Genomic DNA, 57671 nt, shown 5'->3' on the forward strand with positions numbered 1-57671 from the left:
GCGGCGGCGGCTTCAGCACTACCACCCGGTAATTTTACTTCAAAGTCACGCATCGTTTTCAACTCGCCCTTACTTTCTATCTTTCCTTCTTTGATCAATTCTTTGATACGCCAGGAAAGGAACTGGTCCATTACCGGGTATTTGAACTTACCAGTCACCTGTACGATCACTTTGTTGGCTTTCTGGAACTCTTTAGAAGTAGCCTGCAGCAGGTCTTTATCAAAAAAGCTGGCAGGTTCCCCTCTCAGTTTCTTTCCTCCTTCCAATAAACGGATGCCGGCGTTCTCATTCATCAGGCGGTGCCATTCATCTCCATCCAGTTCAAATTCTGCCAGCGATACTTCGCGGGCCAGCTTTTTGGCTTTGATGAATTCCTTTGGTAAGATCTGGCTGAGATGGGTAGGATAAAACACGCCATTCTTCTCATTGAGGAAAGGAAGGTTGTTCAGGTACACCAGGTGGATACGTCCGGAGAAGCGGTCCAGTTGGCTGATCAGCCAGAAATAACCGGATACATCGCAGGCGTTCTGCCCTGCCCAGATCCAAACTTCCAGCTCCTCTTCTTCTCTGAGCCTGCCCTTCAGCGATCTCACGGGATCTTCCGGTGGTGCCACTTCTTCTCCTTCTGCCGGTACAACTGCCGGTATTTCCAGCATATTGTTCCACCACTCCCGGCGGGCGGTTCTGCCTTCCGGCGTGTCCAGGATAAATAAGGGGCCTACCGCAAGGTCGTCTTCAAAACACAGTATTTCACCCGCTAACTGCGGATCCAGATCAAAAGCGGCTTTGAGGTTAGCTTCAGATGATTGCCCAAATACAATATGTAGTATCATACTTTAAATTCTTAACTCACCGGCACTGCATCTGCCAGGTCTTTTTCACTTCTAAGGTTACCAATAATAAAATCCTGGCGGTGTTGTGTATTCTTACCCATGTAATATTCCAACATCTTGGCTACAGGCATGTCTTTCGCCGGAATGATCGGCTCTTTGCGCATGTCTTCACCAATGAACTGGCCAAATTCATCCGGAGATATTTCTCCCAATCCTTTGAACCGGGTGATCTCTGGTTTGCCACCGAGTTTTTTCACCGCCTTCAGCTTTTCGTCTTCACTATAACAATAGATCGTTTCCTGTTTATTACGCACCCTGAAAAGCGGTGTTTCCAGGATGTAGATATGCCCGTTCTTCACAAGATCGGGGAAAAACTGCAGGAAGAAGGTGAGCATCAGCAGGCGGATGTGCATACCATCCACGTCTGCATCCGTAGCGATCACAATATTATTATAACGTAATCCTTCCAGTCCTTCCTCTATGTTCAGTGCGTGTTGCAGGAGGTTAAATTCCTCATTCTCGTACACGATCTTTTTGGTAAGGCCGTAACAGTTGAGGGGTTTACCTCTTAAGCTGAACACCGCCTGTGTTTCCACATTGCGGGATTTGGTGATGGAGCCGCTCGCAGAATCGCCCTCTGTGATGAACAGGGTGGTTTCCTGCTGGCGGGTGAGCATGTCCTCCTTATTTTTTCCGGTGTACTCCTCATTCATGTGAACGCGGCAATCACGCAGTTTCTTATTGTGCAGGTTTGCTTTCTTCGCCCTGTCGTTTGCCAGCTTTTTGATACCGGCCAGTTCCTTCCTTTCCCTTTCACTTTGTTCTATCCGCTTTTTCATGGCATCTGCCACGGAAGGGTTCTTATGCAGGTAATCGTCCAGTTGTTTGGTCAGGAATTCCAGCACAAAGTTCTTCATGGACTGCCCGCCTTCTGCTACGGCAATTGATCCCAGTTTGGTCTTGGTCTGGCTTTCAAACACCGGTTCCTGCACCCTTACTGAAATAGCGGCGCAGATGGAGCCGCGGATATCGGTGGCATCGTAATCTTTCTTGAAGAAATCACGCACGGTTTTCACGAATGCTTCCCGGAAGGCGGCAAGGTGCGTACCACCCTGGGTGGTATGCTGCCCGTTCACGAAGGAATAATATTCTTCGCCGTAGGAGTTTTCGTGGGTAATGGCTACCTCTATATCTTCTCCTTTGAGGTGAATGATAGGGTAACGCAGGTCCTCTGCGGTGGTTTTCCTTTGCAGGAGGTCCAGCAAGCCGTTTTTGGAAATATATTTCTGACCATTGAAATTGATGGTGAGCCCCGCATTCAGGAAACAATAGTTCCAGATCTGGTTCTCCAGGAAGTCAGGTATATATTGATAGTTCTTAAATACGGTATCGTCAGGGGAAAAAGTAACCAGGGTACCATTGGTTTCAGAAGTACTGGCTTCTTTATGGTCTTTCAGCAATACACCTCTTTCAAATTCGGCTGCCTTGGCTTTCCCTTCCCTGAAGGAGGTAACTTTAAAATAACTGGAGAGGGCATTCACCGCTTTGGTACCCACCCCGTTCAAACCTACGGATTTCTGGAAGGCTTTACTGTCGTATTTAGCACCGGTATTGATCTTACTCACTACATCCACCACTTTGCCCAGGGGAATACCCCGGCCGTAGTCCCTGACTGTTACGCTGTGTTCAGACACCTTGATATCCACCTGTTTACCAAATCCCATCATATGCTCATCGATACAGTTATCCACCACCTCTTTGATCAGGATGTAGATCCCGTCGTCCATGCTGCTGCCGTCTCCCAGTTTACCGATGTACATACCCGGGCGGAGGCGGATATGTTCGCGCCAGTCCAGCGAGCGGATGGAGTCTTCCGTATAGGCATGTAACTTATTATCTTCTGCCATAGTCTTTCTATTAATCGCTTGATGTTGAAACCGTTGGGAGGGGATCGCCCCGGCCCATTACTAATTCTTTTAGCAAAACCCGGTCGTTGGCAAAAATAAAGGATTAGAACAATATCCCAAGTAGATTTTATACACTATACCTATATTATTGTAAATGAAACCCTTGAACATGCAGATTCACAATTCCCCGTGCCCGCAGGTAAATAAATAGCACTTTCGTGATATAACATGTTACGAATAATTGCATATTTTATTAATTACATACCCCAGGCACTAAATATCAGAAATTTCTATTCGTTTATTATTTTATATGATTAAATTATCTATATTTACATCCGGCCTATTTGAGAACAGAAAAACCTTATAACTATGAAAACATTTTTCTTTGCAGTAGTCTTATCTGTTTTGGTGATTGCACTAATCGTAACTGTATTGATAAAGCAAGAGCAGCAAAGCATGTATCGTTTAAAAGACGTGTGTATCAGGCTGATGCAAAAATTCGACTCCTGGCAAATGATGCGCTGAGGGCAATTTCCCACATTCATTAATTAGAATCTTTTACTTATTGGATCATTGATCTATAAATCCCTATACCTATGAAAACCGGCTTACTATTCAAACTGGCATGTCTGTGCATTGCTTCCATGGTGTTGATGGCACATTTTGCGCGCAAATATTTGCAAAGAGTACGTGTTGCGCGCGTGCGTTCTGCCCACTAGAATCCACGGGCGCCCCTGGCATTACCCTGTGACAGGAAAAGTTAAAAAGAAAGATCCGCTTCATGAGGGCGGATCTTTCTTTTTTTACTGCATTATCTTATTATTTTGATGGATTATCCCCGCATACTTTTGCATTCTCCAAAAGAAACCGTTATCTTGGAACAAGCAGTCTGGTATTGACTTCTACAGTGAAAAGCATTTGTAATTTATTCCCCGTTTTGTAATACTTTATTCTCTATGTATTAAAAACGGCCATACATATTCCACTTAAATGAGACAACGACAAAGTGTCGCCCTGGCGGCTATCTGTTTACTGGCTTACATTGCGTGCAACCAGCCTGGAGCAAACAAAGGTACCCAGACAAGTAAGCTACCTGACGAAGTAGACTACAACTTCCACATCAGGCCTATCCTTTCAGACAAATGTTTTACCTGTCACGGCCCGGATGCTAATAAACGGGAAGCTGGTTTAAGACTGGATATCGGGGACAGTGCATTTAAAGCCCTGAAGGAAACGCCGGGTGCTTTTGCATTTGTGCCGGGCAAACCACACCAGTCTGAAGTATACAAGCGCATCACTACTGCGGACACTTCTTTACGCATGCCGCCCGTGAATTCCAACCTGGCGCTTACGGAGCATGAAATAGACCTCATTGAAAAGTGGATCAAACAGGGGGCTAAATACAAACCGCACTGGGCCTTTGTGCCACCGCAACCGGTAAAACCGCCGGTAGTGGACAACGAAAAATGGCCGCGTAATGAAATAGATAAGTTCGTTTTACAGGGTATGGAAAATGCTGGGTTAAAACCCAACGAGGAAGCTGATAAGGAAAGGCTGTTAAAACGTGCCTGCCTGGACATTATTGGCCTGCCGCCTACTGTTGAAATGATGGACCGCTTCCTGGCGGATAACAGCGAAAATGCCTATGAAAAGATCATAGATACCCTGCTTGCCATGCCGCAGTATGGAGAGAAAATGGCCATTCACTGGATGGACGTGGCCCGCTTTGCAGATTCCCACGGCTACCAGGATGATAACTACCGTAGCCAGTGGCCCTGGCGCGACTGGGTGATCCATGCTTTCAACGAGAACCTCCCCTATAATAAGTTCGTGACCTGGCAGCTGGCCGGCGACCTGATACCCGGCGCTACCCGTGAACAATTACTGGCCACAGGTTATAACCGCAATCATAAGATCACGGAAGAAGGTGGTGTGATCGATGAAGAATACCGGGTGGAATATGTTACCGACCGTACCAATTCATTCGCCAAATCATTCCTGGGTGTTACCATGGAATGTGCACACTGCCATGATCATAAATACGATCCTTTCTCTCAGCAGGAATATTATCAGCTGTATGCCTTCTTCAACAATGTAAAGGAAGTAGGACTGGAATCTACTGTAGGCGGCCCGGAAACATTCGCCAAGAAACCTTATATGGAAATATCCAATGAGGAGGTGAAGGGTGTACTGTCCTTTATTAATAAACCGGACACCAACCGCCTGATCGTTTCTGTAATGGGCGACCAGGATACTACCGTACGCAAAACGTATATCCTCAACCGTGGTGTGTACGATGCACATGGAACAGAAGTAGTGCCGGGCACGCCAAAGTCTATCCTTGCCTTTAATAATGCAACGCCTAACCGGCTGGGACTGGCGGACTGGTTATTCAGTCCAAAGAACCCGCTTGCCGCAAGGGTATTCGTGAACCGTATGTGGCAGGAAGTATTCGGCAGAGGCATTGTTAAAACTTCCGGGGACTTTGGTATGCAGGGAGAACTTCCCTCCCATCCTGCCCTGCTGGATTGGCTGGCGGTGGATTTCCGCACACATGGATGGGATATTAAACGCCTGATGAAGCAAATGGTAACTTCTGCCACTTACCGTCAGTCCGCCGTTGTACCGAAAGAAAAACTACAAAAAGACCCTGATAACATATGGCTATCCCGCGCACCACGTTTCCGCTTACCTGCAGAACTGGTAAGAGACCTGGTGCTCAGCAGCAGCGGCCTGCTCACAAAAAAGATCGGCGGACCGAGCGTGAAACCTTATCAGCCTAAAGGTTTGTGGGAACTGGCAACATCGGGCCGGGGACTGCTGGCAAGGTATCAGCAGGATCATGGGGAAAGCCTCTACCGGAGAGGGTTGTATACGTTCATCAAACGTACGGTACCACCACCTTCGCTGATGATCTTTGATGGCAGCAACCGCGATCAGTGTGAAGTGAAACGTTCCAATACTAATACGCCACTGCAGGCGCTGGTGATGCTGAACGATCCCCAGGTACTGGAAGCAGCCAGGGTGCTGGCCGCTAAACTGATGCAGGAAAAAAGCGATCCGGTAGAAAAAGCATTCCGCCTCATCGTATGCCGCAAACCAAATGAAAAAGAACTCGCATTACTGCAGGAATATTACAAGGACCAGCAACAGCATTACCAGGGTAAACCCGGGGAAGCTACAAAGATCCTGAACGTGGGTGAATACCCCTTGCCGGAGAAAGCCAATAAACCGGCACTGGCTGCATTGATGCAGGTGGTTACCACTATTTATAACCTGGAAGAAACCCTCTCTAAATCCTGATATATGGACAAAGAATTTTTAGAACACGGGTTGAACATGAATCGCCGCAGATTCCTTTCCCGTTTAAGCCTGGGACTGGGAAGCGTAGCATTGGGCTCGCTGCTGATACCCGATCTGCTGAAAGGCGGTGGAGCAGAAGAAATGGGATTCCCTCCCGGTATTCCACACTTTGCGCCGAAAGCAAAAAGGGTGATCTACCTTTTTCAGAACGGCGCACCTTCTCAACTGGAGACCTTCGATTACAAACCTTTATTGCGCCAGATGATGGGGCAGGAATTACCTGCTTCTATCCGCAACGGGCAACGCCTTACGGGTATGACATCCGGCCAGGCCTCTTTTCCGCTGGTAGGTTCTTTCTATGACTTCAAACAATATGGTCAATCCAGGGCATGGATCAGCGACCTGTTCCCTTATACGGCAAAAGTGGTGGACGATATTTGTATCATCAAGTCCATGTACACAGAAGCCATTAATCACGATCCCGCACTTACCTTCTTCCAAACCGGTGCCCAGCAAGGAAACCGGCCAAGTATGGGGGCATGGCTCAGTTATGGTTTAGGTAGTGAGAATAAAAACCTCCCAGCATTCTGCGTACTCCTGTCAAGAGGAAAAGGGAACGGACAGGGCGTATATTCCAAACTCTGGACGAATGGCTTCCTGGATAGTATTCACCAGGGTGTTCAATTCAGCAGCGGCGAAAGCCCTGTATTATACCTGAACGATCCGGCAGGTATGGATTCCACCGCACGCCGCAAAATGCTGGATAAGCTCTCTGAGCTGAACCAGCTTTCTTATGATCAGTTCGGCGACCCTGAGATCAATACCAAGATCCAGCAATACGAAATGGCTTACCGCATGCAAACAGCGGTGCCGGATATCACCGATCTTTCCAAAGAGCCGGATGATATTATCAAACTCTATGGACCTAATTGCCTTGTTCCGGGCACTTTTGCTTCTAACTGCCTGCTGGCACGCAAACTCTCTGAGAATGGTGTGCGCTTTGTGCAACTGTACCACCAGGGATGGGACCAGCATGGCAATCTGCCGAATGAAATGGCAGGGCAGGCAAAAGACGTGGACCAGGCTTCTGCAGCACTGATCACCGATCTGAAACAACGTGGACTCTTAGATGAAACACTGGTGATCTGGGGCGGCGAATTCGGCAGGACCAATTACAGCCAGGGTAAGATGACGGTAGATAACTATGGCCGTGATCACCATCCCCGCTGCTTCTCTGTATGGATGGCAGGCGGTGGCGTGAAACCGGGTATCGTATATGGCGAAACGGATGAATTCGGCTATAACATCACGAAAGACCCAGTGCATGTACACGACTTCCAGGCTACTGTGATGAACCTCCTTGGCCTTGACCACGAAAAATTGATCTATAAACATCTTGGCCGCCGCTATCGCCTTACAGACGTGGCTGGCAATGTAATCACCAATCTTATTGCATAAAAATGGATAGAAGGAATTTCATACAGGCATCCGCGTTAATAGCCGGTAGTTTTTACATCAGCAAAGATCTGTTCGCGAAAGACAATGGCGCTGTTTATGGCCATAACAACATGCGCTACAGGATGGACAATAAATGGGGTAACCTGGACCCTTCCAGGTATCCCGTAAAAGATTGCCATGAAATGGTGCAGGATAAAAAAGGACGCATCATCCTGCTGACCAATGAAACAAAGAACAATATCCTGATCTATAACAAATCAGGTAAGCTGCTCAACAGCTGGGGCCATGAATTCCCCGGTGCGCACGGCTTAACGCTGGCGCATAATCACCTCTACATAACGGATACAGATAAACACCAGGTGTTTAAAACCACACTCGATGGTAAAATATTACTGACCATTAACTTCCCGGAAGAAAGCGGCGTATACAAAGAAGCAAAAGCTTTTGTACCCACCGAAACCACCGTTACAGATAATGGCGATTTCTATATTGCAGATGGTTACGGCTCCCAGTACATCCTGCACTATAATGCCGAAGGGAAACTGCAAAGTTTTTTCGGCGGAAGAGGAAAAGAAGACAAACACCTCGATAACGCACATGGCATTTGCATCGATAAACGTAACGGTACGCCTACCCTGCTGGTTACAGACCGTACGCGCAATTGCTTTAAACGCTTCAGCATGGCAGGTGAATTACTCGAAGTGATACCATTGCCAGGTGCATGCGTATGCCGCCCGGTGATCAAAGGTGATCATCTCTATGCCGCCGTACTGCGTTCTCCTGACCTTGGGAAAGAGAACAGCGGTTTTGTTACCATCCTGGATAAAAACAATAAAGTAGTTTCCAATATCGGGGGCACTGCTCCTGAGTATAAGGATGGCAAACTGCAACCCATGTTGCAGGCAGAAAAGATCTTTGCCAATCCGCATGATGTATGTGTGGATGATGAAGAAAATATTTATGTAGCGCAATGGGCTTCCGGGAAAGTATATCCCTATAAATTCAAACGGGTGTAGCATGTTGAAAAGATTGTCCGAAAATCTACTGATCGCTGCAAATATTTTTATCCTTTTCCTCCTGGTGTTCTATCAGCACCTGCATTTACCTGCATGGTTGCAGGTGATAGGCAGAATGCACCCCCTGCTGTTACACTTCCCTATTGTATTGCTCATCCTTGCGCTGGTACTGGACCTGCTTACCATACGCAGTGAACAGCTCGCGGCTACGTTAAGGCCGCTGATCAGCCATCTCTGGCTGGCTGGTGCCCTTACTGCCGCCATTACGGTGATCATGGGCCTGTTCCTCTCCCGTGAAGAAGGTTATACAGGAGATATGCTGGCCTGGCATAAATGGTCCGGTATTGCTATTGTATGGTTGGCTTCCCTGTTATACTGGTACCGTTATGTAAGAAAGTCTGTAATGATAACAGGCAGTGCACTGACATTAGTGAGCTTAGCAGTAGCAGGGCATTTTGGGGCAAACCTCACGCATGGAAGTGATTTCCTGCTGGCGCCTGTTACTCCGCAACATTCCAGGGTAACAGTACCTATAGAACAGGCGGTGATCTTTGAGCACCTGGTAAAACCCATCCTTGAGCAAAAATGCCTCAGCTGCCATAATTCCGATAAGGCAAAAGGAGAACTGCTGATGGAAACACCCGCCCAGATCATGAAAGGCGGAAAAAGCGGCCCCTTGTTCATTGCCGGTAATCCCATGGCCAGCCTGATGATAGAACGCATCCATCTGCCGATGGAAGAAAAGAAACACATGCCCCCTACAGGCAAAACACAACTCAGCCTGCAGGAGATAGAAGTGCTGCAACACTGGATCCGTTTAGGTGGTGATTTTAAAAAAACGGTGACCTCTCTGAAGAAAGAAGACAGCTTATACATCCTGGCTGCGCAGTTATTAAAACCTGAAGTTTCAGAAGACCAGTTCTCTTTTGCTGCAGCCAGCGAGGCCACCATTAAAAAGCTAAGCAATAACTACCGGGTGATCTTTCCTTTATCCCGGAACTCACCTGCACTGATCGTTAACTTCTACAACAAGGAACAATACAGCGCAAAAGCATTGGAAGAACTGCTTCCTTTGAAAACGCAGATCGTGGAATTACACCTGCAGAAAATGCCGGTGAAAGATGCAGAACTATCTGTTATCAAACAATTCAGCAATCTGCGGAAGATCAATCTTGACTTCTCTGCTATCACCGGAAGTACACTGCAGGACCTCACAGGCCTTAAACACCTGCGTTCACTGGCTATTTCCGGTACGGGCATCAACCTGCAAAACCTACAGAAGTTAAAGGCCAGTAAAAGCCTGGAAGAAGTGTATTGCTGGAATACGCCGCTTACGGAAAAAGACTGGCAACAATTAGCAGCGATCAAGAATATCCGTTTTGAGAAAGGATACGATAACCACGGGCAGGAGCCGTTAAAACTGAACTCCCCTATCATCAACAATGATCATACTATCTTCCAGCGTAAACAAACACTTGCGCTCACACATCCCATCAAAGGTGTTGAGATCAGGTACACATTGGATGGCTCGGAAGTGGACAGTGTTAACTCTGCTGTTTATAAAGATTCCATTACGGTAGATTCCAGTTTCACGGTAAAAGCGAAAGCGTATAAAACCGGCTGGTATGGCAGCGATGCCACGGTAGCACGTTTCCTGAAAACAACTTATAGGCCGGACAGCGCAGTGTTACTGAAACCAGCCAATGAAAAGTACCTGGGAGATGGCCCCAAAACGTTCTGGGACCTGCAGACAGGTAACTTTGATATCAGCAGCGGCAAATGGCTGGGCTTCAGGTATAATGATATGGAACTGCTGATGATGTTCAAACATCCGGTGAACGTACAGCAGATCACATTGAACACCATGCGTAACACACGCGCTTATATCTTCCCGCCAACAAAGGTGGAAATATGGGGTGGCTCAGACCCTTCCAAAATGCGTTTACTCAGAAAAGTGCAGCCGGCAATGCCGGGTAAGGATGATCCGAATACCATGTCTGGCATCACCTGCGAATTTCCGGCACAGGAAGTAAGTTGTATCAAGATAATAGCCGCGCCTTTGGCAAAACTGCCTCAATGGCATGATGGTAAAGGCAAGCAGGCCTGGATATTTATAGATGAGATATTAGTGAATTGATTCAAAAAAGGTGCAGTACGAACTGCACCTTTTTAATTTATCTGAAGTTCCAGCGAACACCTGCGTTCAGGAATACATTGGTAGAAAGCAGATGAGAAGGTTTATTTTTAAATATACCGGAGATACTTTTATCACTGTAGTCAAAAGACCTGAGCGGCATGATACCTCCGCCATAGAAGAGGTCCAGCTTTTTCAAATGCCAGGTGTGCTCAAGTCCAAGCGGCAACTGGATAAAGCTCATCAGCCGTTTCCCTTCAGGCATATTCTCCACATCGTAGACGCCAAATTTAGGACGGAAGTATAAGGTAAGATCTGTTTGCTGACTGAGCAGGTAAGTAGCACTGATATTTTCCGGCAGGGTAACGTTCACCTTCAGTTTATTGCCGGTTTGCCATTGGAAAAACAGGCCGGGTAATATAAGCGGGACGCCTGTCGCATTGGTTATACCTGCGCCGAAACCGTAAGCGTATTTAGGTTTGCGTTTGATGAACATGGCCACGCCATTTATAAACACATCATTACCGTTTATCTTTTCCATATCTGTGTAAAGACCTACAGATACGGCACTATATAAGCCCCAGTTATTCTTCAGGCTGCGGAAATGCTGAATACCGGCATCTACTTCCAGCAACTCGCCCGGTATTACTTTTTGTTCATACCCTTTGTTGTTCATTTTTGTGTAAGATCCGTTCACCATAATTCCCCAGGAGCGGATATTCCCCGAGGCCAGGTCTCCTTTATTCGCCAGCAGGAAATTGCCGTTAAAACGGATGCGCTGTTGCGAGGAAGAAGCTTCCGTTTTTTCATATTTCTCTTCGCCTATCGGTTTCCTGTATTTGGAAGCAGGCAGGTAATCAACATTTACAGTGATACCGGAAGGTGGTAACTGGGCAAATGTCCGCTGGCTAATGCATAGGAATAGCAGCAGAAAGCTTATGGCAAAACTTTTCAGCATAAAGGTTCAATGTTTTGAGTGTGTATATTATCTAGACCCGTAAAACATTGAACACCCCTATGCCTATCCCGGAAAACTCACTTTTCCCATGGATACGTTAGGGATGCCATTCCTTCCTTTCCCGAAATTAATAGCTCCCCCGCATACAGCTTCATTGGCCAGTACCGCAAACAGTACGGCTTCTTTCGCATCCGGGTTAATGTGTAATTCCCTGGTGCTTTTAAACGTGCAGCCGGGGAGTAATTCCGTGATGTTCTTCATCAGCAGCGGATTGTGCATACCGCCGCCACTTACATAGAAATGAAAACCGCTGCCATCCCTGGTAACTGCTTTGATGGCTTCCGTAATGGTTTCAGCAGAGAAACGGTTAAGCGTAGCCATGGTATCTTCAATACTAATGCCTGTTGCGCCTGATCTCTCAATGGCTTTATCCAGGTAAGCGATATTGAATAATTCCGGGCCTGTGGTTTTCGGGAACGGTTGTTGAAAGAAAGGATGATCTTTCAGTGCATGCAGTAATGCGGGATGTACTGTTCCTTTTGAAGCAATAGCGGAATTTTCATCAAAGTATTGACCGGGATAATGTTTTTGGGTGAAGGCATCCATCAATGTATTCCCGGAACCGGTATCGCTGCAGAACACTTCATCTGCATTGAGGTTACCGGGCAGGTAGGTGAAATTGGCAATACCTCCGATATTCAGCATAATGCGGTCCTCGTTTTTCTTTGAAAAGATGAGGAAGTCGCCATAAGCTGCAAGCGGCGCCCCCTCCCCTCCGGCGGCTACATGTTTCTGCCGGAAGTCGCTCAGGGTGATAATGCCGGTTTCTACGGCCATATGGTCGCCATCCCCGATCTGCAGGGTGGCATTGCTGAATTTTGCATGTTTATGCAGGGATTTGGGAGCATGGAAGATGGTTTGGCCATGGCTGGCAATAAGATCTATTTCTGCGGGTTTTTTGCCCCATTTCTGCAGGCATTGCAGGATCATTGCTGCATGTTTTTGCGCTACCCAGCCATTCAGGAGGCAAACTTTCTCCAGGTCTACATTCCTTTTGGAGAACACGCTGCTGATCTCCCCTTTATATTCCTCCCCGTAAGGCACTGTTTCAAAGGCCACCAGCTCTATCCGGGAATCCATGCCAGTACCGGAAAAGCGGCAAAGGGCTACATCCAGCCCGTCAACAGAAGTACCGGACATTAAGCCAATAACCAAACGCTCTGCTTTCCGGGAAATCTCATAAAGACGTGAAATGTTCGTATTCATAAGTGATTGTTTATACAGGCCATCCTGCTGGTTTTTACGGGTATTTCAGTAAATATATGCATCTTTTTGCGGTTTTATCAGAATTATTGCAGTAAATTGCTGGAGACCAAAATCATTCCAGCCATGCTAAAAAGGGAACGTCAGTCATTTATCCTTCGCCAGGTGAATCTCCACAATAAGGTATTGTCGGTAGATCTGTGCCAGGAAATGGACGTTTCGGAGGATACGATCCGCAGGGACCTGAATGAAATGGCCAAACAGGATAAACTGATCAAGGTACACGGTGGGGCGCTCTCCAAATCTTTCCACTTATCCATTGCTTCAGACCACGTATATGCATTAAACAGTAAAAAGCTTATCGCCATGAAAGCATGCCGCCTGATCAAGGACGGTATGTTTGTACTCACTACCGGCGGTACTACCATCATAGAACTGGCTAAGGCGCTGCCGCCTGAGCTATCTGCTACTTTCATCACCGTTAGTTTACCCGCAGCTTATGAATACATCCACCATCCGAACATAGAAGTGATCTTTATCGGAGACAGGATCTCCAAGAACTCACAGATCTCCATCGGTGGCGGCGTAGTTTCCAAATTAAACGGCATCAAAGCAGATCTCTGCTTCCTGGGTACCAATTCCATTGATCTCAAACATGGCATCACGGATAACGACTGGGAAGTAGTGGAAGTAAAAAAAGCCATGATCGAAGCTTCGGACAGGGTCATTTCTCTTTCTATCACAGAGAAACTTAACACAACGCAACGCATCAAAGTATGCGATCTTTCTAAGCTTACGACACTTATTACAGAAGTGGATCCGCAGGATCAAATTTTAAAACCATATCGGGAAGCCGGCATAGAGATTTTATAGTTCACTTAAATGTTCGGGATTTTTTCCAACCAATTACAATTAATACTTTAAAAGAAGGATTATGAAAAAAAGGCTATGGTTATGGCGGAGCAATTGGAAATTTGCTTCAATTGCCCTGTCGCTGCAACTTGTGTCCATTCTCGCCCTGGCACAGGTTCGCATCTCCGGAACAGTGACCGGAGCAGATGGAAAGGGGATTCCATCTATAGCAGTGCAGGTTCGAAGTACAACCTCGGGTGCATACACAGACGGGAATGGTGCTTACTCCATTAATGCAAATCTGAAAGATGGTAGTTATACGCTTGCTTTTACAGGTGTAGGTTTGAAGCCGCAGGAAAAAACATTCCAGGTAGGCGCAACCAAAACATTCTCTTTTGATGTACAATTGCAGGAGGATGTATTGGGGCTGAACGAAGTGATTGTTACCGGTACAAGCGTGGCTACTTCCAAGAAAAAGTTGGGCAATGCCGTATCCACTATTTCTGCAAAGGACATTCAATACAGTGCTGCCACTGGTATTGACGGAGCTTTGCAGGGAAAGGTAGCGGGCGCACAGATCACACAGAACTCCGGTAACCCTGCAGGAGGTATTAGTGTACGCTTAAGAGGCCCCAGTACCATTGTAGGTTCTTCTGATCCGCTTTACATTGTGGATGGCGTGATCGTAAACAACGACTCCAAACAACTGATAGACCTGGGCGGATATGCACAGAACCGCCTGGTGGACATCAACCCTGCGGACATCGAAAGAATAGAGGTGATCAAAGGTGCCGCTGCTGCTGCAATCTATGGCTCCCGCGCAAATAACGGTGTGGTACAGATCTTCACTAAAAGAGGGAAAAGCGGTAAACCACAGGTATCTTTCTCTACGCAATTCAAAACAAACAGCATCCGCAAGAAACTGGAATACAATGAGTATCCGTTCCGGTTCAACAATACGGATGTGAACGACAAAGGCCAGACTGCCGTGACCCGTTATGATTACCAGGATAAGATCTTCAGCACAGGCATCGGTACGGATAATACATTATCTGTTTCCGGTGGTACAGAAGATACCAAATACTATGTTGCAGCATCCAGCCTGTATAATGAAGGGATCATCAAAAACACCAATTTCAATAGAAATGGCCTGCGGGTAAATGTTTCACAAAAACTGAATAAAATACTCACGCTTTCTGCAGGTGCCAATTATACCCTGAGCAATAGCCGGGAAATACCCAATGGTGGTATTAATGAAGCATACGGTGCGCTTACAGGTTTTATATTCAGCAATAACTTTATCAATCCGGATAAAGACCCTATTACCGGTCTTTATCCTTCTACTGCTCCCGTGGCTATTCTCCGCCGTACCAACCCGCTTGAAGCGATCAATCGTTTTGATTTCCGTCAGAAGGTGAACCGTTTCATCGGGAACGTACAACTGAATGCCAAACCAGTTGAAGGCCTTAATGTTGATCTTATTTTTGGATTGGATAACTACACCCAAACAGCTACCGGTTATATTCCACCCAAAAATACAACCCCCAGTTATGACGGAGGTTTATCAAGAAGAGCGGACGCAACTGTATTACAAACCAATACAGACCTCAACGTCAGTTATCGCAAAAAGGTAAACCATTGGCTGGAATCCACTACCGGACTGGGCGGTACTATGCAGTACGACAGAACATACCTTTTTGGCGGTACAGCACAGTCGCTCGGAGCATTTGGACAGACATTGAACAACGGTACTATAGTGGCTACCGAGTCCCGTGCGGAAAGGACCATCCTTGGCGGCTTCCTACAACAAACGTTCGGGCTGTTTGACAAGATCTATATCACGGGTGCAGCAAGAACAGATGCATCCTCTGTATATGGCAAGGATAACCGCTGGCAGTTCTTCCCTAAATTAAGTGGCTCCTACCTGGTTTCTGAAGAGGATTTCTGGCAGGAATCCAAACTGGCAGATATCATCCCTTCTTTCAAATTACGCGCTGCATGGGGGCAGTCAGGGAACCTTACTGCGATAGGTGTGTTTGACCGCTTCACAAATTATAATCCTATTATTTATGGTGGTAGCGCGGGTTCTGTTTCTCCGGCACAACTGGGTAATCCGCTGATCAAACCGGAACGCCAGACAGAACTTGAACTGGGTACGGATATCAGCCTGCTCAAAGATCGCCTGAGCATTGAGTTCACTTACTTTAACAAGGACGTAAAGGACCTGATCCTGAACAGAACACTTGCTCCCAGCACCGGTTTCAACAACCGCTTCCTGAACATCGGTACCATGACGAATAAGGGTTTTGAACTCATGGTAAAAGGGGTGCCCATCCAGACTAAAGACGTTAACTGGATCTCTACCTTCAGCTATACCAATAATAAGAACGTTATCAATGGCGTAGAAGGAAATGGCGTATTGCCTTTTGCAGGTGGTTTTGGCCAGGTAGCTGCAGTGAACGGTTATTCCCTTGGTGCATTCTATGCCACCTTCTTTGCAAGGAATGCCGATGGATCTCTTTTACTGACTCCTGGTGGCCTCCCTCAGAGAGAAAGAGGTGTGCAAAAGGCTAATGGTACTTATACGGTAGGCCGTGATGCCAATGGCCAGCCGAGTGGTGCAATACTGAGTAAAGTGATCGGTAATCCCAATCCCAAACACGTACTGTCATGGGTCAACGAAGTGAACTATAAAAAATTCACTTTCCGGATGCAATGGGATGGTATGCTTGGTTTTGATGTTTTCAACTTTACCAAACGTGTTGGAGACAATGCTAACTATGGAGGCTTGAAAGGTTACGAAGCTGAACTGAAAGGCGAAGTAGCAAAAGGTACCAGCGTTGCACTGTTTTCCATCTTTGAAAACTGGATTGAAAAAGGTGATTTCGTAAAGCTCAGGGAATTATCTGCCGCCTATCTGATCACACCCAAAGCCGGTAAGTTCCGCGATCTCAGGGTTACTTTATCCGGCAGGAACCTTCTGTCTATAGACAATTACAGTGGTTATGATCCGGAAGTGAATGCTGCCGGCCAGGATAACGCGGTAAGAGGGTTTGATTTTGTGGAAGTGCCTTTACCAAGAACTTTCCAGGTTGGACTGAATGTTAATTTCTAAATCTTGCATCATGAAAAAGAAATCATTATATAGTATATACTTATCTGCAACTATGCTGTTGATAAGCAGCTGCAAACTGGACTATGTGAATCCGAACGGCCCTGTGGAAGACCAGGTGATCACTACCCGTGAGGGTTTGATCTCCCTGGCAGTAGGCGTGAAATCATACTATTCCACCAGTGGCCTTCAGGCCCTGATCACCGCGCCGGGTGCTACTTCCAGGGAACTGAAGGGAGTAACCACCTTCACTAACATTCTTGAGCTGGAAGCGGGCGGTACTGCTCTGCCAACTTTCAATGGTAATGTGAATGGATTGTGGAGCAGTATGCTGCGTAGTATGGTAATGGCAGAAAAACTAATCAAATATGCACCGCAGATAGTTTCACAGGAAGCTACTATGCAATCAGGCCTGGTGGCTTTTGGCTATCTTTTCAAAGCCATGTCTATCGGTGGCCTGGCCACTGCATTCGAACAATTCCCGATCCAGACGGACCTTGACAGCAAAGCTACTTTTGTTGCAAGAACAGCAGGTTTAACAGCCGCAGTAAAACTACTGGACGATGCAGTAGCATTACTGGCAGCCACCCCTCCTTCTACGGAATTTAATTCAAGGGTATTGGGCGGCGATTTTGTATTGCTGGATGTGATCAATACTTACCGCGCACGTTTCAACATGATGCTAGGCAAATATCCTGAAGCACTGTCTGCAGCCAATGCTGTAAATCTCAATACAAAATCACAATTCCTTTATACGAATCAAAATCCCAACCCTGTTCAGCAGCAGGTAATATTTTCAGCGAACTTCAAACCCCGCGCTAATTTTGGTCTGCCGGCAGGTTTTGTGGAAGCGGGTGATGGAAGGCTTGCTTTTTACCTCTCAACACCGGATGTTGTGGTAGGTGGCGAAACACTGAAAACGCTGAAGGGCTTTTTTGACGATATTGCTAAATCCATCCCTGTTTACCTGCCAGATGAAGTACGTCTGCTGAAAGCAGAAGCTATTATCAGAAGCGGAGGCAGCCTTGCTGATGCTGTAACACAGATCAATGCGGTACGTACACAAGCCGCGGGAGATGCTTTTGGTGTAAATGCCAACCTGCCTCCTTACAGCGGTGCTGTAACTACAGATGCTTTACTCCTGGAAGTTTATAAACAACGGAGCATTGAATTATTCCTGCAAGGCCTTCGTTTAGAAGACAGCCGCAGGTTTGGAAGGCCAGCACCGCCTACGAACCTGAACCCTGTTCCCACTACTTTTGAAAGGAACAGGAACTTCTATCCTTACCCTGACCAGGAAAGACTGACTAATCCAAACACACCGGCCGACCCGGCTATCTAATGTATACAAGGGAAGCTGTGCGCTGCGCAGCTTCCCTTCTTTCAATAATTCCGCATGAACAAGATCGTTTTCTTACTGCTCTTCTGTAGCCTGAATGCTTTTTCACAAACGGTATTGCTGAACAATAACAGTAAAACAATTCCACTAAAGGACCTGCAACATCACAGCATCGCCGTGATCAGCGACAACAGCCATCCCCTGTTCGACAGCATTGTTGCTAAATATGCCCCTGTTACTTTCTTTCATACCACCGGCGATTGGAATGATCTCAACGACCGGTTGAAACTTTATGATCTGCTCATTCTCCGTTTATCCCCCCAAACGACATTTGATAAAGCCCTGCTGGATTTTACCAGGGAACGAAAAGCGATCATCGTGCTGCAAGGCGATAAGCTCGCCCAACTCAATGACATTAATACGCCGGTGCTGTGGGCGCCACAGGAAAGCGATCTGTTCTCCGCCGCACAACTTCTCTTTGGCGGTATAGCTTCCGACAACAAGCTACCGTGGCAGTTCAGTGCGAAATACAAAAAAGGCACCGGCTCTCCTGTTGCTAAGATAAGATTGGGTTATGCCGGAAAGCCCCTGCAAATTGATTCCATTGCCACGATCATGGAACAGGCCATCCAGGGAAAAGCCACTCCCGGCGGTGTTGTGCTGGTGGTGAAAAATGGCAATATAGTGTTTGAACAAGCTTACGGCCACCAAACTTATTATGGCACAAGAGCAGTACGCACAGATGACCTGTACGATCTCGCCTCTGTTACAAAGATCGCTGCTACTACTCCCGCTGTGATGAAATTATATGATGAAGGCCGGCTTAGCTTACAGGATTATGTAAGCAAGTACGTAGCGCGCGCCCGCACTATAGATGATAAAAAAGACATCCGTATCCGTGAAGCACTGCTGCACGAAGCGGGTTACACACCTTATATCAAACACTTCGAAAAGCTGCAGCCATCAGACCTCAGCACAGATTCTTCTGCACAATATCCCGTGAAAGTAGCTGACCGGTATTATCTCCGTGCCCATTACTTTGAAGAGGTGATGTGGCCCAATACACTGGCTTCGCCGGTACTCACAAGGGGTAAATTCGTGTACAGCGATGTGAGCATGTATATGATGCGGGAGGTGGTAGAAAAGATCACGCACCGCAGGATGAACGAATATCTGCTGGATTCCCTTTACCTGCCGCTCGGATTACAAACCACCGGTTTCCTTCCCCGGAACCGTTTTGACAGCACCCGTATTGTACCTGCCACGGAAAACGACAGCTGGTTCCGCACCATGCAGGTCCGGGGATATGCCCATGACCCGGGCGCAGCCATGGCGGGTAATGTGAGCGGGCATGCGGGTTTATTTTCAGATGCCAATGATCTCGCTATCCTCTACCAGATGTTCCTGAACAAAGGCGTATACGGCGGAGAACGGTTTTACAAAGCTTCTACAATAGCATTGTTCACTTCCAGGCAATCTGCTGTAAGCCCCCGGGGCCTTGGGTTTGACCGCCCCGACCCTGCGAAGCAATATCCTTCCAGGTTTGCTTCAGCACAATCTTACGGGCACACAGGTTATACAGGAACGTTTGTGTGGGTGGACCCCGCAACAGATATGATCTGCATTATCCTTACCAACAGGGTCTATCCTGAAGTGATTGATAATGTAAACACCCTGCTGCGCATGAACATCCGCGGCCGGATATTAGACCAGGTATATCTGGCAATCCAAAAAAAGAATGATTAAATTGGAAACGTTTATCAAAATATACATGCATGTCACCAGTCTTATTATTTACCCTGGTTATCGTTTATTTTCTCCTGTTATTGGTGGTGGCCTGGTTCACTTCCCGTAACGCCAACAATGAATCCTTTTTTATCGGGAACCGCGGCTCCAACTGGATGCTCGTGGCTTTCGGGATGATAGGCACTTCACTCAGCGGCGTAACGTTTGTAAGTGTGCCGGGAACGGTGGGGATCGAATCCTTCTCTTATTTCCAGATCATTATCGGTAACCTGATCGGTTATATTGTAGTGGCATATGTACTGCTGCCCATCTATTACAGGATGAACCTTACTTCTATCTACAATTACCTGCAGGTGCGGCTGGGTTTTGCTTCCTATAAAGTGGGTGCCTCGTTCTTTATTCTATCCCGCATACTCGGTGCCACAGCCAGGTTATACCTGGTGGTGAACATCCTGCATTTTACGATACTGGAACGTTTTGGCCTGCCCTTCTGGGTTGCAGCCTTTGTGATCCTCCTGATGATCCTGCTGTATACTTTCGAAGGCGGGGTAAAAACCATTGTATGGACGGATACCCTGCAAACAGCCTGTATGCTGATAGGCCTTGTTGTATGCGTGTTCTACATCCTGAACAACCTGGATATGAGCCTCATGGATGGCACGCAGGCACTGGCAGAAAAAGGTTATTCCAATATCTTTGTAACAGACCCTGCCAGTAAATATTTCTTTGTGAAACAGATCGTAGCAGGTGCATTCATCTCCATCACCATGACGGGCATGGACCAGGAAATGATGCAGAAGAACATCAGCGTAAGAACACTGAAAGATTCTCAGAAGAACATGATGACCTTTGCCGTGATCTTTATGCTGGTAGTATTACTGTTCCTTTTCCTTGGCGGATTGCTGCAGCTGTTTGCAGAAAGTAAAAACATCGCCGCCCGTGGCGACAGCCTGTTCCCTACCATTGCATTGGAATACATGCCTGCTGCAGTGTCTATCATCTTTATCATTGCGCTGATCTCTGCACTGTTCCCCAGTGCGGACGGCGCTATTACTGCATTGACCGCATCTTTCTGTATAGACATCCTGGGTATTCAGCGGAATGACCATATGCCGGATAAAGAAAAGAAACGTATCCGCCAGATCGTACACCTGTCTTTTGCAGCGCTCTTTTTACTGATGGTGATGGTGTTCAAATGGATGAACAATCCGAGCATGATAGGTTTGATCCTGAAGATAGCCGCCTTCACTTATGGGCCGCTGCTGGGGCTTTTTGCCTTTGGCATCCTCACCAAACGCACGGTAAATGATGCCCTGGTGCCTGTAGTAGTAGTGATTTCACCTATATTGTGCTTTATACTGGATATGTTCCAGTCCAAGATCTTCGGTAGTTACCAGATAGGCCTGGAACTACTTTTCATAAATGGTCTTTTAACTTTCATTGGCCTATGGTCAATACCGGGAAAGAAAGAAATTAGTAACCCTTAATCTGATCGAATATGAACCCTGATACAAAAAAGCAATTTGTGAAAGTAACAGAGCAGTCTTCCCGCCACCGGCATTTAGAGCAGATGAGCGTGAAAGAAATACTAACGCACATAAATGAAGAAGATACAGGGGTACCTGCAGCAGTGCAGCAGGCAATCCCCGCCATAGAAGCATTTGTGCTGGCAGCGGCAGACAAGATGCTGTCCGGCGGCCGTTTGTTTTACATGGGAGCCGGTACCAGCGGCAGGCTGGGCATCCTGGATGCATCTGAGTGCCCACCCACTTACGGTGTGCCTTTTGACCTGGTGATAGGGCTCATTGCCGGAGGAGACAGTGCCATCCGCAGGGCAGTGGAAAATGCGGAAGACGATGAAACGCAGGGCTGGAGAGATCTTCAGCAGTTTAATATTTCAGAGAAAGATGTGGTGGTAGGCATTGCCGCCAGCGGTACTACTCCCTACGTAATAGGTGCATTGCGTAAATGCAGGGAGAACGGGATCCTCACGGGCAGTATCTCCTGCAACCCGGGCAGCCCCGTGAGCGATACAGCGGACTTTCCTATAGAAGTAGTGGTAGGGCCTGAATTTGTAACAGGCAGCACCCGCATGAAAAGTGGCACCGCACAAAAGCTGGTACTGAATATGATCTCTACCTCCCTTATGATACAATTAGGCCGCGTAGAGGATAATAAGATGGTGAACATGCAGCTTACCAACGATAAGCTGGTGGACAGAGGTGTAAAAATGCTGATGGAAAGAGCGCATATCAGCGATTATGAAAAAGCAAAACAATTGCTGGTGGAACATGGCTCCGTGAAGAAGGCACTGATGGCAATCGGTTCTTAATTTGCAAACGCTTACATCAACCAAATAAAAAAAGGGTCCTGGTAATACCGGGACCCTTTCAGTTATCTGTTAAAGTACTTGTTCACAGCGTCTGTTCTGCTGCGTACATGCAGCTTCTCGTAAATGTTATGTACGTGCCGGCGGACTGTTTCAATGCTAATGAATAAATTTCCGGCAATCTCTTTATACAGGAAACCTTTGGACAGTTGGTCCAGGATCTCTTTTTCCCTGGAGGTCAGTGCTTCCAGGGCGGGATTAGGTTTTGCCTGTTTCTGGAAATAAGCCACCACCCTTCTTGCGATCTGGGAACTCATGGGCGAACCACCATCGTGCAGATCACGAATAGCGTCCAGTAATTCTCCAGGTGATGTTTTCTTGAGTATATATCCACTGGCACCTGCTTCAAGGGCCATAAAGATCTTGTCGTCATCTTCATAAACCGTCAGCATCATGAATTGCATGTCGGGGTATTCAGCTTTCAACCGGATAATACATTCAATTCCATTCATTCCGGGCAGGTTGAAGTCCATCAACACTACATTGGGCAACAATTGGGGCACCTTTTCAAGAGCAATTTCTGCATTGTTGAAAGCTCCAATACACGCGTATCCTTCCGAGCCATTGATCAGGAGCTCCATGGCAGACCGGATATCATGATTATCTTCAACAATAGCCACAGAGATGATATCCATGCTATTTTGTAGCTTTTTTTTCGAATATACCATCATTTCAGTTTAAAGTCATAACACCAAAATGTTATAAAAATCAAATTTAATTTAATTTAATGGTATATCTAAGAAAACTGTTGTACCATCTTGAGAGATAATGTCTGCCTGGCCATTCACCTGCTGCATCCGCTTCTCTATATTTTTGATGCCGTTGCCGAACAGGCGTACCTTTTCAGGATCGAAGCCCTGCCCGTTATCCTTGATCATGATGGTCATATTTTTAAAAACTTTTACCTCAATGATAACATCTGTAGCCTTGGAATGCTTCAAAACGTTGTGTAAAGCTTCTTTAACTGCCAGGTAAATGTGCCGGCGGGTACCTCCGCTTAATTTAACGTTGGGGATGTTTTCCGGGATAATGAAGTGATGCTGGATATGTGCATGCTCCAGGAAGTCTGCCGCAAAGCTCCGCATATAAGCAATAAGGTTGGCCAGGGAATCGTTGGAAGAGCTCATCGCCCAGATGATCTCACTCATTTTGTCCACCAGCTCCCCTGCTGCTTCGGAAATGCGTTCTATCTCTTTCGTTTGCCCGGTATCCTTGATCTTCCGTTTGGCGATCTCGCTCAGCAAACGGATAGTAGACAGGCCGGAACCCAGATCGTCGTGCATATCGCTTGAAATACGGGCTCTCTCCTGGTCTACTGCCTGTTCCTTTTCCAGCTTCAGCTTCTCGTTCCTGATCTTGTAATCCAGGTAGAGGGCAGAGAAGTAATAAGCGATACCCAATACCAGCAACAGTAACAGGAACCTGAACCAGAGCGATTGCCAGAACGGGATCCGGATCACGATCTCCAGCGTGGTAGGCACGGTGTTCCATACTTCATCGTTATTACAGGCTTTTACCTTGAAGATGTAATTACCGGGCCGCAGATTGGTATAACGTGCCATGCTCTGATTCCCCGCCATCAGCCAATCTTCATCTGCTCCTTCCAGCATGTACTGTACTTTGTTCTTGAGGGGATTGGTGAATTCAAGCGGCACATATTCAATAGCGATCGTGTTCTGGTTATACGGCAGTTCTACTCTTTTTAGCAGTGAAATGGTAGTGTCTGATTTAAAAGGCTTATCCAATACTTCCAGGCGTTTAATGATCACCTGTGGCGTGAAGGGGTTATTCCTGAAGTTCCGGGGATAAAATCCTGTTACGCCACGGATACCACCGAAGAACAGCTCCCCGTCCATAGACTTGAAGTAGGCGCCGGTATTAAATTCGTTGGATTGCAGCCCATCTTCAAAGTTATAGGTCACCAGGTTATCAGAATTCTGTTTGATCTGTGTAAGCCCTTTGTTATGACTGACCCAGATACCATCTTTATCATCTAACAGTACCCCATATACGTAATCGCTCACCATACCCGTATAGTCATAGCTGTTATAGTGCGATTTCAGCTTGTATTGTTCCGTAAGGATGAGCAGGCCTTTGTTAGTGCCTAACAACAGTTCCTTATGCGCGTTCTTATTAATGGATTTGATCTCCAGGTCTTTCAGCTCCAGCGGGATCTTTTCCCATACACTTCCTTTGGCATCTCTCCAGTAGAGATTAGCCCGGGTGCCTATGTACTGGTTGCCCCAAAAGTCCTCAAAGAAACAGGTAAGCTGCTCTCCGGGGAAACGGTGAACAATAGCTGCCTTATATCCTTTCTCTGCTTCAGAGAACATCAGCAGATACTCCCCGTAGTTGAAATAGGTTTCGCCATTGGGGCGTTTGCTGATGAAGGGATAGATATCATCCTGCGCCGGCAGGCCCAATGATTGTAAACGCGGGGTAAGGTCGCGGAACTGTTCTGTTTTAATATCGAACAACCCTATGCTCCCTCTCACAAAATGCAGCCAGAGGGATTCATAATCTTCCCGGCAAATGCTATGCAGGCTGTTCACCGGGAATTTGCCCGGCGTTGTTTCATTGGAGATCCTTTTGAGGTACTTCCCTCCTTTCTCATAAATATCCAGCCCATCCTGCAGCAGGCCAACATACAAGCGGCCATCGTCATGTTTATAAACAGCTTTTACAATGTTGTGGGTGATACGCGGAGAGCGATAGAGAGAGAATACTTTTTTATTGGGTGAATATTTCTTCAGACCATCACCATCTGTTCCTATCCACATATTATCTGCCCCGTCCCGGTAAAGGGAAATGATCTTGTTGTAGGAGTTGGCCTCGAAGGTATTAAAGCTGGTGATGTGATTCACCACTTCGTGATTGGCTATGCTGTAGATCACGATACCGTTATTTCCGCCTATCCAGGCATTCCCTCTGTCGTCCACTTCTATGGCAGTGGGTATGAACAGTTCACCCAGCTCGTTACGGTCCACTATGGGAAGGTCCGTATACTTATTCCGTTTGGTATCGAAAATGGTGATATGGCCGGCACTGGCCAGCAGCAAAGAATCTCCGTTCAATACTTTCATTACTGCTTTCTCCGCTAAAGTAGGCAGGCAGAAAGTAGTTAAGCGGGTAGTATGGATATCCATTTTCACCAGTTGCTGGGATTCAAAGGACATCCAGATATTATTGCCCTGTTTCACCACCGCCTGTGGTACCTTTTTACGCTTTACGATGGCAGGCGGATAGAGGATGATCTTCTTCAGTTCATAAGTGATATTATCCAGGAGGTATAATCCTTTCAGCGGACGCCATACCCAGAGGGTCTGCGTGGCTTCATCTTCTCCAAGGATGAGGAACTTGCGGGTAAAATCCCTTTCCGCTTCATTTACATAAGTAGTGTCCAGGAAGATAGCGCGGAAAGTGTTCTTATACCGGTCGTACAAGCTAATGCCCAGGTTATGGGACACGAGCATCTGCCGGCGGCTGTCCTGGTAAAAAGAATGGTTGCGGGTACCCTGCAGGCCAAAGCTTTTAATAATGGCACGCCCCTGCTGGGATACGGAATTATACAGGATGCGCTCTTCCGGTTTTGCATTAGACCTGTTTTCAGAAGGATTGAAACGGTATTCGTTAAAAACATAGCCATCAAAACGGTTTACCCCATCAAAAGTAGAGATCCAGATAAATCCTTCATCTCCCTGGATGATACTGTAAATACTGCTTTGAGACATTCCTTTGTCCACCCCGTATGCGTCAAAATTATACGTCCTGTCCTGTGCAGGAGCAGGTAGGGCAATGGCGATAAACCATAGGGTAACCAGGATGCCAAGTTGTATTGCTGATCGCATTAATTGGTTATAAAGCTATTAGCTGGTTTACGGTAGATGCAAATATAGAATTCTGCGCTACACTTTCTAATTTATTCGTATTTTTCTTATATATTATTCTTATAATCATCAGATATGAAACCTGCTATATTGCTTTTCATCCTGTTCATGGGAACACATACTTATGCACAAACATCTCCATCGCCTTACAAGATCCGTTCATTAACCACCGCCCCTATTAACAGCATCCGGGGCCTGAGTGTTGTAACTGATTCCATAGTATGGGTATCCGGTACGCAGGGTAAAGCGGGCAGAAGCACAGATGCGGGCAACTCCTGGGAATGGTATGATATTCCTGGTTGCGACACGGTGGATTTCCGGGATATAGAGGCCTTTAACAGTGAGAGGGCCGTAATCGTATCTTCAGGGGAACCGGCCAGGATCTTTCTCACAGTTGATGGCGGAAAGAACTGGAAACAGACCTATTACAACGATACAAAGGGAATTTTTTTAGACGCCATGGATTTCTGGAATGAGCGGGAAGGTGTGATCATCGGAGACCCCATCAATGATCTCTTCACTATCCTCCGTACCAGCAATGGCGGAGAAACCTGGGAACCGATGACGGGGCCTAAAGCATCTGCCGGAGAAGCCTGTTTTGCCGCCAGCGGCACTACGTTAAGGGTACTGAAAGGCAAAGACTTTGCATTTGCCAGCGGAGGCACCGTATCCCGTTTTTTCCGTTTTAACGGCAATTCCTGGCATATTACCGCCTGGCCCGCTACACAGGGGCTCTCTACTACCGGCATCTTTTCCTTTGCCTTTCGGGACGGATCAAATGGTGTTGCCGTAGGAGGAGATTACAAGGATGTGATGCAGGAAAACCGCAACTGCCTGATCACCAAAGATGGCGGGCGCACCTGGACGGCCCCGGTACTGGCCCCCCGCGGTTACCGCACGGGGGTTGAATACCTGGACAGTAAACGGCTGATCGTTACCGGTCCCTTTGGTACAGAGCTTTCAGGGGATGGCGGCAGCACCTGGTTTCCACTGGGTAATGATCCACAGGGCTATCACGTAATCCGCAAAGCTAAGAACGGCAGCAGGGTATATATGGCAGGAGGAAAAGGTCGTATAGCGGTACTTGATATAAAGAAATAACAGCCAGGAAAAAGGCGCCCTGGAAAGGAGCGCCTAAATTTTTAATACGCTTATTGTATCACAACCGGAACAATAGGTTAAAGCAAAAAGTACATGTTACCTAAGTTAACACATATCACTGCAATATTTCAGCGAACTTCGCCAATACTGCATTTTTTATTGTAAAAGCGCCTTTTAGTCCTTTAAATGCAACAAAAAATATACTACAACAGTAGATTTTTTCATTAATTTAGATTGATTTAGGCTGTTAAAGGCCCTGGTAACTATTATTGTAATTGAAATAGATCGGCGCGATGCAAGTGGCAACATCTTCGGGTAAGTACTCGATTAAACATTATCCGGACACAATTCAAACGTGGAAAAAGGAAGGGAACTATTTTTATTTCTATACCTCTACCACCATCCTCGAACTTCGGGTTATTTCCGATAAGATCGTTCGATTCCGCTACGCGGCGGATGGGCAATTCCAGCGGGATTTCTCTTATGCAGTGAGTGAAAAACTGGAAGAATCCCCCGAATTCTTCGACATCCGCGAATGGGCAGATTCCTTTGAGATCATCACTACCGCAATCCGGGTGTTCGTATCCCGGGAAAACCTGCGGATCACTATTACGGATATAGACGGGCGGATCATCAACCAGGATGAAACCGGTTTCCACTGGCAATATTACCTGCAAAAAGGCGGAAAGATCGTGTACTGCACCAAACTGGTACAGGAAGGCGAGGCTTTTTACGGCCTGGGTGACAAAGCAACGGAACTGAACCTCCGCGGTAAACGGTTAGAGAACTTTGGTACGGATTCCTACGGATTTAGTAAGGATACCGACCCTTTATACCGCAATATTCCTTTCTATTACGGCCTGCATAACGGCATAGGATATGGTATCTTCTTCGACAACACTTTCCGCACCCTGTTCGACTTTGGGCATGAAAGGGACGATGTGAGCAGTTTCTGGGCACGCGGAGGAGAAATGAACTATTACTTCATTTATGGCCCCGAGCTTTTAAAGGTGGCCGAATCATATGCCCGCATTACCGGAACCGCAGAGCTGCCCCCTTTATGGGCACTTGGGTACCATCAATGCCGCTGGAGCTATTTTCCTGACAAAAAAGTGCAGGAAATAGGTAAAACCTTCCGCGAAAAAGGCATCCCCTGCGACGCGCTTTACCTTGATATCGATTATATGGAAGGGTTCCGCTGCTTTACCTGGAGTAAAGAAGGTTTCCCTGACCCTAAAGGCCTCTTGAAGGACCTCGCCCAGCAGGGCTTCAAAACCGTGGTGATCATAGATCCCGGCATCAAAGTAGATCCTGAATACCCCATATATAAGGAAATGGTAGAAGAAGGATATGCCTGCAAACGGGCAGATGGTGCTTTGATGGAAGGAGATGTATGGCCGGGTAAATGCGTATTCCCTGACTTCACCAATCCCAAAGTAAGGGAATGGTGGGCCAGCCTGTTCCAGGGCCTTACAGATACCGGCGTGCGGGGTGTTTGGAATGATATGAACGAACCTGCCGTATTTGAACTGGGCACATTCCCGGAAGATGTACGGCACGACTACGATGGAGAAAATGTAAGTCACCGTAAAGCACATAACGTATACGGCCACCTCATGAGTAAGGCTACGGCTGCAGGGTTGAAGAAACACCTGATGCCGCACCGCCCCTTTGTGATCACCCGCTCTGCCTATTCCGGCACGCAACGCTGGAGTTCTGTATGGACGGGAGATAACATCGCTTCATGGGAGCATCTCTGGCTGGCTTCCGTACAATGCCAGCGCCTGGCTGTTTCCGGTTTGTCTTTTGCCGGCAGCGATATCGGCGGATTCATCGGGGAACCCGATGGTGAATTGTATACCCGCTGGATCCAGCTGGGAGCTTTCCACCCGCTGATGCGCACCCACTCTGCCAGCAACGATACTGGTTTTGACCAGGATCCCTGGAGCTTTGGGCCGGAATACGAAGCGGTGGTAAAATCGTTTATCCAGCTGCGTTATCGCCTGCTGCCCTACTTATATACCACATTCTGGCAATATGCAGCATATGGAACGCCTATGTTACGCCCGCTGGCTTTTGTGGCACAGGAAGATGAGAACACGCACGATCTCAATCATGAATTCCTGATGGGAGACAGCATCCTGATCAGCCATGTCAGCGAAAAAGGCATGAAAGAAAAATCAGTATACCTGCCTGCAGGTACCTGGTACTACTATTTCAACGATGAGCGCTTCAGCGGAGGTAAGGCGGTAACAGTACCTACTCCTCTTGCAGAAATGCCTGTGTTCATAAAGGGCGGCTCAGTGATCCCGCAGTATCCGGACATGCAATATGTGGGAGAACGTCAGATCATGGAAATGATCCTCCAGGTATACCATGGAGAAGGCACTACCCACAGCATACTGTACGAAGATGCAGGCGATCATTACGCTTACAAAACAGGGCAATATAACCTGATACGCTTCAAACAAACATCAGAAGCACAGCATTTCCGGTTAAAAAAGAAGTTTGTAGGCCGCTATGAAGCGGATTACCTGCATCACCGGGTAAAGGTACACGGGCTGCCTTTTAAGCCAACGGAGTACGTTGTAGACGGAGAAGCCAAACCACTTCAACCGCAGCATTGGGTGAACGGAATTGTGGAACTGCTGCTGGAAAGACAGTTTGAAGAATTAATATTGAGGTAGATGATAGGGGTACTCCCTGTGTTTTCCGTCTTTAAATTAACTGAAAACAAGATCACTATACCGCTTTTGCCAGTCGATCGGGGCCGGAATATGCGTGCTGCCTGGAGGTAGCCCGCAAATTCCGGCTTATTTATTGCACTGTGAGCGCGGTACAATAAAAAAGACTTGGCTAAAAAACACCAATCAACTATATTTGTCCACAAATTTGATAGACTAATAACATCATGGCCCATTTGAACTTGTTAGCATTTTCGATTGGCGGGTTCATGTTCTTCATAGGACTTGAATACCTTGTTTCGCGCAGGACGGGAAAGAACTACTTTCAGTTTGCGGAATCCATCGCCAACCTTAATATAGGTATTGCGGAGAGATTACTGGATATTTTTGTAACGGGGTTATTCTATTTCTTCTTTGATTTTATCTACCGCAATTTTGCCTTGTGGCATTTTAAGCCAACCTGGTATACCTGGTTCCTCCTGTTCCTGGCCACAGATTTTGTGTGGTACTGGTACCATCGCCTTGCGCATGAGGTGAACATCCTCTGGGCTGCGCACGTGGTACATCACCAGAGTGAAGACTTCAATTACACGGTTTCTGCCCGTATCACGGTTTTCCAGGCAGCTTTCCGTTCTTTGTTCTGGGCAGTGCTGCCTTTAATGGGCTTCTCTCCTGCTATGATCACTTCCCTCCTGCTGGTACATGGGTTGTATCCTTTCTTCATTCACACGCAAACCATCGGCAAACTGGGCATCCTGGAATATTTCATGGTAACACCTTCCCATCACCGTGTGCACCACTCCTCCAACGAAAAATACCTGGATAAGAACTACGGAGATGTATTGATCATCTGGGACAAAATGTTTGGCACTTTCACGAAAGAAGAAGATGACGAGAAATGTGTATATGGATTGACCACACCACTGAAAAGCCACAGTTTCCTCTGGCAGCAGTTCCACTTCATGCTGGAATTGTGGACGGCCTTCAAAAGGGCTACCAACTGGAAAGGCCGCTGGAAAGTGCTTTTTGGCAAACCCGATGATATTGATCCCAATATCAGGCCGCAACTGGAACTGATATGGCTAAGGCAACGCGGGCCGCAGGAACAAACAAAGGGTCAGCGGATCTACGTGGTATTGCAAACAGGACTGAGTATTGTTCTCCTCTTCCTGACCACTTTATTTGAACATTATATCCCGGCGGGATTATCTGTTTTCATCGTGCTGTTCATTATTGTGAGCCTGATGAACTCAGGGGCTATACTGGAGCAAAAGAAATGGTTCTTCTACCTTGAATACAGCAGAATGTTGCTGCTGGCAATCGCTTTCCTGTTCTACGTTCCGCACCTCTATGTATTTATGAGCGTATTACTGTTTGTGGGATTGCTTACTTTCTACTTTTCAAGGATCAGAGCATACTTCTACCGCTGGTTATTCCAATAGGTAATTATCCCTCTATGAAAAAATATCTCTTTGCCTGTGTTGTCCTGTTTTCGGGCTGTGTTTCCAATTACCAGTCCACCACCTTTTATGTAAAGAACAATACTAATAAGCCACTGAACTTTAAAGCGAGCGTGGAAAAATATACTTCCATAGGCCCCCAGGTAATGACCGTACCTTTCACGGTCCTACCGCAGGATAGTGTATTGGCGAGAAGTGTTAAACTAAGGAAAGACCTTCCTCCCACCGCATGGTTTACGGAATTTATCATCTTCCCTGCAGACAGTGTAAAGCTGAATGATCCTAAGAACGCAGGCAACTGGGTGAAAACCACAGATGCAAAAGGTAATCCTGTTTATACTTTTAAACTTGCCCAATGAGAGCTTTTTTTGTTCTCCTGTTCCTATGCTCCGGCTTTACCGCCATGGGGCAGGACCTGTTTGCCAGGCTGCAGGCCATCTCCAACAGCGGCACTGATTTCTTCAATGTAGATGGTATTGAGATCACGAGCCAGCAGGTAGACATTCCTTTTACTGAAAAGAGCATCCGGAAGAAGTATAAAAAGTACGATCTTAAAACGCTGGGAACAGACAGCCTGCTCCCCTTTCCCAACTTCTATAGTGCTACATCCACCGAAGTGTTTCCCGGCACTACACAGATCACTTCTTATTACTTTATTGAAGGTGTTACGGCGATTACATTTGCATCGGTCAACAAAAAAGACCAGGTGTTTGAAAGGGAATTTGTTAAGCTGATCCGGGATAAAAGCATTCCTAAGAGCGTATACACGCCGGTAGCAATAGACAGCATCAACTTTGCAGGCAGGAAAATACATTTAGGAAGAAGTTGTTACTGGATGGGTGTAAACAATGTACAATGCCCTCATTACGGGCAATTTAACTGGAGTGTGCATCAAACGCAGGAAGATGCTGCGCAAAGCGTGACCAGCCAGAAGAATATGATCAAAGCAAAGAAAAGCGGAAAGATCGTGTCTGAAGAACCGGTGGATGTGATCTTTGAAGGCGCTGCGGTAAAAGCGGAAAAAGCAGTGTACGATTTTAAAGGTGTTACAGGTTTGTTAGCAGGCATGAGCGGTGGTAAAACCCTGACCATTTATTTTGTAAGTGCCCCTATAAGAGATCATTATGTGAGTTGTGTGATGAGCTTCTGGAATAATGATGTAGTGAATCCAAGCGGGCTTCCACCACTTTTGGAGCAGGTGATGAAGTTGAAATGATTATAAAAAACAAGGCGGTTAAAAAATAGCCGCCTTGTTTGCAGAAATTCATTCCTTACAAAAAGGCTGACCAAACGGTCAGCCTTTTTCAATTTATTGTGGATACCCGGTATTCTGTTTCATACCACTCACATCTATTTCACTTCTTGGGATAGGCAGGATATTCCTGTAATCGCCAGGTGCCAGCGTAATAGCTTTCCAATGGTCCGGTGCAGCTCTTACCAGTGTTTCTTTTTTCCTGGTAAGGTCATACAGGCGGAAGCCTTCTCCGAAAAGTTCTTTCCTTCTTTCGTTACGGATCTCCAGCTTCAGGGCTGCTCCGGTGTTTACGGATTTAACAGCACCTGTTATAGCTCTCTTCTGTACTTCAAACAATGCGTCCTGTGCCAAAGCATCGTGCCCTTGCTCAGATTCACCCTCTGCTTCAATCAGGTACATTTCAGCAGAACGGATCATTGGTACGTTCAGGTCCCATGAACCACGGAAGAGGAATTTATTGATCAGGTAACCATCCCTGGAGAACATGATCTCATCGCGTTGCAGCGGGTTTCCGGTTGCTCCACCCACCATGGCTTTGTTCACAAAGAATTGTTTTTTGCGGATATCGGCATCTGCAAAAAGATCGATGAAGGTTTTTGTTGCACGGAAAGTGCTGTATCCAATATCATAAGGATCCAGGAAAGATGCAATCTGTACGTAACCGGTATTATCGTCAGAACGGTATACCAGGGTCCAGATCCATTCAGATGTTTTATCTACGAATCCGTTGAGCAGTACACTTCCTGCAGGTAATGCATAACCGGTACGGGCAAGTTTTGCATGTTCTACTGATTTATCCCAGATCTGCATATCCTGGTAAACCCTTGCCAGTAATGCATTCACCGCATTGATGGTGAGGCGGCCTCCATTGTTGGTACGGGTAGTGCTGATATTTTCCTTTGCAAAGAGGAGATCTGCGAGGATGAAATCATAATCGTCTTTCACAGTACCTCTTCCTGGTATCTTATCATTTGGCCCCAGTACTTTGTCTACAACAGGAATACCCTGTGAGGCAGGATCAACAGAAAATGGCTGTGCAAACTGGCGTACCAGTTGCAAATGCGCCCAGGCACGTAACGCTCTTGCTTCTGCCAGGAAATCTTTCTTGGAAGCTTCACTCAGCGTTGTTGATTTAGGCAATTCTGTGATGGCCACATTGGTATTAGTGATCAGCTTGTAACCACCTGTAAAGAATCCTCCGCCATAACCGGCTGTGGGTGATTGCAGATATTGGTATTCTGTTACAAAGCGGCTGTAGTTACCTGTAGATACAACCAGCAGGTCCCCACCTTTTACATCAGAGGTTAAGGATGCCTGTGTATTGTATGTTGAAGTAGTGATGAGATCGTACAATCCATTCATCGCTGCTTCTACTCTTTCCGGTGTAGAGAAAGCGGAAGCTGCATCGATCTGCGCAAAAGGCTTTGTATCTAAGAAGTCCTTGCTGCAGGATACTGTAGTAACAGCAAGTATAAAAAGTAATCGTTTCATAATTAAAAGTTTTTCAAGTTAGAAACCAACATTCAATCCCACAGAATATGTTTTCACATTGGGAACATCATTATCTGCTGTTCCTGCAATGCTCATTTCGGGATCTACTCCTTTATGCTTAGCCCATGTAGCTATATTTTCAGCTGACACATACACACGAACGTTTGCTAAAGGTGTTCTATTGATCAATGACTTTGAAAGTCTGTAACCCAGTGTTACATTTTTCAGCCTGGCATACGTTCCGTCAAAAAGGAAACGGGAAGAAGTATTGTTGCCGAGATCTGTGTTCCTTGGTACGAACCGCGGAACATCTGTAACATCTCCCGCTTTTTTCCAGGCCCTGAATGCATCTGTACCCAGTTGCTGACCGGGAGTAACACCATCATGTGAAAGCTGCGCGAGTGAGTTATCGTAGATCTTACCGCCAACACTGAAGAAGGTGAGGATGCTCAGGTCGAAATCTCTATAAGAAAGGTTATTATTGAAACCGCCATAGAATTTTGGCAATGCAGAGCCCATATCATATCTCGTAGCGAAATTGTAATCTTTGGTCTTTACCTTTTTACCGGTAGCTGCATCATCCTGGTACCATTGTGGTCTGCCATCTGCCGGATCTACGCCCGCGTATTCCCTGATGTACCATTGGTAACGGTCCTGACCTACTTTCCAACGTTGGCTACCATTCAGAAGTGAGTCAACATTCATTTTCTGGATCACGTTCTTTGTAGTGGTAATGTTAACAGAGGAGGTCCAGTTAAACCTGCCGGTTTGGAAAATGTTTGCCTCTAACATAGCCTCAATACCAGAGTTCTTCATTTTTGCAAGGTTGGTAGCAATAGTGGTGAACCCGGTGAGGTTAGATAAGGGCTGATCAAACAATACATCTTTTGATTGTCTTGAATAATAAGCGAATTCAGCCCTGAAGCGTTTCAGGAAAGAGAATTCAAGACCAAGGTCAAGTACCTCGTTGGTTTCCCAGCGTAACTTTGTGTTTTCCAGCTGCGTGTAGCTGATACCGGGTAAACCATTGTATTTGTTAGCAGTTCCATACAAGCCAAGGCGGGCATATCTGCCGGTAAGGTTATCATTACCTGAAGTACCATAGCTGGCTTTGATCTTCAACTCGTCTATCCATTCCTGGCTTTGCAGGAATTGTTCTTTACCAATCCTCCATCCACCACCTACTGACCAGAAGGTTCCGAAACGGCTGTCTTCTCCAAAAATAGAAGAACCATCTCTCCGTAACCCGGCAGTGAGGTAATAGCGATCAGCAAAATTATAATTGATCCTGGAGAAAAGGGAAGAGATCCTTTTTTCAGTAATAGAAGAAGAAGTAGCTACAGGAGTTGCTGCTGCAGAAAGTTCCACAATACCATCGAAAGGAAAACCGGTAGCGTTGGCGCTGAAGTTTTCATACCTGTACTTTACTGCTTCCTGACCTACCAGCACATCTACTGAATGCCTGCCAAACTGGTGTCCATAATTCAATGTATTGGTGAGCGTGAGCACGATATCCCTTGGGCGGAATTTGATAGTACGGCCTTTTACGCTGGCACCATCCCCATTCACCGGGTTGTAAAACTGCGTTTCAAGGATGTCTATATAGTCTGCTGTTCCGGATGTTTTAAATCTGAAATCTTTCAGGAAGGTAAGCTCAGCCCAGCCATTCACGATACCTCTTACCGTTTTAGCCTGGTAGATGTTCTTTTTGCCCAATCCTACGGGATTGTAGTCAAACACTACGGGTGTACGGTAGTTGTACAGGTAACCGCCGGCAGGGTCCGGAATAGGGGCTCCCTGTGCATCCAGCCTGTATAAAGGATATACACTGGCCACTGTTTCTGCAAACCGAACAGGGTTTGCTGCACCTCCTGCACCTGCAGGCGTATTTTGTTCTGTATAGGAAAGTGTGGTGTTGGTACCTACTTTCAGGAAGCTGGTGGCGTTATTTTCAAGATTGATCTTGGCATTATACCGTTTGAAATCGGATGCCAGTACAATACCTTTTTGATTAAAGTAACTGCCTGCGAGGTAGAACTTTGTTTTTTCATTACCACCGGAAACATTAATACCATAATCCTGCGTACGTCCCTGGTTCAGGATAGCATCCCTCCAATCTGTATCGTAAAGTAACCTCACACCAGGATTGAGCGTACCATCTGCTCCGTAAGGGCGTGTGCTGCTATAAGGGATACCCGTTACACCAAGCGCAGCGGAATCGCTCATATTTGCTTTGTTAGCTGCGGTAGCAGGATTATCTCCGGCAGCCAGGTTGGCATTATAGTAATAATCCCACCAGTACTTGTAATATTGCGAAGCATTCATCATTTTGTGACGATCCACCGCAATAGAAGACCAGCCGTTGCTGGCAGTAAAGTTAATATTAGATTTACCGGAGCGGCCTTTTTTAGTGGTGATCACGATCACACCGTTAGCTGCCCTTGAACCATATAAACCTGCTGCGGTTGCATCTTTCAGTACAGTGATGGTTTCAATATCTTTCGGGTCTAATGTGGCAAGTACGTTGGCTGTAGTAGAAGCCTGCGTGAAATCTCCTTCTGTGATAGCAACCCCATCCAATACATAGAGTGGCTGACTACCGGCCAGGAATGATCCCACACCGCGGATCCTTACCGTACTGGAGCCGCCGGGCTGACCGGATGCACTTTGCACGGTGATACCTGTAGCCTGCCCTTGCAGGGCTTTTTCAAATGACGGTAAAGGGCGGGTTTCCAGTACATCTGATTTAATTGTAGAAGCACTCCCCGTAAAAGATGATTTTTTCTGGCTGCCATAAGCTAACACCACTACTTCATCCAGTGCTTTTTCACTGGAGAGTAAAACAACATTGATCACGGATTCTGTGCCGATGGCTACTTCTTTTGTTTCCAGTCCAACGGAAGAAAAGATAAGGGCTTTGGCCGTAGAAGGTACTTGTAAAGAGTAGGTCCCATCTTCTTTAGTAATAGAGCCAGAGCTGCTGCCTTTAATACTGACAGTGGCAAAGGCAATAGGGGCAGAAGAGTTATCTGTGACTTTCCCCGAAATGGTCCTGGTCTGTGCAATGGCTGGCAGGATCGCCATCATGGCAAGCCAAAGGAAAAGCGCTTGCTTCATAATCATTAGCGTTTTGATTTGTTGAGTAATTTAGATTTGGTTTATCCCGATTTAGTTATGCGATAGGGGGACATGTAAAACATAGATTCATACCTGGCAAAGGTGGCGGTATAGCCAGATGGGAAATTGGTTCACGTATGCAAAAAATTAATAAAGGGCATGAAAGTAAAACTTCATCTGCATAAGCACGAGTAGTTTAGGTTAATAAAAAGGAATATTAGGGATTCCTACGTTTCGTCGATCTAGATTTTTTGTATGGGGGCAAGATAAGAATAACCGCTTATCCAGTTAATAACACAAACGTTTGATTCCAAAACATGAAAAGTTTGAGAATCAGATTATTATTATAACTTATTTGTAATCCGGAGCGGGTTATGCCATTGCTTCATCCACCTTATCTACTACACTGCCATTGATACCGGCGTTGAGATGTTTGGTACCATAGAGCAATAACTTCTGTAATATAGCATGCAGCACCCTTGTGTCTACCGGTTTGCGGATATAACCGTCCATCCCCAGCAGGATGAACTCCTGTTCCTGCTCTTTAAAGGCGTCTGAGGAAACAGCCACAATGGGGATGTGTTTCAGCTGTTCATCTTCCCGTAGTGTGCAGAAGGTTTCGCGGCCGCTCATAACGGGCATATGCAGGTCCATCAGGATCACATCGGGCATCACGCTGCGCGCCATCATTACCCCTTCTGCCCCATCGTGGGCAAAACTTACCTGGGTAATACCGATGCGGGCCAGGAAATGTTTCATGATCATGTGATCAATTTCGTTATCATCCATTACTACCACTTTTGTGTCTGCCGGCAGGGGCAACAATGCCGTGGAAGAGGATTGAGCATTATCTGTATCTGTGCTTAGTTTAAGTGGCAGTGTGATCAGGAAATTACTTCCTTCTCCCGGTACACTGCTCACCTGAATGTTACCACCCAGTAATTCTGCCTTGCGCTTGGCAATGGCCAGGCCCAGGCCGCTTCCGCCATATTGCCGGTATACTTCTTTATCTCCCTGCTCAAAAGGCCTGAAAATAGCCTCCTGCTGCGTAAGTGAAATACCATTACCCTGATCGCAGATCTGGATCAGGATGCTGTTGCTGTTATGCAGGCATTTTATCCGGATGTCTTTCTCAGCAGGAGTGAATTTGATGGAGTTGGACAATACGTTATTGATCACCTGCGCCAGCATCACTTTATCGCTCATAATGGTTTCCGGGAAACGGCTGTCCATTTCCAGGTGTAGTACTACAGATTTAGTACTGGCAATACTTTGGTATATGCTCACGGTGTTTTGCAACCATTCTTTCAGGGAGAAAGGTTCCAGCTTCACGTCGTCGTTTTTACCGGCTTCTATTTTTGATAGCTCTAACACGTTGTTAATTAGTTCCATGATATTATTACTCGTGGCACCCAGGTTTTTGGCCATCTGCCTTGCCTGCGGATCTGCTGCTTCTGCATTGCTCAGTATATTACTGAGCATTTCACTGATGCCTATAATGGCGTGCAAAGGCGTACGTATTTCATGGCTCAGTTCACTGATGAACTGCGATTTAGCCACATTGGCCTTATTGAGGGCACTGGTACGCTCTTCCACGAGTTGTTCCAGGTGCTGGCTGTAAACCAGGAGCTGCTTACGCTGTCTCTCATTTTCGTTCCGGCTTTTCATCAGGGAAGTGTTCCTGCTGCGCAGGGTACGGAGCAGGTCCATGATATTGTGCTGGTACAGGCTGATAGCCAGGTAATTAAGGAACAATACTACAGGCATCACCATCCAGCGGTACATGTTCTGGGTGGTTTCTGTAAGTGGCAAAGGTTCCACAAGATCATAATAATAAATGAACTCCAATAGCACCAGGCAAATAATTGGCATCAAAGCACAAATAAACCGGGGAATCTTTTCCTGGGGGCGCCAGATCAGCAGTGCTACGCTCATCAGGAACACAGCCAGCAGCTGTACTTCCGTAACACGCCCAAGGATGCTGCCGTAATACAGGATAATGGAGATGAAGATAGCATGTAAGCCAATACGGGAAGCGATGAAGTGCTTTTTATAGTTCAGCCAGATCATTGTAAAGAATGCCGGGCAAAAAAGCAATACTGCGGGTACAAGTATGTACAGGGAATGTAAGAGCAGGTAAAATGCCACGCCATAGATAGCCACGAGTATTCCCGTAACCAGGCTGACAATGTTTACGACCTTGATCCTCCTGGCATCTTCCTTATTGGAATTTTGCAGGATGCCCATCATGCAGATCTCCTGCATCCGGGTACGGAGTGTTTGGGATATGATATTCGCCATCACGAATAGGTTTAATTAGAACAAACAGTAAAAAGCAATAGAACAGTTGTTAAAATCGGGTTTTTCATTTCACCGGCCGGGCTGAATAAAAAGGTATGTGTTTAGCGTAAACAGTTTTGGTTGAACGTGTACATAAACTAAATGGTCATTAACAATTAAGCTAAGTGCATCCGTGGGTATTTACGCAGTTCACAGGTATATGGATTGCGGAAATCAAAAAAAATCTGATTCCCTTCTATGTTATTAATAATCAGTTCTTTTCTTCTTTCCTGCACCCTGTTCATGTGGTAAAGGGGCTGCATTGGCAGGCCTGCGGTTCCCCATTACGGAGTTACTCAGCTCTCCCCGCTCATAGGTTTCCTTTAACATTACACCCTCTTCATCATAGATCCTCCACTCTCCCTGGCGTACGGAATTACCTTTACGTGTTACCTCCGTAAGTTTCTCTTCCTGTGTTACAGGATCTATCACCATAATGGTATCTTTCTGCCCTTCAATATCTGTGGCTACCATCATGCCTATGGCACTGATCTTACCATCCGGGTAAAAGTATTTGCAAAGGCCATCGAGGGTACCGTTCTTAAATGTTTCTTCCGCCAGCAGATCTCCATTAATGGTGTACTTTTTCCAGATCCCTTCTTTACGGTCATTTTTATAAACACCTTCCCAGCTGAAACCAGGCTCTCCGCGAATGGATTCAACCTGCTCTATCCATGGACCCTGCTTACGTTTTTTGGCATCTGTCTGGTTGGTCGCTTCCTGGGCGGAAACGATGAGTGTTGTGCATGCGAGTATGATAAGCAAACTAAGTTGTTTCACAGGAATTCAGGATTTTATGGTTGTTAATTCTATTCACAATGTAAGTTTTTTTCCGGCATAAAGCAAGAAAGGAGCCCGTTTTTGCGGACTCCTTCTTTAACGTTATAAGGCTTTCAATTATTTCTTTACGGTGATGGTAGGCACCTTTGTTTCTTTCGCTCTTTCTACTTTCACATCGGCAATGGTAGTATCTCTGTAACCATTACCTGCATTTACAAATACGCTGTAAGTACCTGGTTTCAACCCGCGCACTTTGTATTCACCATCTCTGCCCGGAATAGCATACAGGGAATCGAGATTGTTGTATACGGTGATAATGGATTGTGCATCTTTCGGTAATACTTTACCGGACACTGCACCTGTTTGCTTAACGGTCCATACATGGATCACCGGTTTGAGGATGAAGGTACCTCTGCTCACCTGGATGATAGAACGTTGTACGTCAAAGTCCAGCCAGAGCTGCAGGTTATCAGGAGAGATCTGATCCCACTCGTTATGCCTTACTTTGATCACCAGTTTTACCTGGCCGTTCACTGAACGCAGCGGATAAGAAATACTGTCCTTCACTAATGAGTTGTTAGTACCTAATGTAATGCGGATCTTTTCTATACGGCCTTTACGGATGGTGCCGGTAGCGAGGTTGGTATCTACGCCGTTACGCAGTTGCAGCAGGTCATATACACCCGGGCGGATACCTAAAGAATCCCATACTTCGCAATCATCATCGTTATCGCGGCGGTCTTCCCACCAGCCACAACGGTCGCGGTCATCCCAGCGGTCGTCGTCTTTATCTTTGGCGCAGGTATCGATCAATACTTCTACTTTCCTGATATCGATATTTACTTTGTCAAAAAGGCCGGGGTCGTCTGTGAGCAGAAGGCTTACTCTTTGCTGGCCTGGGGGAATGGCTGCAGGTTCCGAAGAACTGTCTTTGTTACATGCATAAATGATAACGGAGAGGGTGCCCAAAAGCAATACAGGCAGGCCCACCTTGCGGAACATGTTTTTCATAATAAAGAATGGTTTTAGATTAGTGATCGTTTTTCAACCTTATATGGATACTGATAACAGAACGCCTGCCGCAAATTCTTATTGCCCACTGTTGGTTAGATATGGTCTTTCTTCAAAAGTTTAATCCACGCAAAAAAATATTTTCGCATGGTGAAATAACAGCAATCTTCGTTCCAAATTACCTGGACTGCATCTTAAGGATGCTGGCACCAAGCGGTGGGAGGCGTAACAGCAGATCGTATGGCTGGCCATACTTACCGGGCCGGGGTTTAAGGGTACCGGTGTTCACTACATTACTGCCATAAAAAACAGCAGCATCGCTATTGAGCACCTCTTTAAATGAATTCTTCCAGGGAATAGCCACAGGATAGTCTTCCCGTGGTACAGGGGTCATGTTAAGGGCAATGAGGATCACCTCCCCTTCCGGGCTTTTGCGGGCATAGATCAGCACACTGTTTTCATGATCGTTTGCATTGATCCATTCAAAAGTGTTAATGTCGAACTGGGTTTCGTACAATATGGGTTCACTGGTATATAACTTGTTCAATGCTTTCACATACTGCTGCAAACCCTCATGGGTCTTGTGTTTCAGCAGGTCCCAACTCAGTTCAGACTTGTAATTCCATTCTTTGGTATCCGCAATTTCGTCGCCCATGAATAACAACTTGGTGCCGGGATGGGTGAACATATAACTATACATTAACCGGAGGTTGGCAAACTGCTGCCAGTCGTCTCCCGGCATTTTATAGATCATGGGGCTTTTACCGTGTACTACTTCATCATGACTGAGCGGCAACATGAAGTTTTCACTGAAAGTATACATGATACTGAAAGTGATCTGGTTATGGTACCATTTACGGAAGTAGGGATCTTTCTTAAAGTAATCCAGGGTGTCGTTCATCCAACCCATCATCCATTTCATACCAAAGCCAAGGCCACCCATGAAAACGGGGCGGGATACGCCGTAAAAGGAAGTGGATTCTTCTGCGATGGTCTGCACATCCGGGAAGCGGGAATAGATCGTGCTGTTCATTTCTTTGAGGAAAGAGATGGCTTCCAGGTTTTCATTGCCCCCCTGTTCATTAGGCTCCCACTGACCGGCTTTGCGCGAATAATCCAGGTGAATCATAGAAGCTACGGCATCTACCCTTAAACCATCTATATGGAATTTATCCAGCCAGAACAAGGCATTGCTGAGCAGGAAAGACCTTACTTCGTTGCGGGCATAGTTGAAAACATAGCTGTTCCAGTCAGGATGAAACCCTTTCCGCATATCCGCATACTCATAAGTATGGGTACCATCAAAGCGATAAAGGCCATGATCATCATAGGGAAAATGAGAAGGTACCCAATCCAGGATCACCCCTATCCCTGCATGATGGAAAGCATCCACCAATGCCATGAATTCCTGCGGGGTACCGTAACGGGCGGTAGGCGCATAAAAACCGGTAAGCTGGTAACCCCAGGAACCATCAAAGGGATGTTCCATTACAGGCATGAATTCCACATGGGTAAAACCCATTTCCTTCACATAAGGTACCAGCATGGCCCCTATTTCCTTATAAGAATAGAATACTTCGTGGTTGTTGGCATCGGGCCTGCGCCAGGAACCCAGGTGCATTTCATATACAGAGAAAGGGCTTTTGAGACTGTTCTTTTTGCCGCGGGACTTCATCCAGGCGGCATCTTTCCATTTATATTCCAGGTTGCTGACTACAGAAGCGGTTTTAGGTCTTAGCTCCCATCTGTTGGCGTAAGGGTCTCCTTTCCGGAGCTCCTCACCTGAGTTGGAACGAATGAAGTACTTATAAAGCTGATCTTCTTTAATACCGGGCAGAAAGCCTTCCCAGATACCGGATTTATCCCACCTGGGCAAGAGGGTATGGCTGTAGGTGTTCCATTCATTGAAGTCGCCGATCACGGAAACATAGGCAGCATTTGGTGCCCAAACGGCAAAGTAAGTACCTGCCACCCCTTCGTAGGTAACGGTGTGGGAACCAAACTTTTCGTATAATCTGTCGTGGGAACCTTCCTGGAATAACTGGATGTCCTTTGCGGAAAACAACGAGAACGATTCTACGGGTTTAAGCTTGCGGAAGGGCTCTTCATCAAGTGGAATGCTATTTTTCTTTTGTTGGGTCGCCATACCTTGCTGTAACAGCTATTTTTTACAAGATAAAAAATAACCCGCAAACAAACGCCTGCGGGTTAAATTAATTATCAGAATAAAAACTGATTAACGTTTGCCACGGTATCCACCGCTACTTCCGCTACCACTTTTGGAAAACTCCCTGCGTTGACGGAATCCGCCATCTTCGCTACCGGACCAGCTTCTCTTACGATCGCCACCGCCGCCATAGGAGCGGTTGCCACCTGGCCTTCCGCCGCCACCAGCACGTTTGTCTCCATCCTGGGAAGTTTCGATCCTAACGGAGCGCCCGTTATGTTCTACCTTCTTGAAGCTCTGCTGTACCTTTTCCACCACTTCGTTCTCTACTTCAAAGAAGGAGTAAACGCCTTTCAGGTCGATACGGCCGATGGAGTTACCACGCAGGCCGGTGCTGTCGCAAATGAAACGCAGCATATCGCCACGGGTGAAGTTATCTACAGAACCCAGGTTGATGAACAGGCGGGTAAACTTGCTGTTACCGCTGCCACGGGAGAACGTTCCCCTGTCTTCGCCACGGCGTTCTTCCTTCACGTTCAGGTCTACTGCATCCTGGTAGTACTCCAGGAATTCATTGAATTCCAGGGAAGCAAAACGGCGGATCAGCTCTTCTTTGGTGAGGTCTGCAAACTCTTCGTATATACGGCCCAGGTATGGGTCTATCTGTTCTTCGTTCACTACCACGTTGTGCACTTTATGCACCATGGCAAAGAGTTGTTTTTCGCATACGGCAAATCCATCGGGCACTTCTGCTTTGATGAACTTTTTGTTGCCGAGTACGCGTTCTATCTGACGGATCTTACCGATATCGCGGGCACCAATGATGGCAATGGATACACCGGAACGGCCAGCGCGGGCAGTACGGCCGCTTCTGTGGGTGTAGTTCTCTACATCATCCGGCAGATCGTAATTAATTACGTGCGTTACGTTATCCACGTCGATACCGCGGGCAGCCACGTCTGTAGCTACCAGCATCTGGATGGATTTATCACGGAAGCGTTTCATTACTTTATCCCTTTGCTGCTGGGTAAGATCGCCATGCAGTGCATCGGCGTTATAACCATCCCGTATGAGGGATTCAGCGATCTCCTGTGATTCAATCTTGGTGCGGGTGAAGATGATACCGAAGATCTCAGGGTTGAAATCCACGATACGTTTCAGCGCAGCATATTTATCGCGCGGGCGAACCACGTAGTATTCATGCTCAATGTTCACATTACCGGCATTCTTGCTGCCTACGGTGAGCTCAAAGGGGTCCTTCATGTATTTCTGAGCAATACGGCGAACTTCCTGTGGCATGGTAGCAGAGAACAACCAGGTTGTTTTTTCTGCGGGGGTGTTGGAAAGAATGCTATTGATATCTTCCTGGAAACCCATGTTCAGCATTTCATCTGCTTCGTCCAGTACGGCATAACGTACATTGTCGAAGTTAACGGCACCACGGTCTATGATATCCAGCAAACGGCCCGGAGTAGCTACTACGATGTGTACGCCGCGTTTCAGTTCGCGCAGTTGCAAACCAATGCTGGTACCACCATATACGGCTACGATGCTTACATCGCCGAGGTGTTTGGAGAAGTTATTAAGATCGCTCGTGATCTGCATGCACAGCTCACGTGTCGGGCAAAGGATCAGACCTTGCGGCTGACGTACTTTAAGATCAATGTTTTGCAGTAATGGTAAACCAAATGCGGCGGTTTTACCGGTACCGGTTTGTGCCAGGCCCACAAAATCGCGGTCTCCTCCGAGAAGGGCCGGGATTGCTTTTTCCTGGATAGGGGTTGGGGTTACAAAGCCTAAGTCTGTAACACCTTTCAGAATGTTTTCCTGAAGTCCTAATGATTCGAATGTTATCATCTGTTTGTTGTGTTGGCCCGCTTGTTTTTTAACAGGCCGGGTGATCAATTAGCCGGTCTTCAATTAGTTTAAACCAGCTCTCCTTCCAGGTCGTAGTCGAACGCCCTGGTTATTTTAACCTGTACAAAATCTCCGGGTTTCAACTTTCTGTCCGTGTTAATGATCACCTCATTATCCACCTCAACTGAATCGAACTCCGTACGGCCCAGGTATCGGCCGGCTTCTTTTTTATCTATTATTACTTTAAATACTTTTCCTACCATCTCCTGGTTCTTTTCCAGGGAGATCTCCTGCTGCGTTTCCATAATGTCCTGCGCGCGGCGCTCTTTCTCTTCTGCAGGAATATCATCCACCAGGTCATATGCGGAAGTACCTTCCTCATGACTGTAAGTGAATACTCCTACCCTGTCAAACCGCACTTCTTCCAGGAAACGTTTTACGTCCTCCACATCTTCCAGTGTTTCTCCGGGGAAACCAGCAATGAGCGTGGTACGCAGGGCAATGCCCGGCACCTGTTCACGGATGGACGTCACCAGGTCCAGGATCTCCTTGCGGGTGATCTGGCGCTTCATAGCTTTGAGCATCGGGTCTGCAATGTGCTGCAAAGGCATATCCAGGTAATTACAGATATTATCCCTTTGCTTCATTACCTCCAGGATCTCCATCGGGAATTTGGTGGGATAGGCATAATGCAGCCTGATCCATTCCAATCCTTTCACATCAGCCAATGCATGTAACAGTTCAGGAAGACGGCGTTGTTTGTACAGGTCCAGGCCATAATAGGTAAGCTCCTGTGCAATCAGCATGATCTCCTTCACGCCACTCTTTACCAGCTTCTCCGCTTCGGCCACTAAAGCCTCAATGGGTTTTGATACGTGCTGGCCGCGCATAAGCGGGATAGCACAGAAAGAGCAGGTGCGGTTACAACCTTCGGAAATTTTCAGGTAGGCATAATGAGAAGGGGTGCTTAACAGACGCTCACCAACCAGTTCCGCTTTATAGTCCGCATCAAAACGTTTGAGGATGAGGGGTAATTCCATGGTACCAAACCAGGCATCCACACCTTCTATCTCTTTTTCAAGATCTCCGCGGTAACGTTCGCTCAGGCAACCTGTCACAAATACTTTATCCAGTTTACCACGCTGCTTCAGGTCTACCTGTTCCAGGATGGTATTGATGGATTCTTCCTTTGCTTTATCAATGAACCCACAGGTGTTCACCACCACGATGTTATGATCGCGTTTTTCGCTTTCATGCACCACATTGATATCGTTGGCAATAAGCTGACCGCTTAACACCTCAGAATCAACCATGTTCTTTGAACAACCTAACGTAATAATATTAACCTTGTCTTTCTTTAAAGTTCTTGTCTTCAAATAGCAATGTTTTAAATTCCCACTTTCGGCAGGCATTTGCCACGAAGACACGCAGACACGCTTTAAATACACAGCAGGCAGCTGTTTGAGTGACTATGAGTCTTAGTGGAGGACTAATGAGAAGTTGCAAAGTTAGTGATAAATATTGAAATTATATGTGTTCACACATATTTAATATCCATTATCAGGGTGTTACGCGGCTTTTTAAGCCCGTTTTAAGCCAGATGCTTCCTGATCTCTTTCTCCGCCCGTTGCTTTGCTACCTTCCGTTTATAGTGATACCACCATTCGGGGGCCATTTTAATGAGCAGGTTATTCATGCTCCTTTTACCCATAAGATGATATAAGCCGTTCAGCTTACCGCTCAGGGTCTGATCCAATGCCCGGAGGCTCATGGCAAAGCCACCGTCCAGGTACTCCATATGATGCCAGTATCCTGCCGGCATGAACATGGTATCCCCATGTTCCAGCACAGAGGTATAACCACGGGCATACTGGAGGGCGGGGAATTTGGTTTCTGTTTCGTTGAGGCGTTCCGGCCAGTTCTCGAAGCTGGCCGCACTTTCCACGGTCAGCGGCATGCGGTAGATGAGGGTGGATTGCTGATTGTCCAGCAGCAGCACCCTTTTGCGGCCAACGAACTGGGTATGCATAATATGACTGAGGTCTATATCATAATGCATGTGCGCAATGGAGCCCGCTCCGCCTACAAAGAGCATAGGGTACCGTTTCAGGAAACCTTTTAAAAGGAAATCCGGCCAGGTAAAATCATTTACCAGCTGCGGCGCATGTTGAAAAATGTTAAAAAGGAAGATGCGCAGGCTTACCGGGCCCTGCTGGATCATATCGAGGTATTCCCCGAAAGGAATGTAGTCATCCGCCCCATTGACAAGCGTTTTGGCGCCTGCCCTCGTATTGTTATAAACCCCTACGGTCTTATCTCCTACTATTGATTTAAAGTAATCCCAGGTCCATTTATCCCGGGCAGGCCAGTCTTTAGACAATCCTGTAATGATCAAGGGTTTGCGTGGCTCGTAATATTGGGTCTTAAAGTCCTGGGCAGATATGTTCTCAACTCGATCTATGGATTGTATTTGCATAAATTTCGAATTGTTATTAAGGGTGAAACAATTGCAACATTAAAACGTAACCAAATTTAAGCAATTGCGGGGTTAGAAGTACAGGGTGCACAAAAGGTTGATAATTATTGTATTTGTATACTTTACACAAAATAAAAATGCCGGAAGTAATACTTCCGGCATTTTTATATAATTATTTAATAATCAGCTATTTAAACTAAACAGCGAATCCACGAATTCTACTTTATCAAAAACCTGCAGATCTTCCATTTTTTCTCCTATACCGATATATTTTACAGGTATTTTAAACTGATTCGCAATGGCCAGCACTACACCGCCTTTAGCAGTACCATCCAGTTTGGTGATGGCGAGGGAGGTTACTTCCGTAGCGGCCGTGAACTGGCGGGCCTGCTCCAGGGCATTTTGCCCGGTAGAACCATCCAGTACCAGTAAAACTTCATGAGGCGCATCGGGGATCACTTTGTTCATCACCCTTTTGATCTTGCTAAGTTCGTCCATGAGGTGCAGTTTGTTATGCAGGCGGCCGGCTGTATCTATGATGATCACATCCACGTTCCTGGCCACACCGCTTTGCACGGTATCAAAGGCAACAGCTGCAGGATCTGAACCCATTTGCTGTTTAACGATGGGTACGCCAGTCCTTTCACTCCAGATAGTAAGCTGGTCTACTGCGGCGGCGCGGAAGGTATCTGCGGCACCCAGCATTACGGACTTACCGGCTTTTTTAAAGTTGTAGGCCAGTTTACCAATGGTGGTGGTTTTACCTACCCCATTCACCCCTACCACCATGATCACATAGGGCTTTTTGCCTTCCGGAACATCAAAATCCTTGAATCCACCATCCGGCGCATCTACCAGGAGATTTGCAACTTCTTCTTGCAGTATCCTGTTCAATTCACTGGTATTCAGATATTTATCTTTGGCTACGCGTTCTTCGATCTTACCGATGATGCGTACGGTGGTATCTACTCCTACGTCTGCGGCAACAAGCGCTTCTTCCAGGTTATCCAGCACTTCAGCATCTACGGTGGACTTACCAGCGATGGCGCGGCCTATTTTTGAAAGGAAGCTTTCTTTCGTTTTCTGCAAGCCCTGATCCAGACTTTCTTTCTTTTCCCGGGAAAAGAGTTTATTGAAAAAACCCATTTAAATACATTACGGATTAGCAATTACAATTCGTGGTGCAAAAATAGGTTGTTCTGGACGAAGTATTATGTTTTGTTTAGAGGAAGAGTGCATCCAGCTTTTTAGCCTGCCCCGGTTTTAGCTGCAGGTCTATCACTTTGCTTCCATACCTCACCTTAGCTGCAGTACCTTTAATGCTTCGGATAGTAGCTGCCTGCAGCCGTCCGTTCTTCCATTCCATATCCACTTCAAAGCCGCCGCGCGCACGCAATCCCGTTACCTTTCCATCCTTCCATACGGCAGGTATGGCAGGCAGCAGGTGTATGAACCCGGCATGACTTTGCAGCATCATTTCACCCATCCCTGCAATGCCACCAAAGTTACCATCTATCTGAAAAGGCGGATGCGCGCAGAACAGGTTAGCATAAGAGCCACCACCTTTGGAATACTCAGTTCCTTCTATTCCGGTGAGCCGCAGCAGGTTGCGGAGAAGTTTATAGGCATGATCGCCGTCGTGCAGGCGTGCCCAGAAATTGATCTTCCAGGCAATGCTCCAGCCGGTACCTTCATCTCCTCTTATCTCCAGTGTTTTCCTGGCCGCCTGAGCGAAGGCGGGTGTTACGATCGGTGAGATCTCCCTTCCCGGATGCAGCCCGAATAAATGAGATACGTGCCGGTGCTGCGGGTCAACGTCTTCCCAATCCTTATACCACTCCTGCAGGTTGCCCTTTTTACCGATCTGCAAAGGGAACAGCTTGCGTTGCTTTTCTTTGAGCAGGTTCCGGAAAGCCTCATCTGTACCTAATATTTCCGAAGCTTCCACCAGGTTTGTAAACAGATCGCGGATAATGGACATATCCATGGTAGTGGCGATGGAGATACTACCCTTCTCTCCTTTCTCCGTAATAAATTCGTTCTCCGGTGAAGAAGCCGGCGCCGTTACCAGCAAACCATTGGGGTCTTCCACCAGCCAATCCAGGCAAAACATTGCTGCATCTTTCATCAGCGGGTAAGCCGTGTTTTGCAGGAAATCCTTATCCGCTGTAAAAGCATAATGCTCCCAAAGGTGCTGCGAAAGCCATGGACTACCCATAGCCCAGTTGGCCCAGGTAGGACTACCTTTCCCGAGATCTCCCACAGGATTGGAGGTGGCCCAGATATCTGAGTTGTGATGCACCGCCCAACCTTTTGCTTTGTAAAAATTCCTTGCGGTTTCCCGGCCTGTTATGGCAGTGTTCTTAATGAACTCCATAAAGGGCAGATGCATTTCAGAAAGGTTCATCATTTCTGCCGGCCAGTAATTCATCTGGGCATTGATATTAGTGGTGAAGTTGCTGCTCCACGGTGCCCTGAGAATAGGATTCCAGATCCCCTGTAAGTTAGCGGGGATACCACCCGGGCGGGAACAGGCAATCAACAGATAGCGGCCGTACTGAAAGTACAATGCTTCCAGCGCAGGATCTGCTGCCCCGCGGGTATATTGCATCAGGCGCTCAAGCGTGGAACCTGGTACTTCAGGAGTATTGCTGAGGGAAAGTGTTACCCGGTTGAAGTACTGCTGGTAATCTTTGATGTGCTCTTTTTTGATCTGGTCAAAGCTTTTGGTGAAAGCTTTATTTAAGTATCCCTGCGCTAATTGCGATTCATCTTTATCCGGGCATTTATCAAAGCCATTAAAGCTGGTGGCAGCAGAGATATATAATACCGCTTCTGTAGCATTAGTGATATGCAGGCCAGCGGTATCTGTGGTAATACTCCCATCCCTGAGCTGCGCTTTTATCCTTAACTCATATCGCATCCCCCTGCAGGCATTAGCTTCATCATACACAACGGGTTCAGGGTTATAGCTTACATAATTGGGATCTGCATGGGAAGGCGCCCTTCCTTTCATCACCAGTTCGTTCTTTCCCGCGGCGATGTTCTTAAAACGAATGAGACTATTGGTGGATGCATCAAAGCTAAGCCGGCCTTTTTTATCTGAACGCAGGCGGATCATGATCACCTGGTCCGGTGCGGAAGCAAAGATCTCCCGGGTATATTGCACTCCGTTCACGGAAAAACGGGTGAGTGTGGTAGCATGGCTGATGTCCAGGTCCCGGTAAAATCCTTCGGGTGTGCCGGTAAAGCGATGTTTGATCAGGAGGTTACCTAATGGCATATAGGATTCCGTGTACAGGCCCTGGATCTTTTTGCAGAGTTGTTCTGCAGTTTTGTAATCCCCTTTGAAGAGTGCTTCCCTCACCTTAGGAAGGAATTCCGGGGCCTGGGGATTGGGGTTCAGATTTGCGGGGCCGCCGGACCAGAGGGATTCCTCATTCAAATGGATCAGCTCTTCCTGTGGGCGGCCAAATACCATGGCCCCTAGTCTGCCATTGCCAACCGGCATGGCTTCCGTCCATTTATCGGCGGGTTGTTTATACCAGAGCTTTAAGGGTTGTTGTGCAGTGGCTGGTGTGGCTGCGAGGCAAAAGAGGAGGAAAATGATCCGGATCATCATAACGGTGTTTTCAGGTTACGTCAGCAAGTATAAGGAGTATTTAACGGGGAATATTCCGGTAAACCGGCAAATCCCTGTTTTATATTAACCTTTCCCCGAAACACAAAAAGCCGTCCCGTAATGAGACAGCTTTTTTGCAGTATGATTAGTAAAGCCGAATTATTTGTTGCTGATGAACTCCTGAACTTTATCCTTGTGTACGATAGCTTCTTTAAAAGTATATGCACCGGATTTAGGAGAACGTACCGCTCTGATCACTTTAGTCCACACCTTAGCTTCGGCTGCTGCCTTTGCATCTTTCTTGATCGCGGTTTTCGCTGCTTTTGCCATTTTCTTATTGTGTTAAATGTTAATTGAAATTGTCAATCATCCAGAGCTAATCGTATGAACTCTAAACGATTAACTACAAAGCAATTAGCATTGACTTATTTGATTTCTTTGTGTACAGTCACCTTCCTCAGGATAGGGTTGTACTTTTTCAACTCCAGACGCTCAGGAGTATTTTTCTTGTTCTTGTTGCTGATGTAGCGGGAAGTACCTGGCTGACCAGAGTTCTTATGCTCTGTGCACTCCAGTATAACTTGTACCCTGTTACCTTTCTTTGCCATTTTGTATTCTTATTAAGTTGATCCTTAATGGATTAGATGTCCTTGTTGCCACCTGCGCGCAGTTCTTTCACTACGGCATACAGGCCACGTTTGTTAATGGTTCTTAAACCATCTGCAGACACTTTCAAAGTGATCCACTTATCCTCTTCCGCTAAGAAGAAACGTTTGGTTTGCAGATTAGGCAGAAACCTCCTGTTAGTCTTAATGTTCGAGAAAGATACGTGATGACCTGTAATTGGTTTTTTCCCTGTCACCTGACATACTCTTGCCATGTTCTTAAAATTTTGGACTGCAAAAGTCGCACTAATTTGTTTAATAATCAAATTCTGGTCAGTGTTTTTATTCACACTATTTTGGACTGTCCTTTTTTCTGGACAGTTAAACCAGCTTAAAGTAATACCCCCAGGCTCTTAATAACCGCGCCCAGCCTCACTGCATCCAGGATCCGCTGCTGCTCTGTGCCGTGTTTCAGCAGAGCCTCTTCATGGGAGGTTACGCACATCTGGCAACCGTTCAGGGCAGAAATAACCAGGCTCACCAGTTCAAACAGCTCTTTTCCGATCACCGGATTGGCCATAATGCTCATACGGATACCAGCCGGCGCCGTGGTATAGAATTCTTTCTCTACAAAATGGCGGAAACGGTAGTATACGTTATTGGCATTCATGAGGGAAGTGCAGCTCACAATATCGGCAATCTCCTTATCAGTAGCGCCGGCAGCCAGGGCCAGTTGCTCAAAACCGCTCTGCAGGGCAGGCAGTTTTTCATTGATGGCCACGGAAAGACCTATCAGGTAAGCATCCTTTTTGGGAAGCGTGGCAGCATCGAGGGCATTGGATACATTGATCTTCAGATCTTTCAGGTAACGGGCATCAGCAGCGGCAAGTGCAGCCAGCTTTGCAGGAACTTCCGTACCGGGGAGGCCTACCACCTGCAATAATTGCTGAGCGGTATCCTGTGTATTTGTAGCGAACATAATTTCTTGATTTTGTAAAATACCGGGTAAGGCATGCCTTACCCGGTACAAAGATTCATTGGATTAAGCTTTGATGGTAGCTTCACCTTTCTGCCAGTTGCAGGGGCACAGCTCATCTGATTGCAGTGCGTCCATTACACGCAGCACTTCTTTTACGTTACGGCCTACAGACAGGTCGTATACGGAAGTCCAGCGAACGATACCCTGAGGGTCTACCACGAAAGTAGCGCGGTAAGCGATCTTCTCTTCTGCTTCCAGGATACCCAGTTCCTGTGCGAGGCTTTTAGAAGTGTCTGCCAGCATAGGGAATTGTAATCCACGGAGGTCATCGTGATTATTTCTCCAGGCAAGGTGAACGAATTCAGAATCTGTAGAAGCACCGATCAGGATGGCATCGCGGTCTGCGAAGTCCTGGTAGTGTTTGTTGAATTCAGCGATCTCTGTAGGGCAAACGAAAGTGAAATCCTTCGGCCACCAGAACATTACCATCCATTTGCCGGAAGCTTTGATCTCTTCAGAAGAGATCTCGTAAAACTCTTTCCCTTTTTCGATTGATACAACTGCCTTTTTTGCGAACGCCGGGAACTCCGCCCCTACTGATAAAACTGCATTTTTCATGATACTATGTCGGATTTATTGATTTAATGCTATGCTATTTTTGTAAAGCCGCCGCAAAGTTGCCCCGCAAAAAATTATAAATCAAATAGATTTACCAACGTTAGATATCGACTTTATCTATATTGTTTTAAAATTTTATAGATGTATGTTCTGTAAAATGCTGTACCAGTAAGGGATAAGCATTTCAGCCCCACTTTTTACGCAAATAAGGCATCTTTTTTCAGTAGATACACGTAACCTTTTGGCACAGTATTTAGTTATATAAGTAAGCAAGATTAAAAATGATTGGTTATGAAACTTAGAAATGTACTTTTAGTGATCCTTACGGTAGGCCTTGCTTTGATTCCGTTTATCAAAAACAGTATCAACAAACAGGATGAATTTGATGCTACACAGGATTTGTTCATCTAGTTTAGGCGGTACGTACAGGTAGTATGACCGCAGCGGGCTCCATTGTACCGTGATGTTCGTTTCGCCCCGAACCTGGGCGTGGGAACTTTTTTGCTCAGCCTGCCACAGTACCTGGCAGCATATGTAGACAGTTTTCCCCTAAAGGCTTTTAAGGCGGACCAAAAGATGGTCCGCCTTATTTTTTTCTTCCTATGCCTGCCAGCCCAGTAATGTGATATAAATGATGATCCCCGCATCCATCCTTTTCAGGTGAATAAGTTCGTGTTTCAGGGACCGGAGGGCACGGTTCATCTGTTTTTCTATGGTACCCGTGGCTATTTCCAGTTCAGCGGCGATCTGCCGGTAACTCATATCATGCTCCTTATGCATCCGGAAGATGAGTTGCTGCTGCTGCGGGAGTTTGTTGATGGCCTGCTGTATAAGCTGATGTTTTTCCTCATTCATCACCTTTTCGTCCGGCGATGGCGCCATATCTTCACGGGTAACTTTTAAGAGCAGTTCTTTCTGCCTCCCCCGCTTTCTCATTTCATCAAGGAATATATTCCGGGCGTATTGCCGCAGCAGGGCAAGGATGGCATGGTCGTCCTTCACGTTATCTATATGCTGCCAGAGACGGATATAACATTCCTGCATGATATCTTCGCACAAATGCACTTCTCCGCACATGGCAAACAATACGGAAAAGAGCTTGTCATGTGTATCGTCAATGATCCGCTTTAACCTGTTTTCATGATATTTCTGCAAGGGATACCTTATTTGCGTTAAAGATAAAAGGCTAAGGTTAACTAATCATTAAGCGTGTATTTGCGGTACGGGTAAATTAAATGGCGGGCGTGTTGATACTGTAAATATATTTACGGCACTTATTTATGGATAAGAAAACACTGGAAGATTATTTCAAAGGGCATTTAACCGGCGAACAGCAGGAAGAGGTAATGCAATGGATATCGGAGCAGGGCGAGGGCTGGACGGATGCCTTTATTCAGGATAACTGGGACCGGCCGGTACATCTGCCCCCTCCTCAGCAGAAAGCATCCATAAAGGCAAAGGTGATGGAAAATATCAGAAGCCGCCAACCCCTACGTAAACTATGGTTGCATATCGGCCGCGCAGCAGCTATCTTGCTGCTCCTTAGCGCAGGAGCCTGGTGGTGGATGCAGCAGCAACCCTCCGCCCCGCAATGGCATACAGTGAGCAATAGCGGCGGTGGGCATATTATGCTGCGGGATACTTTGCCGGATGGTACTGTCATTACGCTGAACGAGCATTCCAGCCTGAGATATCCTTCATCCTATAATAAAAAGAACAGAACGGTATTCCTTACCGGGGAAGCGTTTTTTGAAGTGCATCACGATAAGGAAAGACCTTTTATTGTAAAAGCAGGGAATGCCTCCACGCGGGTATATGGCACCGCTTTCAGCGTATCCGCCTATGCCTCCTCCGGCCAGCTGCGTGTAGGACTGCAACGGGGAAGCATTGGTGTGATATCTGACACAGCACATGAGGAACAGGAAAAGATGCTGGTACCGGGTGAACTGCTGATCTATAACAAGGGAAACAAAACTATATCTATAGAACACCAGGCACCGGAAAAGCTGGGCGCCTGGACCACAGGGAAACTGGTGTTTTTCAAAACACCGGTTGAAGATGTGTTCAACCAGCTGGAGCAGCGGTACGATGTTCATTTCAGTAATGATCACGGAATGGCAGAGAGAACAGTGACCGCCACTTTTGATGGCGTACCGCTAAACAAAGTATTGCAGCATATTTCTTTTGTATGGAATATCCGCTTTGAACAACGGGGGGACAGTATCTATGTAAAGTAAGAGGGTATACAGATCAATCATTTTCACGCACTCAAAAATAAAGCGCTGTCGGGCAGGACAGCGCTATTGGAAGTGCTTTACTTAAACAATAAAACAATCAACAACAAAGCTATGACAAAAAAACCAGAAAGCGTGTTGTCAAAAAAATGCGGTCCCCTGTACTGGAAGGCATGGGGCCTGTTCCTTTTGTCCCTCTTTTACGCACCATTCGCGATGGCGCAAAACATCAAAGTGGACCTTGCCAGAACGGACCTTGCCCGTGTGGTAGACCTTATTCAGCGCCAGGCCAATGGCTATGAATTCTCCTACCAGGAGGAGGCCCTGGCGAAAGTAAAGCTGGAACGCGTACACCTGGAAACAGGCAAACTGAAAGATGCGCTGGACCAGTTGCAGCAATATGGATTGAAGTATATGCTGGACGGGAAAACCGTATCCCTGCGTTACGCTGCGCCTGCTCTCAGGCCAGCCCCTGTACAACAGGTAATTGATACCCGTTCCGGCATCATTACAGATGCAGAAACGGGCGAACCGGTGATTGGTGCTACTGTGCGTGTAAAAGACGGCGATGCAGGTACCTCTACTGATGAAAAAGGAGAATTCAGTATCCGCGCTAAAGCAGATGCCACGCTGATCATCAGCTTCATTGGTTATATCACTAAAGAAGTAGCCCTGAAGAATCAGCCAGCCATCATCAATATTTCCCTGGCACCAGACCAGCGGCGGCTTAAACAGGTAGTGGTAACAGCCCTGGGCATCAAACGCGATGAAAAGGCGCTGGGTTATGCCGTACAGAAAGTATCCGGGGAAGAAGTACAGCGTGTGAAAGGAGTGGATATTGCCACTTCCCTCACCGGTAAAGTAGCCGGCCTGTTAATTCAGAACAGTACCGAGTTCTTTGAAGCCCCCACCATCTCTTTACGGGGCGGCACTCCCCTCCTGGTGATCAATGGTGTGCCTTATGGTAATATGACGCTCCGGGATATCAGTCCTGATGACATTGAAAGTATGGACGTGCTCAAAGGTTCTACCGCCGCCGCTCTATACGGGCAGCGTGGCGGAGACGGCGTACTCATTATTACCACCAAAAAAAGCGGCAGAAAAGGCGTTACCGTTTCTATCAACAGCAACACCATGTTCAATGCAGGTTTCCTCACCCTGCCTGAAGTGCAGCATAACTACAGCGCCGGCCTTGGTGGTACATACAGCGCAACGGATTACATCTGGGGAGACCGGCTGGATATCGGCAGAACGGCTGTTCAATGGGACCCCGTCAGCAAATCACTGAAAGAGATGCCGCTGACCTCCCGTGGCAAGGATAACTTTAAGAATTTCCTGGAGCCCAGTTTCATCACCAATAATAATATCAGTGTTACACAAACCGGGGAGAACGGAAGCTTCCGCGTTTCTTTAACGGATATCTATAATAAAGGCCAATACCCCAATGCCAAAGGAAATATGATCAACTTTTCCATGGGCGGTGAAATAAAGGTAGGCAGCCGGTTCAACCTGGAAGCAACGGTGGGCTACAATAAGCGCAAGTCTCCACAGATCTGGGGAAGCGGTTATGGCAACCAGGGTTATATCTATAACCTGCTGATGTGGACGGGGCCTGAATACGATGTTACACAATTCAGGGACTATTGGGTTACCCCGGGTATCCAGCAGAACTGGATG

General features: G+C 46.7%; 40 protein-coding genes (2 of these 40 only partly in view). 17 read left to right on the top strand and 23 right to left on the bottom strand.

Annotated elements, in window-relative coordinates; all coding sequences use genetic code 11:
• Positions 1 to 833, bottom strand: the 5' portion of a protein-coding gene (locus BUR42_RS09010; RefSeq protein WP_084185472.1) for a DUF1835 domain-containing protein. The gene continues 22 nt to the left of window position 1, outside the view; the window shows 833 of its 855 coding nt (coding positions 1-833); its start codon is at positions 831 to 833; its stop codon lies off the left edge, out of view.
• Between the two features lie 11 nt (positions 834 to 844).
• Positions 845 to 2740 (bottom strand): DNA topoisomerase IV subunit B, encoded by a 1896-nt coding sequence (locus BUR42_RS09015; protein ID WP_074238915.1) that lies wholly within the window; start codon positions 2738 to 2740, stop codon positions 845 to 847.
• A gap of 990 nt (positions 2741 to 3730) precedes the next feature.
• Here BUR42_RS09015 and BUR42_RS09020 point away from each other — a divergent pair.
• The 4 genes from BUR42_RS09020 to BUR42_RS09035 are packed head-to-tail and all read left to right on the top strand — an operon-like array spanning position 3731 to position 10654.
• Positions 3731 to 6043: a PSD1 and planctomycete cytochrome C domain-containing protein gene (locus tag BUR42_RS09020; RefSeq protein WP_074238916.1), complete on the top strand. Its 2313-nt coding sequence runs from the start codon at positions 3731 to 3733 to the stop codon at positions 6041 to 6043.
• A gap of 3 nt (positions 6044 to 6046) precedes the next feature.
• Entirely contained in the window at positions 6047 to 7501 is a 1455-nt protein-coding gene (locus tag BUR42_RS09025) for a DUF1501 domain-containing protein (RefSeq protein WP_074238917.1), read from the top strand.
• A gap of 2 nt (positions 7502 to 7503) precedes the next feature.
• Entirely contained in the window at positions 7504 to 8517 is a 1014-nt protein-coding gene (locus BUR42_RS09030) for an NHL repeat-containing protein (protein WP_074238918.1), read from the top strand.
• 1 nt (position 8518) lies between these two features.
• Positions 8519 to 10654 carry a c-type cytochrome domain-containing protein gene (locus tag BUR42_RS09035; RefSeq protein WP_074238919.1) on the top strand — a complete coding sequence of 712 codons (2136 nt, stop codon included), beginning with the start codon at positions 8519 to 8521 and terminating at the stop codon, positions 10652 to 10654.
• Positions 10655 to 10691: 37 nt separating this feature from the next.
• Here BUR42_RS09035 and BUR42_RS09040 read toward each other — a convergent pair whose 3' ends face one another.
• Positions 10692 to 11609 carry a DUF6268 family outer membrane beta-barrel protein gene (locus BUR42_RS09040; protein WP_074238920.1) on the bottom strand — a complete coding sequence of 306 codons (918 nt, stop codon included), beginning with the start codon at positions 11607 to 11609 and terminating at the stop codon, positions 10692 to 10694.
• A gap of 63 nt (positions 11610 to 11672) precedes the next feature.
• Positions 11673 to 12875 (bottom strand): anhydro-N-acetylmuramic acid kinase, encoded by a 1203-nt coding sequence (locus BUR42_RS09045; protein WP_074238921.1) that lies wholly within the window; start codon positions 12873 to 12875, stop codon positions 11673 to 11675.
• A 123-nt stretch (positions 12876 to 12998) separates the two neighbouring features.
• Here BUR42_RS09045 and BUR42_RS09050 point away from each other — a divergent pair, with 123 nt between their 5' ends.
• The 6 genes from BUR42_RS09050 to murQ all read left to right on the top strand — a co-directional run bounded on the left by BUR42_RS09050 (position 12999) and on the right by murQ (position 22253).
• Positions 12999 to 13745 carry a DeoR/GlpR family DNA-binding transcription regulator gene (locus BUR42_RS09050; protein ID WP_074240508.1) on the top strand — a complete coding sequence of 249 codons (747 nt, stop codon included), beginning with the start codon at positions 12999 to 13001 and terminating at the stop codon, positions 13743 to 13745.
• Positions 13746 to 13806: 61 nt separating this feature from the next.
• Entirely contained in the window at positions 13807 to 16839 is a 3033-nt protein-coding gene (locus BUR42_RS09055; protein ID WP_074238922.1) for a SusC/RagA family TonB-linked outer membrane protein, read from the top strand.
• 10 nt (positions 16840 to 16849) lie between these two features.
• A complete protein-coding gene (locus BUR42_RS09060; RefSeq protein WP_074240509.1) occupies positions 16850 to 18178 on the top strand; it encodes a RagB/SusD family nutrient uptake outer membrane protein in 1329 nt (442 codons plus the stop codon).
• A gap of 54 nt (positions 18179 to 18232) precedes the next feature.
• Positions 18233 to 19921, top strand: a complete 1689-nt coding sequence (locus BUR42_RS09065) for a serine hydrolase domain-containing protein (RefSeq protein ID WP_074238923.1) — start codon at positions 18233 to 18235, stop codon at positions 19919 to 19921.
• A gap of 29 nt (positions 19922 to 19950) precedes the next feature.
• Positions 19951 to 21408 (top strand): sodium:solute symporter, encoded by a 1458-nt coding sequence (locus BUR42_RS09070; RefSeq protein WP_074238924.1) that lies wholly within the window; start codon positions 19951 to 19953, stop codon positions 21406 to 21408.
• Between the two features lie 11 nt (positions 21409 to 21419).
• Positions 21420 to 22253 carry an N-acetylmuramic acid 6-phosphate etherase gene (gene murQ / locus BUR42_RS09075; protein WP_074238925.1) on the top strand — a complete coding sequence of 278 codons (834 nt, stop codon included), beginning with the start codon at positions 21420 to 21422 and terminating at the stop codon, positions 22251 to 22253.
• A gap of 62 nt (positions 22254 to 22315) precedes the next feature.
• On the opposite strand, the gene BUR42_RS09080 is transcribed toward murQ, so the two are convergent.
• Positions 22316 to 22945 carry a response regulator transcription factor gene (locus tag BUR42_RS09080; RefSeq protein ID WP_234979631.1) on the bottom strand — a complete coding sequence of 210 codons (630 nt, stop codon included), beginning with the start codon at positions 22943 to 22945 and terminating at the stop codon, positions 22316 to 22318.
• An 84-nt stretch (positions 22946 to 23029) separates the two neighbouring features.
• On the bottom strand, positions 23030 to 26158 hold the full coding sequence (locus tag BUR42_RS09085) for a sensor histidine kinase (RefSeq protein WP_084185473.1): 3129 nt from the start codon (positions 26156 to 26158) through the stop codon (positions 23030 to 23032).
• 114 nt (positions 26159 to 26272) lie between these two features.
• Here BUR42_RS09085 and BUR42_RS09090 point away from each other — a divergent pair, with 114 nt between their 5' ends.
• The 5 genes from BUR42_RS09090 (at position 26273) to BUR42_RS09110 (ending at position 32658) form a co-directional block, all read left to right on the top strand.
• The gene (locus tag BUR42_RS09090; protein WP_074238928.1) at positions 26273 to 27298 is read left to right on the top strand and encodes a WD40/YVTN/BNR-like repeat-containing protein; all 1026 of its coding nucleotides are present in this window, start codon (positions 26273 to 26275) and stop codon (positions 27296 to 27298) included.
• Between the two features lie 293 nt (positions 27299 to 27591).
• A complete protein-coding gene (locus BUR42_RS09095; RefSeq protein WP_074238929.1) occupies positions 27592 to 29985 on the top strand; it encodes a glycoside hydrolase family 31 protein in 2394 nt (797 codons plus the stop codon).
• 224 nt (positions 29986 to 30209) lie between these two features.
• Positions 30210 to 31424 carry a sterol desaturase family protein gene (locus tag BUR42_RS09100; RefSeq protein ID WP_074238930.1) on the top strand — a complete coding sequence of 405 codons (1215 nt, stop codon included), beginning with the start codon at positions 30210 to 30212 and terminating at the stop codon, positions 31422 to 31424.
• Positions 31425 to 31438: 14 nt separating this feature from the next.
• Positions 31439 to 31801 (top strand): hypothetical protein, encoded by a 363-nt coding sequence (locus BUR42_RS09105; RefSeq protein ID WP_074238931.1) that lies wholly within the window; start codon positions 31439 to 31441, stop codon positions 31799 to 31801.
• Positions 31798 to 32658, top strand: a complete 861-nt coding sequence (locus BUR42_RS09110; protein ID WP_074238932.1) for a hypothetical protein — start codon at positions 31798 to 31800, stop codon at positions 32656 to 32658. The genes BUR42_RS09105 and BUR42_RS09110 overlap by 4 nt, the downstream gene beginning before the upstream one ends.
• Before the next feature lie 93 nt (positions 32659 to 32751).
• Here BUR42_RS09110 and BUR42_RS09115 read toward each other — a convergent pair whose 3' ends face one another.
• From BUR42_RS09115 to BUR42_RS09195, 17 genes are all read right to left on the bottom strand, one after another.
• Complete coding sequence (locus BUR42_RS09115; protein WP_074238933.1) at positions 32752 to 34188, bottom strand: RagB/SusD family nutrient uptake outer membrane protein; 1437 nt, start codon at positions 34186 to 34188, stop codon at positions 32752 to 32754.
• Positions 34189 to 34206: 18 nt separating this feature from the next.
• Positions 34207 to 37305: a SusC/RagA family TonB-linked outer membrane protein gene (locus tag BUR42_RS09120; RefSeq protein ID WP_159442242.1), complete on the bottom strand. Its 3099-nt coding sequence runs from the start codon at positions 37303 to 37305 to the stop codon at positions 34207 to 34209.
• 372 nt (positions 37306 to 37677) lie between these two features.
• Positions 37678 to 39606, bottom strand: coding sequence for an ATP-binding protein (locus BUR42_RS09125; RefSeq protein WP_074238934.1), 1929 nt, complete (start codon positions 39604 to 39606; stop codon positions 37678 to 37680).
• 243 nt (positions 39607 to 39849) lie between these two features.
• Positions 39850 to 40425, bottom strand: a complete 576-nt coding sequence (locus tag BUR42_RS09130; RefSeq protein WP_143197395.1) for a toxin-antitoxin system YwqK family antitoxin — start codon at positions 40423 to 40425, stop codon at positions 39850 to 39852.
• Between the two features lie 117 nt (positions 40426 to 40542).
• On the bottom strand, positions 40543 to 41436 hold the full coding sequence (locus BUR42_RS09135; protein ID WP_074238936.1) for a DUF4382 domain-containing protein: 894 nt from the start codon (positions 41434 to 41436) through the stop codon (positions 40543 to 40545).
• A gap of 178 nt (positions 41437 to 41614) precedes the next feature.
• Positions 41615 to 43582 (bottom strand): 1,4-alpha-glucan branching protein GlgB, encoded by a 1968-nt coding sequence (gene glgB / locus BUR42_RS09140; RefSeq protein ID WP_074238937.1) that lies wholly within the window; start codon positions 43580 to 43582, stop codon positions 41615 to 41617.
• Positions 43583 to 43672: 90 nt separating this feature from the next.
• The gene (locus BUR42_RS09145; protein WP_074240511.1) at positions 43673 to 45460 is read right to left on the bottom strand and encodes a DEAD/DEAH box helicase; all 1788 of its coding nucleotides are present in this window, start codon (positions 45458 to 45460) and stop codon (positions 43673 to 43675) included.
• Between the two features lie 68 nt (positions 45461 to 45528).
• Complete coding sequence (gene rimO / locus BUR42_RS09150; RefSeq protein WP_074240512.1) at positions 45529 to 46836, bottom strand: 30S ribosomal protein S12 methylthiotransferase RimO; 1308 nt, start codon at positions 46834 to 46836, stop codon at positions 45529 to 45531.
• Between the two features lie 215 nt (positions 46837 to 47051).
• Positions 47052 to 47936: a cupin-like domain-containing protein gene (locus tag BUR42_RS09155; protein ID WP_074238938.1), complete on the bottom strand. Its 885-nt coding sequence runs from the start codon at positions 47934 to 47936 to the stop codon at positions 47052 to 47054.
• A gap of 183 nt (positions 47937 to 48119) precedes the next feature.
• The gene (gene ftsY, locus BUR42_RS09160; protein ID WP_074238939.1) at positions 48120 to 49082 is read right to left on the bottom strand and encodes a signal recognition particle-docking protein FtsY; all 963 of its coding nucleotides are present in this window, start codon (positions 49080 to 49082) and stop codon (positions 48120 to 48122) included.
• A 76-nt stretch (positions 49083 to 49158) separates the two neighbouring features.
• Positions 49159 to 51558, bottom strand: a complete 2400-nt coding sequence (locus BUR42_RS09165) for a glycoside hydrolase family 95 protein (protein ID WP_234979633.1) — start codon at positions 51556 to 51558, stop codon at positions 49159 to 49161.
• Between the two features lie 159 nt (positions 51559 to 51717).
• Entirely contained in the window at positions 51718 to 51888 is a 171-nt protein-coding gene (locus BUR42_RS09170) for a DUF4295 domain-containing protein (protein WP_074238940.1), read from the bottom strand.
• Between the two features lie 95 nt (positions 51889 to 51983).
• On the bottom strand, positions 51984 to 52166 hold the full coding sequence (gene rpmG, locus BUR42_RS09175) for a 50S ribosomal protein L33 (protein ID WP_074238941.1): 183 nt from the start codon (positions 52164 to 52166) through the stop codon (positions 51984 to 51986).
• A 32-nt stretch (positions 52167 to 52198) separates the two neighbouring features.
• On the bottom strand, positions 52199 to 52438 hold the full coding sequence (gene rpmB / locus BUR42_RS09180) for a 50S ribosomal protein L28 (protein ID WP_074238942.1): 240 nt from the start codon (positions 52436 to 52438) through the stop codon (positions 52199 to 52201).
• Between the two features lie 116 nt (positions 52439 to 52554).
• The gene (locus BUR42_RS09185) at positions 52555 to 53142 is read right to left on the bottom strand and encodes a carboxymuconolactone decarboxylase family protein (protein ID WP_074238943.1); all 588 of its coding nucleotides are present in this window, start codon (positions 53140 to 53142) and stop codon (positions 52555 to 52557) included.
• A 63-nt stretch (positions 53143 to 53205) separates the two neighbouring features.
• A complete protein-coding gene (locus tag BUR42_RS09190) occupies positions 53206 to 53760 on the bottom strand; it encodes a peroxiredoxin (protein WP_074238944.1) in 555 nt (184 codons plus the stop codon).
• Positions 53761 to 54360: 600 nt separating this feature from the next.
• On the bottom strand, positions 54361 to 54915 hold the full coding sequence (locus BUR42_RS09195; protein WP_074238945.1) for an RNA polymerase sigma factor: 555 nt from the start codon (positions 54913 to 54915) through the stop codon (positions 54361 to 54363).
• Positions 54916 to 55040: 125 nt separating this feature from the next.
• Here BUR42_RS09195 and BUR42_RS09200 point away from each other — a divergent pair, with 125 nt between their 5' ends.
• On the top strand, positions 55041 to 55997 hold the full coding sequence (locus BUR42_RS09200) for a FecR family protein (RefSeq protein WP_074238946.1): 957 nt from the start codon (positions 55041 to 55043) through the stop codon (positions 55995 to 55997).
• A 111-nt stretch (positions 55998 to 56108) separates the two neighbouring features.
• Positions 56109 to 57671 carry the beginning of a SusC/RagA family TonB-linked outer membrane protein gene (locus BUR42_RS09205; protein WP_200798239.1) on the top strand. Its footprint extends 1785 nt past the window's final position, so 1563 of the gene's 3348 nt are visible here — the first part of the coding sequence; its start codon is at positions 56109 to 56111; the stop codon falls past the right edge of the window.

The sequence above is a fragment of the Chitinophaga niabensis genome, from assembly GCF_900129465.1.
In the GTDB taxonomy this organism is placed as follows: Bacteria; Bacteroidota; Bacteroidia; order Chitinophagales; family Chitinophagaceae; genus Chitinophaga; species Chitinophaga niabensis.

What these genes read in the sequence shown, in the direction of transcription:
- BUR42_RS09015 (WP_074238915.1), bottom strand. Translation starts at nt 2,740, where the DNA reads ATGGCAGAAGATAATAAGTTACATGCCTATACGGAAGACTCCATCCGC.
- BUR42_RS09020 (WP_074238916.1), top strand. Translation starts at nt 3,731, where the DNA reads ATGAGACAACGACAAAGTGTCGCCCTGGCGGCTATCTGTTTACTGGCT.
- BUR42_RS09025 (WP_074238917.1), top strand. Translation starts at nt 6,047, where the DNA reads ATGGACAAAGAATTTTTAGAACACGGGTTGAACATGAATCGCCGCAGA.
- BUR42_RS09030 (WP_074238918.1), top strand. Translation starts at nt 7,504, where the DNA reads ATGGATAGAAGGAATTTCATACAGGCATCCGCGTTAATAGCCGGTAGT.
- BUR42_RS09035 (WP_074238919.1), top strand. Translation starts at nt 8,519, where the DNA reads ATGTTGAAAAGATTGTCCGAAAATCTACTGATCGCTGCAAATATTTTT.
- BUR42_RS09040 (WP_074238920.1), bottom strand. Translation starts at nt 11,609, where the DNA reads ATGCTGAAAAGTTTTGCCATAAGCTTTCTGCTGCTATTCCTATGCATT.
- BUR42_RS09045 (WP_074238921.1), bottom strand. Translation starts at nt 12,875, where the DNA reads ATGAATACGAACATTTCACGTCTTTATGAGATTTCCCGGAAAGCAGAG.
- BUR42_RS09050 (WP_074240508.1), top strand. Translation starts at nt 12,999, where the DNA reads ATGCTAAAAAGGGAACGTCAGTCATTTATCCTTCGCCAGGTGAATCTC.
- BUR42_RS09055 (WP_074238922.1), top strand. Translation starts at nt 13,807, where the DNA reads ATGAAAAAAAGGCTATGGTTATGGCGGAGCAATTGGAAATTTGCTTCA.
- BUR42_RS09060 (WP_074240509.1), top strand. Translation starts at nt 16,850, where the DNA reads ATGAAAAAGAAATCATTATATAGTATATACTTATCTGCAACTATGCTG.
- BUR42_RS09065 (WP_074238923.1), top strand. Translation starts at nt 18,233, where the DNA reads ATGAACAAGATCGTTTTCTTACTGCTCTTCTGTAGCCTGAATGCTTTT.
- BUR42_RS09070 (WP_074238924.1), top strand. Translation starts at nt 19,951, where the DNA reads ATGTCACCAGTCTTATTATTTACCCTGGTTATCGTTTATTTTCTCCTG.
- murQ (WP_074238925.1), top strand. Translation starts at nt 21,420, where the DNA reads ATGAACCCTGATACAAAAAAGCAATTTGTGAAAGTAACAGAGCAGTCT.
- BUR42_RS09080 (WP_234979631.1), bottom strand. Translation starts at nt 22,945, where the DNA reads ATGGATATCATCTCTGTGGCTATTGTTGAAGATAATCATGATATCCGG.
- BUR42_RS09085 (WP_084185473.1), bottom strand. Translation starts at nt 26,158, where the DNA reads ATGCGATCAGCAATACAACTTGGCATCCTGGTTACCCTATGGTTTATC.
- BUR42_RS09090 (WP_074238928.1), top strand. Translation starts at nt 26,273, where the DNA reads ATGAAACCTGCTATATTGCTTTTCATCCTGTTCATGGGAACACATACT.
- BUR42_RS09095 (WP_074238929.1), top strand. Translation starts at nt 27,592, where the DNA reads ATGCAAGTGGCAACATCTTCGGGTAAGTACTCGATTAAACATTATCCG.
- BUR42_RS09100 (WP_074238930.1), top strand. Translation starts at nt 30,210, where the DNA reads ATGGCCCATTTGAACTTGTTAGCATTTTCGATTGGCGGGTTCATGTTC.
- BUR42_RS09105 (WP_074238931.1), top strand. Translation starts at nt 31,439, where the DNA reads ATGAAAAAATATCTCTTTGCCTGTGTTGTCCTGTTTTCGGGCTGTGTT.
- BUR42_RS09110 (WP_074238932.1), top strand. Translation starts at nt 31,798, where the DNA reads ATGAGAGCTTTTTTTGTTCTCCTGTTCCTATGCTCCGGCTTTACCGCC.
- BUR42_RS09115 (WP_074238933.1), bottom strand. Translation starts at nt 34,188, where the DNA reads ATGAAACGATTACTTTTTATACTTGCTGTTACTACAGTATCCTGCAGC.
- BUR42_RS09120 (WP_159442242.1), bottom strand. Translation starts at nt 37,305, where the DNA reads ATGAAGCAAGCGCTTTTCCTTTGGCTTGCCATGATGGCGATCCTGCCA.
- BUR42_RS09125 (WP_074238934.1), bottom strand. Translation starts at nt 39,606, where the DNA reads ATGGCGAATATCATATCCCAAACACTCCGTACCCGGATGCAGGAGATC.
- BUR42_RS09135 (WP_074238936.1), bottom strand. Translation starts at nt 41,436, where the DNA reads ATGAAAAACATGTTCCGCAAGGTGGGCCTGCCTGTATTGCTTTTGGGC.
- glgB (WP_074238937.1), bottom strand. Translation starts at nt 43,582, where the DNA reads ATGGCGACCCAACAAAAGAAAAATAGCATTCCACTTGATGAAGAGCCC.
- BUR42_RS09145 (WP_074240511.1), bottom strand. Translation starts at nt 45,460, where the DNA reads ATGATAACATTCGAATCATTAGGACTTCAGGAAAACATTCTGAAAGGT.
- BUR42_RS09155 (WP_074238938.1), bottom strand. Translation starts at nt 47,936, where the DNA reads ATGCAAATACAATCCATAGATCGAGTTGAGAACATATCTGCCCAGGAC.
- ftsY (WP_074238939.1), bottom strand. Translation starts at nt 49,082, where the DNA reads ATGGGTTTTTTCAATAAACTCTTTTCCCGGGAAAAGAAAGAAAGTCTG.
- BUR42_RS09165 (WP_234979633.1), bottom strand. Translation starts at nt 51,558, where the DNA reads ATGATGATCCGGATCATTTTCCTCCTCTTTTGCCTCGCAGCCACACCA.
- BUR42_RS09170 (WP_074238940.1), bottom strand. Translation starts at nt 51,888, where the DNA reads ATGGCAAAAGCAGCGAAAACCGCGATCAAGAAAGATGCAAAGGCAGCA.
- rpmG (WP_074238941.1), bottom strand. Translation starts at nt 52,166, where the DNA reads ATGGCAAAGAAAGGTAACAGGGTACAAGTTATACTGGAGTGCACAGAG.
- rpmB (WP_074238942.1), bottom strand. Translation starts at nt 52,438, where the DNA reads ATGGCAAGAGTATGTCAGGTGACAGGGAAAAAACCAATTACAGGTCAT.
- BUR42_RS09185 (WP_074238943.1), bottom strand. Translation starts at nt 53,142, where the DNA reads ATGTTCGCTACAAATACACAGGATACCGCTCAGCAATTATTGCAGGTG.
- BUR42_RS09190 (WP_074238944.1), bottom strand. Translation starts at nt 53,760, where the DNA reads ATGAAAAATGCAGTTTTATCAGTAGGGGCGGAGTTCCCGGCGTTCGCA.
- BUR42_RS09200 (WP_074238946.1), top strand. Translation starts at nt 55,041, where the DNA reads ATGGATAAGAAAACACTGGAAGATTATTTCAAAGGGCATTTAACCGGC.